This window comes from Qipengyuania sp. CAU 1752 (assembly GCF_054482615.1).
In genome coordinates, this window is record NZ_JBTLRE010000001.1 from 2140807 (window position 1) to 2196381 (window position 55575).

Below are 55575 nucleotides of genomic sequence, written 5' to 3' on the forward strand. Positions count from 1 at the left end.
TCGGCTACCGCGTTCTGGACACAGCTTCGATGCAGCTTGAATTCAAGGGAGGCCCCGCGTGGCGTCGAACCGAGCGGGTGGACGGGACGACCAGCAGCCGCCTGTCAGCGCTGGTGGCAGGCGATCTCGACTGGAAGATCGCTGAATCGATTGCGCTGACACACGATGCCAGCGCCTTTATCGAAGCGGACAACACGACCATTGCCGCGACTACCGGGCTGGACCTTGCCATCAATTCTTCGCTCAATGCGCGGCTGTCCTATTCCATCGAGTATGATTCCGCCCCGCCGCCGGGCGCTGTCGGCACCGATACAACCAGCCGGTTTACCCTCGTCTACGGTTTCTGACCGGCGATGCCACAGCCTAGCGCGGGCGGGTAGCGAACCAGATGGTGTGATGCGGCCCCTTGTTGTTCGGACGTGCGCGTACCGTCCTTACCTCGACCGAGAAGCCGGCATCCTTGAGGCGACCGGTGAACTTGTGGTCGGGTGCTGCCGACCAGACCGCCAAGACGCCGCCAGGATTGAGCGCATCGCGCATCCTGGCAATCCCGGTGCGGGTATAGAGCCTTTCGTTGCCGTCGCGCACGATCCCGTCGGGGCCATTGTCGACATCGAGCAGGATCGCGTCATAGCGAGGCGTTGTTTCGTCCACTGCATCGTCAATCAGCGCTGCGACATCGGCCAGGATCACTTCCCCGCGTGGATCCTCGAGGCACTCGCCGGTCAGATGCGCTAGCGGGCCCTTCGCCCAATCGAGGATTTCGGGCACGACCTCGGCCACGACAATCTGCGCGCCCGCAGGTGCGTCGGCCAACGCTGCACGGAAGGTAAACCCCATGCCATAGCCACCGATCAGAATCCGTGGATTGGATTTGTTGATCTGTTCGAGCGTCAGTTGCGCCAGCTGTTCCTCGCTGAACTGCATGCGCGTACCCATCAGCTCGTCGCGGCCGAGCATGATGATGTAATCACGCCCATGGCTGACCAGGGTCAGCGTGTCGCCCCTGGGGATCTGGGCAATAGCAATGGTTTCGCGGGGAAGCATAGACAGGTCTCCGGAAGGGCTTGATGCGCTCCGATAGCGGCTATGATATCCCGGCGAAAGTCAGCCTGTCACCTCCAGCACCATGTTGGTCGGGGTTTCCGAGGCCCTTCGAACCTTGCCGAAGCCCGCTTGTTCCAACACTTCGGTCAGATGCTTCTGCCCAGCTTGTGCGCCTAACCCCAGTCCGACCTCCTGCGCCAACGATGCCGGCGTACAGACCGTGGTGGAAAAGGCGTAGAAGATCTGCCCCAGCGGATGCATATTTTCGGCCATGGAATCACCCGCCATCGGCTCGACCAACATAAAAGTTCCATCGTCTTTCAGTGTCTTGCGAATATGCGAAGCGGCGCCCACTGGATCGCCCATATCGTGCAGCGCATCGAAGATGCAGGCGAGATCGAAATCATCGCCGCCGTAATCCTGCGCGGTCGCGACTTCGAAACGGACGTTTTCTACCCCTGCTTTCTTGGCCTTGCGACGTGCTTCCTCGATTGAAGGCTCGTGGAAGTCGAAGCCGTGGACCGTCGAGTTGGGATAGGCTTGCGCCATCAGGATCGCGGAAGAACCATGACCGCATCCGATATCGGCGATTTTTGCCCCGGATCGGAGTTTTTCCTCGACCCCGTCGAGCGCCGGGATCCATTCGCTGGTGAGGTTGGCCGCGTAACCGGGTCGGAAAAAGCGATCGGTGCCGCAAAAGCAGCACTCGGTCTGGTCGCTCCAGGGACGCCCCTTGCCACTCTTGAACGTCTCGACAGCCTTTTCGTGGCTCTCGTATTGCGACACCACCGCTTGAATAAACCCCTGCATACATGCCGGCTGTCCTTCACGTGTGAAAATCAGCGCCTGTTCGGGGGTGGTCGAAAACGTCTCGTCATCGGGGTGAAAAGTGACGTATCCCGCCGCGCTGACCGATCCGAGCCACTGGTGGAGATACTTCTCATTCATACCGGTACGCGTCGCCAGATCTGCAACGCTGAGCCGCCCGGCGCCGTCCATGGCTTCAAAAACGCCAGCTTGGTCACCAAGATAGGCCATAAACAGGCTCAATGCCCCGGCGACATCGCCGATGACCTTGCCAGCGAGCTCTTCAACCCGCCCCATATCAATTTGTTCAGTCATCTTCGCTCTCCCCATCCGGGACAAGCGACCCTGTGAGTGCAACCAGCCTGGTCACTTGCCAAAGCCGACTCACCACCTTTCAGCACTCTACCACTTGGCGAGAACAATAAAAAAGGCCGCGAGGATCTCCCCTCGCGACCTTTTTATTCGTTCAGCTGAAGGTTAGTCCTTCAGGAAGTCGGGAACATGGGCTTCGCCGCCCTCAGCCCGACCGCCGTCGCGACCGCCGTCACGATCACCGCCGCCGCTGCGACGCGGGCCACCGCGACCACCGCGACGATCGCCGCCGCCACCGCCGCCACCGCGCGGACCACGATCACCGCGCGGCTTGTTTTCACGCGGGGGACGTGTGTCTTCCAGCTCTTCGCCGGTTTCCTGGTCAACGACACGCATCGACAGGCGAACCTTGCCGCGCTGGTCGATCTCGAGCACCTTGACCTTCACTTCCTGGCCTTCGGAGACGACATCAGTCGGCTTTTCGACCCGCTCGTTCTTCATTTCGGAGACATGGACGAGACCGTCCTTGCCACCCATGAAGTTCACGAACGCGCCGAAGTCGACGATGTTGACGACCTTGCCGTTGTAGATCTTGCCCACTTCGGCTTCCTCGACGATGCCTTCGATCCACGCGCGCGCTGCGGCGATTTCGTCGGCGTTGGAGGAGCTGATCTTGATCACGCCCTCGTCGTCGATATCGACCTTGGCGCCTGTTTCGGCAACGATTTCGCGGATCACCTTGCCGCCGGTACCGATGATGTCGCGGATCTTCGACTTGTCGATCTGCATCGTTTCGATACGCGGAGCATGCTTGCTGACTTCACCGCGGGCAGAGCCCAGTGCATCGTTCATCTTTTGCAGGATGTGGGCGCGACCGCCCTTGGCCTGTTCCAGAGCCGTCTGCATGATTTCCTTGGTGATGCCGGCAACCTTGATGTCCATCTGGAGCGAGGTGATACCCTTTTCCGAACCGGCCACCTTGAAGTCCATGTCGCCAAGGTGATCTTCGTCACCCAGGATGTCCGACAGGACTGCGAACTCGTCGCCTTCGAGGATCAGGCCCATGGCGATGCCGGAAACCGGACGTTCGATCGGAACGCCGGCATCCATCATCGACAAACAGCCACCGCACACGGTCGCCATCGAGGACGAGCCGTTGGACTCGGTGATGTCGGACAGGATGCGGATTGTGTACGGGAAATCTTCATGCGCAGGCAGCACCGGGTGCAGAGCGCGCCAGGCGAGCTTGCCGTGGCCGGTTTCGCGGCGGCTGGTGAAGCCGAAGCGACCCACTTCGCCGACCGAATAGGGCGGGAAGTTATAGTGCAGCATGAAGTGGTTGTACGAGAGACCCTCCAGACCGTCGATCATCTGCTCGGCATCCTTGGTACCCAGCGTGACGGTGCAGATTGCCTGCGTTTCGCCGCGCGTGAACAGCGCAGAACCATGCGTGCGGGGCAGCAGGCCGACCATCGCCTCGATCGGACGAACCTCGTCAAGCTTGCGTCCGTCGATACGCTGGCCGTCCTTCAGGATGGCGCCGCGAACGATTTCCGCTTCCAGCTTCTTGACCGCCTTGTTGGCCGCCATCTGCGTCTGCCCTTCGGCGTCGGCGTAAGCTTCCTTGGCCTTGGCACGGGCGGCGTTCAACGCGTCCGAACGGGCCGACTTGTCGGTCAGCTTGTAGGCAGCGGCAATATCGTCGCCGATAAGACCGCGCAGCTTTTCCTTGATTGCCGCGGTATCGTCGGTGGTGTCGACTTCCCACGGATCCTTGGCAGCCTGTTCGGCCAGGTCGATGATCGCACCGATGACCTTGCGGCTTTCCTCATGCGCGAACATGACTGCGCCGAGCATCGTTTCCTCGTCCAGTTCCTTGGCTTCGGATTCGACCATCATCACCGCGTCCTGCGTGGCGGCGACGACCAGGTCGAGCTGGCCTTCGTCGTCGAGCGCGGAGGTAAGGCTCGGGTTAAGTTCGTATTCGCCATTGCGATAGCCGACGCGCGCAGCGCCGATCGGGCCCATGAAGGGCAGGCCCGAAATGGTCAGAGCAGCCGATGCCGCAATCATGGCGACGATATCGGGCTCGGTCTCGCCATCATAGCTGAGGACCTGGCAGATAACGTTGATTTCGTTGTAGAAACCTTCCGGGAACAGCGGCCGCACGGGGCGATCGATCAGGCGGGAGGTCAGCGTTTCCTTCTCCGTCGCGCGGCCTTCGCGCTTGAAGAAGCCGCCCGGGATACGTCCGGCGGAGGAGAATTTTTCCTGATAGTGGACGGTCAGCGGGAAGAAGTCCTGCCCTTCGCGTACACTCTTCGCAGCGGTCACGGCGCATAGCACCACGGTTTCGCCATAGGTGGCCAGAACTGCGCCGTCAGCCTGACGGGCGATCTGTCCGGTTTCGAGGGTGAGGGTCTTGCCGCCCCACTCAATCGATACGGTTTTCTTGTCGAACATTGATTTTCCTTCTGACCCGCGTGCCATATTGCATCGCGGGGCCTGCAGTTTCCGGGAAAGCCGGCCCGGTCCGGTGCGGGGCGCTCTTTCTGCCCCTTTGAAAGCCCTCACGCCGAATTGCGTGGAGGCCTGATAAACGAAGCGGCCCACATCGGGGCCGCCTCGAAAAAACTCTTACTTGCGAAGACCCAGCTTCTGGATCAGCTCGTTGTAGCGTTCGACATCTTTCTTCTTGAGATAGGCGAGCAGGCTACGACGCTTGTTGACCATCTGCAGAAGACCACGACGCGAATGGTTGTCCTTGTGGTGGTCCTTGAAGTGGTCGGTCAGGTTCCGGATCCGTTGGGTCAGGATTGCTACCTGGACTTCAGGGCTGCCCGTGTCATTCTTGTCGCGGGCATTTTCCTGGATGATCTTAGTCTTCGTTTCGGCATCTACCGACATGGATATTCTCTCTTACTCAGCGACATCTTGCAGATTGAAACCCCGTACGACCTTGGCCGTACCACCGCTGAGTTCTACCAGCGCAACCGGAATCGATTCCAGCTTCGCACAATAGAGCCCGTCGGTCTGGGGCATCCCGGAAAGGACCCGGCCCTGGCGGACCGCCTGCGCGCTTTCCGGATCGAGTTGCAAGGCCGGGATGTCGTCCAGCCCCGCCTCGAGCGGCAGGAGTAGGTCTTGAAGTGGCGCGCCCTTGCCGATTTCGTCCAGTTTGTCCAGCGAAATCGCCTGTTCCTGGAGGAACGGGCCAGCCTTGGTCCGTCGCAGATAGGTCACGTGGCCGACCGTGCCAAGGGCGTGTGCGATGTCCCGTGCAAGAGACCGGATGTAGGTGCCCTTTGAGACATGGGCTGTCAGCGTCACCGCCTCGGCCAGTTCAAGCGGCACGGAGGGGTCATAGGGATCGGGTCGGCCGGTGGTGGTCTGGAAGCTGGAGCGCAGTTCGGGATCTTCGCGCTCACCGGCGAATGTCAGCGAATAAATTGTCACGTCGCGTGTCTTCATCTCCACCGTTTCGCCTGCCCGCGCCAAGTCATAGGCGCGCTTGCCATCAATCTTCAGCGCTGAATAAGCCGGTGGAATCTGCTCGATTGCGCCGGTGAAATGTTTCAGCACCGCCGCGATGGCCGCCATCGGGGGACGCCTGTCGGACCGCTCGACAACATCGCCGGCAGCATCGAGCGTATCGGTCTCCTCGCCGAACTGGAGCGTGAACTCATAGACCTTGCTGGCATCGAGCATGCGTCCTGCCAGCTTGGTCGCTTCGCCAAGCGCAATCGGCAAAACGCCCTCGGCTTCGGGGTCGAGCGTTCCGCCGTGGCCTACCTTGGTCTTGGCATAGCCGCCAGTACGCAGGTTGCGTTTGACCGCCGCCACCGCCTGGGTCGAACCCAGCCCACGCGGCTTGTCGAGGATGATCCAGCCATTGGGCGGGGAATGAAGGTCGCTCATATCCCCTGAGGCTGGGGTTTCGCGCCGCCGATTACAAGCTGTGCGGCCTGGCCAAATACCAGCCGGTTGACCACCAGCGCCGTCGCGATCGAAACGAACAGCGTCACCGCCATGCCGTGAATGTAGTGTGCTGGCTGCCATGCCATGCTCCAGAAAGCATAAAAGCCGACCCCGGTGACAACGCCGATCATGGCCGCAGCCGCCTTTACGTTGCGGAACAGTAACCCGACGATGAAGGCCGAAAGAATCGGCATGGAAAGCAGGCCATAAAGCTGCTGCACCGTGTTGATCAGGCTTTCCTGGCTGGCGAAGAAAGGCACCAGCGCCAGCGCCAGCACGCTCATCACGACTGACACGATCGCGCCCATCCGCCTCACGCGCTTGACGTCGCCGACATAGGCTTCGTGAATATCGCAAACATACAGCGCCGCGGAGGCATTAAGGATCGAGTTGAAGCTGGTCAGGATGGCAGCGGCGATGGCGGCGGCGAATGCGCCCGAAAGCCACAAGGGCAGCACCGCGCTCACTACCCTGCCATAGGCAGCATCGCCGACATCGCCGAACAGCTTGTAGCTGACGATGCCTGGCACCACCACAATCACCGGAACTATCAGCAGGCGGATAGCAGCGGCCACCATCACGCCCTTTTGTGCTTCCTTGATCGATGGCGCGGCCATGGCGCGCTGGGTGATGGTCTGGTTGGTCGACCAGTAAAAAGTCTGGATGAAAATCATGCCGGTCAGCAGCGTATGCCAGGGGATCGGGCTGGCATCATCGCCAATCATGGTCAGCCGCTCGGCCGGGATACCCGATAGGTCGAAGTCGATTGCCTGCAGCGCCAGCCATACCACCAACAACGCCAGGCCAAGGACAAGCACTCCGGAATAGGTGTCGGAAACCGCCACCGCGCGCAGCCCACCGACAATGGCATAGGCCGCGCCGACAATCGCCAGGATCACCGCGCTGGTCATGATGGTCGACAAATCGGTCGGCAGGCCGACAAGCGACAGAAGGAACAGCGAACCACCGTAAAGAATGGCCGGCAGGAATATGAAAAGATTACCGAAAAGAAACAGCAGGCTGATCAAGGCGCGGATGTGCTTGTCGCCGTATTTCTTCTGCAGCAGCTCGGTCGTGGTGGTGCAATTGTTGCGGTAATAGACCGGCAGGAAAATGAAGGCGAGGATCAGCAGGCCGAGCACGGCAGCGAATTCCCACCATGCTAGCAGCGCCATCTGGTTGCCGTTCATGCCGACCAGCTGGTCGGTCGACAGATTGGTCAACGTGATAGAGCCGGCGACGAAATACCAGGCCAGCCCGCCATTGGCGAGAAAGTAGTCGCGCTCGTCCTGTGGCCCGGCCCCGCGCGTGCCGCGACAGTGCAACCAGGTTGCCAACGCAATGCCAGCCGAAATGGTCAGAAAGACCGCGACCTGCACGCTGTTCATTCGAACTTCCCCCTCAAGCAGGCCTACCCCGCTTTCTGCGTGGGACCAATGGGCAAGCGCGAAAATCAGCGATAAGACAGCTCGCGTGCAGGACTATGCGAGAATTTGCTGTGGCGGGACCGAACTGGCGCTTGCCGCCCGCCTCGGTGAGCGGCCTCGCCTCCTTTATGCGGGGCCCGCTCTGGTAAACGTGTCACCTCCGGAACTCGCAGCACTAAGCACACGCGCACACGCGCCGGGTGGACCGGAAACACCGATCGCGGCCAGCCTGCTCAACCCCATCGGCTGCGGATTTCCCGGCCCGCCCGGCTTGCTCGGCCATCGTGCTGGACAGGACTGGGCGATCGACCTGCGCGTGAACAGTGTCGAGGTCGGCGAAGCCGGCATGACTGTCACGACGTCAGACAGTCATGCCGGATTGACCGCCACGCATGAGTTCATGCTCGAGCCCGAGAGCGGGGTCCTCACCACACGAACTTCGCTCCGCAATGACGGCCAGACCCCGTTCGACCTGCAATGGCTGAGTGCGCTGTGCCTGCCGCTCGACATGCGGTTCTCGCAGGTCACGACATTCGGAGGCAAATGGGCAGACGAATTCCGGTGTGAGCAGATGCGCCCGGTCGCCAGCGCGTTTTTGCGCGAGGGTCGTTCCGGCCGCAGTGGCCATGCCAGCTATCCCGGCCTCTATTGCGGCACCACCCAGACCGGTGAGAATTCCGGCCTTGCTGCGGCATTCCACCTTGGCTGGAGCGGCAATCACCGGCTGCGGATAGACCGGTTGGAAGATGACACGCTCTCACTCCAGGCGGGCGAATTGTTGCTGCCGGGCGAAGCAATGCTCGGCCCGGGCGAGAGCTATTGCGCCCCTCCGCTCCATGCCTGCTGGTCGCGCGAGGGCTATGGCGATGTAACCCGCCGCCTGCACCGTCATGTCTCTTCCATGGCTGCGCACTCCCGCCCGCGTCCGGTTCATTTCAACACGTGGGAAGCGGTCTATTTTGACCATAGTCCCACCCGCTTGATGGCGCTGGCCGATCAAGCCGCCGCGGTCGGAGCCGAACGCTTCGTGCTCGACGATGGCTGGTTTGGCGCGCGGCGCAGCGACCAGGCTGGGCTAGGCGACTGGACTGTATCGAGCGATATCTTCCCTGAAGGGCTGGAGCCACTGGCCGATCATGTCCGGACGCTGGGCATGGAGTTCGGCCTCTGGATCGAGCCGGAAATGGTCAATCACGACAGCAATCTCTACCGTTCTCACCCCGATTGGCTGTTGGAGGCCGAAGGTGCAGCTCCGATCCCTTCGCGTCATCAATGGCCGCTCGACCTGACCCGCCCCGAAGTGTGCGACTACCTGTTCGAGAGTATCGACAACCTCGTGCGCGAGCTGGGCCTCGCCTACCTTAAGTGGGACATGAACCGCGACATCCAGCACCCTGGCGGAAGCGACGGTCGCGCGGCGATGCACCGACAAGTGTTGGCGCTCTACGCATTGGTGGACCGGATCCGCGCCGCCCACCCGGCACTCGAGATCGAGAGCTGCTCGAGCGGTGGAGCACGGGCCGATTATGGCATCGTTTCGCGCAACCACCGCGTCTGGCCGAGCGACAACAACGATGCCCGCGCTCGCCATTCAATAATGCGCGGAGCAGCACACTGGCTGCCGCTGTCCATGCTCGGCAACCATGTCGGTCCGCGCAAATGCCACATCACGGGTCGCCGTTTCTCGATGGAGTTCAGGGCAGCAAGCGCGATCTTGGGGCACATGGGAATAGAGCTCGACCTCGCGGATGAAAGCGAGAACGCCCGCTCTATCCTCGCGAGCGCCATTGCCCTGCACAAACAGCATCGCGCCTTGATCCATGAAGGTGCCTACCACCGGCTGGAAACACCGGAGCACATTGCCGCCAGCGGCGTGGTTGCAACCGATGCAGACGAGGCGCTGTTCCAGATCGCCGTGCTCGATGTGCATCCCGGCCCGCACCCGCCGCGGGTCCGGTTCACGGGACTCGATCCGAAGCGCCGTTATCGCATCTCCTGCGCCTGGCCAGCGAGGCTTTCAAACGAGCCAACCGGTTTTGCCGGATCGGCATTGATGGAGTACGGGCTGCAATTGCCGCCAACCCATCCCGACACCTGCCTGATATACCGACTGGAGGCCGAGATTTGAGCGAGACCTACGACCTCCTGATAATCGGTGGCGGCATCAACGGTGCCGGGATTGCTCGCGATGCTGCCGGGCGCGGGGCAAAGGTCCTGCTGGTGGAAAAGGACGATCTTGCCAACCACACATCGAGTGCGTCGACCAAGCTGGTCCACGGCGGACTCCGCTATCTGGAGCATTACGAATTCCGGCTGGTGCGCGAGAGCCTGATCGAGCGCGAGCGATTGTGGGCAATGGCACCGCATATCATTTGGCCGCTGCGCTTCGTCCTGCCCCACGACACGGGCCTCCGACCCAAATGGATGCTGCGGCTCGGCCTGTTTCTCTACGACCATATCGGTGGACGCAAACGCCTGCCGCCGACGCGCACGGTCGACCTGCGTTCACCGCTGCACGGCGATGTGCTGGAGGACCGGCTCGTCACCGGGTTCGAATATTCCGATTGCTGGGTCGAAGATGCCCGACTGGTCGTTCTCAACGCCGTGGACGCGACGGAGCTGGGAGCTGATATTCGCACCCGGACGGAGTGCGTGGCGCTCGAACGTGGGCAATCAGACTGGACCGCGACCTTGCGGAGTTCGGAAGGCGGCGAAAGCACTGTGCATGCCAATGTTGTAGTCAACGCCGCCGGACCATGGGTCGATCGCGTCCTGGGCCGCGCCGCCCCTGAGAAGACCCATCAGAACCTGCGGCTGGTCAAGGGCAGCCACCTGATCTTCCCGCGGCTGTTCGAACACGACCACTGCTATATATTCCAGAACCGCGACAACCGGATCGTCTTTGCAATTCCCTATGAGAGCAAGTTCACGCTGGTCGGGACAACCGATGTTCTGTTCACCGGCGAACCGGGCCCCATCGACATTTCCGACGACGAAAGCCGATATATTTGCGACGCGGTGAACGAATACCTGAAGCGCAAGGTGACACCGGGTGACGCCGTGTGGAGCTATGCTGGGGTCCGCCCGCTCTATGAAGATCGTGCGAAGGACAATTCAACCGTGACCCGCGATTACGTGTTCGAGGTCGACAATGCCGGCGGCAAGCCGCCGATCCTGTCGATTTTCGGCGGCAAGATCACAACCTATCGCAAACTCGCCGAGCATGCCCTTGAGAAACTGGAGTTTCCCGGCGACGCTTGGACCGCTTCGAAGCCCCTGCCAGGCGGTGATTTCGCGAGCGACCAGTTCGACGGCAGCGATATCGCGCGCGATCACGATTGGGCCCGGGAAAAGCTGGGAGCAGAGACCTTGCTTCGCTTCGGCCGCGCCTATGGCACCGATATCGAACGCATCATCGGCACGCTTTCGAACCCTGCGGACTTGGGCCACGAAATTGCACCGGGATTGTGGGAGGCCGAGCTGCGTTACCTGGTCTCCCGCGAACTCGCCCGTACAGCCGAAGATGTGCTGTGGCGACGCAGCAAACTGGGCCTGCATTTGGACGAAGCTGCTCAGGCCAATGTGGCCGCGTGGTTTGCCGAGCAGGATATTGGACCGTGAGCGATCCTGAGGTTCTCCCTCGTTCGACAGGTTCCAGCAAGGTCTATCGCCGGAGCTTCCGCAAAGCTGACGGGCGCATGTTGTGGCTCTACGGCCAAGCACCGCACCGGGGTGAACCCTTGCCCGAAAGCGCTCAGGAGATAGCCAAGGGCGGCGAGTTGCGGTTCCATCCATTGCGGCAGGAATGGAATGTCTATGCGGCTCACCGACAGAACCGGACCTTCAAGCCCTCGACAACGGACGATCCGCTTGGCCCCAGCATCCCTGACGGACCTGAGACCGAGATCCCGTTCGAAGATTTCGAGCTGGCCATATTCGAAAATCGGTTTGCCGCCTTCCATCCCGATGCCGGCCAGCCCGCCGATCTGGGCGGACTCGCGGCTGAACCGGCGCGTGGGGCCTGCGAAGTCGTGGTCTATGATCCGCGCCCGAGCGGCAGCCTCGAAACGATAGGACAGGCCCGCCGCGAAATTCTGCTGGCAGCGCTTATCGATCGCTATGACGCGCTCTTTTCTGGCGGTTGCGCCTATGTCCTGCCATTCGAGAACCGCGGCGACGAAGTGGGGGTGACGCTGCACCATCCACATGGGCAAATCTACGGATTTGAGAAGGTACCACAGGTCCAGCAGCACGCAGTCGATGCCTTTGCGTCAGGTTACGACCTGGCAACCGAGATAGCGAAGGCAATGCCGGATTACGGAGTGGGTGAGCGGGACGGCGTGGCCGCATTCGTCCCCCGCTTCGCACGCTTCCCCTACGAGACCTGGCTTGCCCCGCTGGCGGCGCGACAGGGGCCTTGGGATTGCTCGGACACCGAGTTGCAGGGTCTGGCGTGGTGGCTGGGCGAGATCACCCGCCGCTATGACGCGCTGTTTCAGCAACCCGCTGCGACCATGATGGCATTCCACGCTGCTCCGTGCGGTGGGGCCGAGGGTTACCACTTCACCGTCCAGTTCTATCCCTTGCTGCGGGCTCCGGGCCGGATCAAATACCTCGCCTCGGTCGAGCAGCATAGCGGCGTGTTTACCGTCGACGTGATGCCGGAAGCCGCCGCCAAAGCCCTGCGGACGCTTTGACATGCAGGCCGCTAGCATGACCGTGCCTGGCCGCGTCAATCTGATCGGCGAGCATACCGACTATAATGGCGGAATGGTCCTGCCCGCGGCGCTGTCGATCGCGCTGACCGTCAATCTCCTGCCCCGTTCCGACCGCAGGATCAGCGTCTCGGCGCGAGGATATTCGGGCTCGGCCGAGCGAAGGCTGGACGAACCGGCGCAGGGTCATTGGTCGGACCCGAGCGTTGGGGCGCTGCGGGAGGCGGTTGCGCTCGGGCTTCTGCAAGATGGCGCGGACATCGTCATCCGCTCTGACATTCCTGCCGGTTCGGGACTGTCCTCGTCCGCTGCACTGATCGTCGCCATTCTCAAGGCGGCGCGGCTTCACGCCGGGGCCGACCATGCCGACCTCGACATCGCGCTGGCGGCGCGGCGGGTCGAGAACGATTACATCGGCTTACCCTGCGGTATCATGGACCAGGTTGCGGTGGCCGTGGCGCAGCCGGGTCAGGCCATTGCACTCGACACCGCAACGCTGGATTACGAGCTTGTCGAACTGCCGCGCAGCCATGCCATGGTGGTGCTGCATTCGGGCCATAGCCGAAGGCTGTCGGATGGACGGTATCTGCAGCGCAAGGCGGAATGCGATGCTGCAGCGCAAGCGCTCGCTACTGATGCGCTATGCCTGCTCGACCCTGTGGCAATTGAAAACGCATCGGACATCGAGCCCGTCCTGCGCCGCCGTGCCCGGCATTGTTCGACCGAGCATCGCAGGGTCCTGGCGGCACGCGACGCACTGGCTGCGAATGACCTCGCAACCTTCGGGGCGCTTATGAATGCAAGCCACGCCTCGATGCGCGACGATTTCGAAGTCTCGATCCCACCGATCGACGCGCTCGTGGCCGATTCAGTTAAATATGGCGCGCTGGGTGCGCGGCTGACAGGCGGAGGTTTCGGCGGCTGCATTGTCGCCTGCGTCGAGGACACCGTCCGCGGGCAATGGCTGGAACGCGTGCTGGAACAGCACCCCAAGGCGCGCTTCATCGACCAGGTCGGCGGCGAGCCTAAGGGCTAGGCTGCGATAGCGTTGGCCAGGTCTAGGAACTGCGTCATGATCCAGTCGACCGGCGGTCCAACCGTATTCTCGATCACCCCCAGCCCCGGCGCAAACCAGGTCAGCGCGACCAGCCCCATGAACAGCAGCATTCCGACCGGGCGCAGCCGCTCGTAATGCCGCGCCAGCGATGGCGGCAACAGTCCTTCAAGGATGTGTGACCCGTCGAAGGGCGGGATCGGCAGCAAGTTGAAGAAGGCGAGGAATACGTTGACCAGGATGAAGTAGAAGAACGCCTGCGCCACGACCGTTGGCTCGCCCGCCACCTCCAGCGTCAGCAGGGGCCCGGTGAGACCGAGAACGATGGCACCCAAAAACGCCAGCACGAGATTGATGCCCGGACCTGCTGCCGCCACCGCCATCATCCCGAACCGCGGATTGTCGAGCCGTTGCTTGATGACCGGCACCGGCTTGGCCCAGCCGAAAACCGGGCCGCCGACCGCCAGCAGGAAACCCGGCACGAGCAACGTGCCGACCGGGTCGACATGACGGACTGGGTTGAGGCTCAGCCGCCGTTGTTCCTTGGCAGTCGGATCGCCCAGAGCTAGCGCAGTCCATCCATGTGCGACCTCGTGGAAGACGATGGCGATGATAAGCACCGGAATGAGGATCGCGGCGAGCAGGATGGTTTCACTCATGATCAGGAGATAGGAGCCTTGCGGCTAGTCCGCCAGCGCCTGCATGAAATGCCTGCGACAAAGCGCGGTATAACGATCGTCGCCGCCGATTTCGGTCTGCGCACCCTGCTTGACCGCATTGCCGGTACCATCAACCCGCAGGTTCATGGTTGCCTTGCGTCCGCAATGGCAGATGGCCTTCAGTTCGACGAGCGCGTCGGCGATCCCCAGCAAAGCTGCCGAGCCGGGGAAGAGCTGCCCCTGGAAGTCGGTCCGCAGGCCATAGCAGAGCACCGGGATGTTGGTCTCGTCTGCCAGCCTTGCGCATTGCCACACTTGCTCTTCGGTCAGGAATTGCGCCTCGTCGATCAGCACGCAGTCGACGCCGCCGGAAGCGTGTTCGTTGAGAACGAAGGCGTAAATGTCGGTCGTCTCGGCAAATCGATGGGCGTCGCTGGCAAGGCCGATCCGGCTGCTGATCGCTCCGAAGCCGGGTCGATCGTCCAGCGCGGCGGTCCAGAGCGAGACTGTCATCCCCCGCTCGCCATAGTTGAATGCCGTCTGCAACAAGGTCGAGCTCTTGCCCGCATTCATGCTGGAATAGTAGAAATAGAGCTTGGCCATCCCTGTCCACGCTATCGGCGATTACAGGTGGATACCAGATGTTCATCGGGGCGACAGGGCGCAATCGCGATGCTAGTCCACACATATTGTGAATTGATGGGGCGAGTGGATACATGGCTGACGGAATCGCGGCGGCGAAGCAGAATGGCGTGCTCGGCTGGATCGAGCGCAGCGGCAACAAGCTGCCTGACCCGGTGTTCCTGTTCTTCTGGTTGATAGCGGTGCTGATCGTGATCTCGATCCTTGCCTCCTTGTTGGGATGGTCCGTCTCGCATCCGACCGAACTCGATCCTGATACAGGCGCGGCACGCGTTATCACGGCGACCAGCCTGCTGAGTCCGGAGAACATCCAGCGGTTGTGGGTCGAGATGCCCAAGACCTTCACCCACTTCCATCCACTGGGCTACGTGCTGGTTGTCATGTTGGGGGCTGGCGTGGCCGAGCGGGCAGGTCTTTTCGGTACCGCGATGCGCGCAGGCGTGCGCAATGCGCCGCTCAGCATCCTGACGCCGATCGTCGTGCTGGTGGGGATGCTCGGCAACCTTGCCGCCGACGCTGCCTATGTCGTCCTCATCCCGCTTGCCGGGATCATCTTTCACGCCGCCGGGCGGCATCCGGTGGCAGGCATCGCTGCCGCATTTGCTGGTGTTTCGGGCGGCTTTTCAGCCAATCTCGTCCCCGGCCAGCTCGACGCGCTGCTGTTCGGTATTACCGAAGCAGCGGTAGAGACGGTGTTCGGCGATTTCACCGCCAATATCGCCGGCAACTGGTACTTCATCGCCGCGATGACTTTCATTTTTCTGCCGGTGATCTGGTATGTTACCGACAAGATAATCGAGCCGCGGCTGGGCACGTGGGACCCGGCCCGCGCCGGGCGCGCCGCCGATGATGAAGAAGGCGACCGCGCCCTGAACGATGGCGAGCGCAAAGGTCTGCGCCGCGCCGGTCTGGCCATCCTTGGGGTTGTCGCCCTGTGGCTCGTGTTCCTGTTCGGCCCGGGCACCCCTCTGATTGACGAGGCAGCTAATCCCGAAGCGCAGCTGACACCGTTCTACCAGAGCCTAGTGGGTGGCTTCTTCCTGCTCTTCCTACTTTCCGCCTGGGCCTATGGCAGCGGAGCGGGAACGATCAAGAACCACCGCGACCTGGTCAAGATGATGTCCGGATCGATGGAGGATATGGCCTATTACCTCGTCCTAGCCTTTGCTGCCGCGCATTTCGTGGCGATGTTCGCCTGGTCCAATCTCGGCCTGATATTGGCGGTCGAGGGGGCAGACTTCCTCGGATCGTCCGGCCTGCCGGCCTGGGCGTTGCTGGCTGCGATCATCGTGGTTTCATCCCTGCTCAACATCTTCGTCGGTTCGGCCAGCGCCAAATGGGCGCTGCTGGCCCCGGTGCTGGTGCCGATGCTGATGCTGCTCGGCATCACGCCCGAAATGGCCACCGCCGCCTATCGCGTCGGCGATAGCGCCACCAACATCATCACCCCGCTTATGGTCTATTTCCCGCTGATCCTGATATTCTGCCAGCGCTGGGACAAGGATTTCGGCCTCGGCAGCTTGGCCGCGACCATGCTGCCCTATTCGATCGGGCTGCTCGTCGTGGGCCTTGCCATGACCGTCGGCTGGGTCGTGCTTGACCTGCCATTGGGTCCGGCAGCGGAAGTTTTCATGGAAGTTCCGACGACCATTGATCCGACCGCGCCGGCGACCGCCAACTAGGATTGGTGTCGATCACCTGGTGAAGTGACGGAGCGTGGCGAGCTTAGCCTCGCCGCGCTCCCGCACGAGACGGAGGTGCGCGGACCAAAGCGTCAGTCGCTATCGTCGTCCTTACTCAGGTCGCGCGCGACGCGTGGGTCGCGGAGCAGGCTTTCGATGCGACCAGCTTCGTCGAAACTTTCATCGGCCCTGAATTGTAGCTTGGGCGCAAATTTCAGGCCCAGCCGCTTGGCGACTTCCTTTTGCAGGAACGCGGTGTTCCTGCGCAGCGCCGTGACAATCTCGTCTTCGCCAAGCCCCAACAGGGGCTTCACATAGACGCTGGCGTTGCGCAGGTCCGGGGTCATCCGAACCTCGGTCACCGCGATATTTGCGGCGCTGACAACGTCATCATGCACTTCCTGCCTGGCCAGCAGTTCGGACAGGATATGACGCACCCGTTCGCCAACCTTGAGGACCCGAACCGATTGCTGTTCGGAGGTAAATTCCTTGCGAGCCATCATGTGTCTCCTGTCGGCCGCGGGGTCGGGATGGCAGTGCTGGTCGAGCGAGCGAGCGTCGTTCCATCGGCCCCGAACAATTCGCCTTCGAGAAAGATTACTCGACGCCCGCGCCGAACTACCCGGCCCTTCCCCACCAGGGGCCCCGCCGGCACCGGCCGCAGCAGCGTCATGTTGATTTCCAGGTTGAGCGGAGCGTCGGCATGGTCTGTGGCCCAGACATGCGCCCAGCCCATCACCTCGTCGAGGAAACCGGCAACCAATCCACCCTGCACACTCCCGCGAGGCGTGATGAAGCTGGCCGGCGCATTGAAGCGCAAGGTAATCTCTTCGCGTTCGGCGTCGAAATGGTCGAACTCCACGCCCATCAACTCGGCATGGGCAGCGCCAAGCGCGTGCCGGGTTGCCGCGGTCATGCGTCGGTTCCCGGCACTGGTGTGGGCAAGGCTGTCGAGGTCGCACGGGCGAGCATATTGCCACTCTGGTCGTAAAGCTCGCCTTCGAGGAATGCGACCCGCCGACCGTGCTTCACGACACGACCCTTGGCGGTAATTGTCTCGAGCGGCACCATGCGCAGGAAGGTCAGCTTCATGTCGAGATTGAGCGGCAGGGACGCGTCATCGGTCACGGCCAGCAAGGCGCTGCCCATGACTTCGTCGAGAAAACCCGCGATCAATCCGCCTTGCACGGCCCCCCGTGGAGAAGCGAACTCCGCCGGCGGGGTGTAATGCATGGTGATCTCGCCAGCGTCCGCGTCAAACGACACGAATTGCGACCCCATCAGGCGCGACGACGGCGAACGCTGTGTTTCGTACGTCCTGACCATGCACTTCCCGGCAACGCCCTAGCCAACGACCAGGGTGCGCTCGCGCTCCTCGACTTCGAAGACTTCAAGCTGGTCACCCGGCTGGATGTCGTTCGTATCAGCCAGCACCACGCCACATTCGAGACCGGCGCGCACTTCGTCGACATCGTCCTTGAAACGACGCAGCGAAGCAATGGTGGTGGCGGAGACAATGACGTCCTCGCGGGTGAGGCGTGCGAAGAGACCCTTGCGGATAACCCCTTCCTCGACCAGCAGGCCGGCGGCCTTGTCCTTCTTGCCCGAACGGAAGACTTCCTTGACCGCAGCACGGCCCACGACAGTCTCGATCCGCTCCGGTCCGAGTTCGCCGGCCATCTCCTTGGCCACTTCCTCGGTCAGGTGGTAGATCACGTCGTAATACATCATCCGCACGTTATCGCGTTTGACCAGTTCGCGGGCCTTGGAGTTGGGCCGCACGTTGAAGCCGATGATCGGCGCGTTCGATGCTGCTGCCAGATTGACATCGGTTTCTGTGATTGCCCCGACACCTGCGTGCAGCACGCGCACCTTGATATCCTCGGTCGATACAGTGTGCAGCGCATTGACGATCGCTTCAACCGAACCCTGCACATCGGCTTTCACCAGCACCGGCCATTCGATGACGTTCGACTGCAAGTTGTTGAACATCGTGTCGAAGCTGGTCGGAGCAAGTGCCGTACGCTTAGCGGTCGCCTTTTCCTGGCGATACTCGGCAACTTCACGGGCACGCTGCTCGTTTTCGACCACCGCCAGCTTTTCGCCGGCTCCGGGCACGCCACCCAAGCCAAGCACTTCGACCGGCATGGACGGGCCCGCTTGCTTGATCTGCTTGCCCTGGTCATTGACGATGGCGCGCACCTTGCCGCTCTCAGTGCCGACAACAAAGATGTCGCCACGCTTGAGCGTACCGCGGGTGATGAGCACGGTCGCAACCGGTCCACGACCCTTGTCGAGCTGTGCCTCGATGACGGTCGCTTCGGCGGGTCGATCGGGACGCGCCTTGAGTTCGAGCAGTTCGGCCTGCAGCTCGATCTTTTCGAGCAGTTCGTCGAGACCGGTCTTCTTGAGCGCGGAAATTTCCACGTCCTGCACGTCGCCCGACATCTTCTCGACAATGACTTCATGTTCGAGCAGGCGGTTACGGATATTGTCCGGTTGCGCGCCTTCCTTGTCGACCTTGTTGATGGCGACAATCATCGGCACACCGGCGGCCTGGGTGTGTTTGATGGCCTCGATCGTCTGCGGCATGACGCCGTCGTCGGCGGCAACCACTAGGACCACGATATCGGTAACATTGGCACCACGCTGACGCATTTCGGTGAAGGCGGCGTGACCCGGCGTATCGAGGAAGGTTATCTTCCCGCCGTTCTTGGTCTCGACCTGGTAGCTGCCAATATGCTGGGTAATCCCGCCGGCTTCGCCCTTGGTTACATTGGTCCCGCGCAAGGCGTCGAGCAGCGAGGTCTTGCCGTGGTCGACATGGCCCATGATGGTCACAACCGGCGGACGCGGCTGGAGAGTTTCCTCCGGATCCTCGTCAGCGGTGGTATTGATTTCGACATCGCTTTCGGAGACGCGCTTGATGTTGTGGCCGAACTCCTCGACCAGCAGCTCTGCGGTATCCTGGTCGATCGTCTGGTTGACGGTGACCATCATGTCCATATTGAACAATGCCTTGACCAGGTCTGCGCCCTTTTCCGCCATACGGTTGGCCAGTTCCTGGATCGTGATGGCTTCCGGTACCACGACGTCGCGGACCTGCTTTTCGCGCGGCGTGGACGGGCCACCCTGCAGGCGGCGCTCCTTCTCACGGGCGCGCTTGAGCGCGGCGAGCGAACGGGCACGCCGGCCCTCGTCCTCGTTGAGGGCCCGCGAAACGGTAAGCTTGCCCGAGCGGCGCTTGTCCTTTTCGCTGGGCGCGACACGCTTTTCTTCCTTTTTCTTTTTCTCCGGCTTCTTAGGCTCGGGCCGGGCAATCGGCGTGAACTTGCGTGCGGCCGGGGCAGGCTTGCCATCATCTACTTCCGCAGCAGCGGCATCGGCTGAAGCATCAACTGCCGCAGCTTCGGCTTCGGCAGCAGCTTTCGAGGCAGCCTTGGCCTCTTCTGCTGCTCGTTCTTCGGCCTCTTCTTCAGCCTTGCTTTTGTCCTCGGCGCGCTGCTTTTTCTCTGCTGCGCTCTCCTTGGCTTTCTTGTCGTCGCGCTTGCGCGCTTCCTGGGCCAGGCGAAGCCGATCCTCTTCGGCTTCGCGCTGCAACCGCGCAACACGCTCCTGCGGGGTCTCGTCGGATGAGCTGGGCTTCTTGGGCGCGGCCTTCTTGGGCTTCTCGGCCACCGGGGGCGGGGGCGGCGAGGGAGGCGCGGGCTCGGGCGCTGGTGCGGGTGCCGGCTCTTCCCCGGGCTTCACGAGCTTACGGCGGCGCTTCACCTCGACCGCCACCTTGTTGGTGCGGCCGTGGCTGAAGGTCTGCTTGACCTCACCCGCATCCACGCTCCGCTTGAGGCCAAGCGGTTTGCGGGTCCGGGGCTTGTCGTTTTCGTCGCTCATAAAACTCGTATCTCTCTCTCGTATCAATTCGTCTTTGCGGCGGCAGCTGTAACATTGCCACCGTCATCCGGTTCGCCAATCGGCGTTCCTGTATAATGCAGCAAGCGCAGCAAGGCCTGTTCGACCCGCTCAGCAGGTTTGCGGCCCGCCACACCCAGATGGACGACGTTCTCGCGGCCCAATGCCACAGACAGAGCCGCCCGGTCCAGTGGCAAGCGGATCCCGCGTGCACCCGAACCTTCCATGTCCCGGCCCACCCGCCAGGCCTGGTCAAGCTTGGCGGTGCCGCCTTCGCTTGCGTCGGCAGCGTGCATCAACAGGTCCAACACGCCCCCGCGCGCCTGTTCGCCAATCCGGTCCGATCCCAAGATAAGAAATCCGGCCCGCATTTCGAGGCCCAATCGGTCAAGCAATACGCGAACCAGTGCGGATTGTATCCGTTCGGGCAAATCCTCTGCCACGGTCAAGCTCGCACCCTTGAAGGCACGCGCCAGTGCGCCGCGCAACTTGCCCTTGGCCATCGCCTGTTCGAGCTCGCTGCGTGAAACGCCGATCCAGGCGCCGCGACCGGGCGCGCGCGCCAGCACATCTGGAAGCACATCGCCTTCGGGTGAGATGGCGAGCCGCACCAGGGCGCTGCGCTCTCCGTGGTCGCCGGTCAGGATGCAGCGCCGCTCCGGGCAGGCTTCGCCGGACCCGGATTTGCTCCGGGCCGCGGTGTCTTCAGAGTTGAGGGAGCCTACGCGCTCATTGTTCGGAGTCCGCATTGGCGGCCTCCTGCGTGTCAGAACCGGCAGCAGGCGCCGCGTCTTCTTCGTCTTCGAACCAGTGCGCGCGGGCAGCCATGATAATCTCGTTGCCCTGCTCTTCAGAAAGTCCGTACTCGCCGAGGACACCAGCCTTGTCCTCGGTGCGCTGGTTGCGACGCAGCGGCGGACCATCGGCAGTGTTGCGACGACGCGGAGCCTCACGCTTCTTCTGGATCAGCTCGTCGGTGGCCAGGTCGGCCAGATCGTCGAGCGTCTTGATCCCGGCCTTGCCCAGCGTCACCAGCATCTGTTCGGAAAGATGCGGCAATTCAGCGAGATCGTCCTCGACACCCAGTTCGCGGCGTTCTTCACGATAGGCCGCAGCCTGCCGTTCGAGCGCTTCCTGCGCACGGCTTTGCAGTTCCTCGGCCAGCTCTTCGTCGAAGCCTTCGATGCTGGCGAGTTCCTCCAGCGCGACGTAAGCGACTTCCTCGAGCTCGGCGAAGCCTTCAGCCACGAGCAGCTGCGAAAGCGTTTCGTCGACGTCGAGTTCTTCCTCGAACATCTTGGAGCGTTCGGAGAACTCCTTGCTCTGCTTCTCGCTCGCTTCTTCCTCGGTCATGATGTCGATCTGGTTGCCGGTCAGCTGGCTGGCGAGGCGGACATTCTGACCGCGACGGCCGATAGCCAGGCTAAGCTGGTCGTCCGGCACCACGACTTCGATACGCGATTCATCTTCGTCGATCACGACGCGGCTGACCGTGGCCGGCTGCAGTGCGTTGACGATGAAGGTTGCCTGGTCTTCCGACCACGGGATGATGTCGATCTTCTCGCCCTGCAATTCCTGCACCACCGCCTGCACGCGGCTACCCTTCATGCCGACGCATGCGCCGACCGGGTCGATCGAGGAATCGTGGCTGATCACGCCAATCTTGGCGCGGCTGCCCGGATCGCGGGCGGCGGCCTTGATCTCGATGATGCCGTCATAGATTTCAGGCACTTCCTGCGCGAACAGCTTGCGCATGAAATCGGGATGTGCGCGGCTGAGGAAAATCTGCTGGCCGCGATTGTTGCGTTCGACCTTGGTGATGATGGCGCGGATACGCTCACCGACACGCGCAGCTTCGCGCGGAATCTGCTGGTCGCGGCGGATCACACCTTCGGCCCGGCCGAGGTTGACGATCACGTGGCCGAATTCGACCGACTTGATGACGCCGGTGATGACTTCGCCCGCGCGGTCCTTAAATTCTTCGAACTGACGCTCACGCTCGGCATCGCGGACCTTCTGGAAGATCACCTGCTTGGCACTTTGCGCGTCAATACGCCCCAAATCGACCGGCGGCAGCGGATCGACGATGAAATCGCCAACCTGGGCGCCGTCTTCGAGCTTCTGGGCCTGCTTCAGATCGACCTGCTTGAAGTAGTCCTCGACCTCTTCGACCACTTCGACCACGCGCCACAGGCGAAGATCGCCGGTCTGCGGATCGAGCTTGGCGCGAATGTCGTTCTCCGCGCCATAGCGGTTGCGCGCGCTTTTCTGGATCGCTTCTTCCATCGCTTCGATGACGATCTCTTTGTCGATCATCTTTTCTGTAGCGACAGCATTGGCAATCGCGAGCAGCTCTGCCTTGTTGGCGGAAATAGCACTGGCCATCAGTCGTCAGCCTTCTCTTCTTGGTCTTCGAGTATGTCTTCGGCACCGGCGGTGTCGAGGGGTTGCGTTGCGGCGATCAGCTCGTCGGTAAGGACCAGCTTGGCGCTGTGTATCTGTTCGAGGGCGAAGGAAACCTCGCCGGCGCGGTTATCCGCGATCGTCACGGTATTGCCGTCAATGCCGACAAGGTTTCCGCGCAGGTTGCGATGCCCGTCGACCTTCTCGACGAGGCTGATTTTCGCCTCGTGTCCGGCCCAGTCGGCAAAATCCTTGGCCCGGGTCAATGGCCGGTCGATGCCGGGCGAACTGACCTCGAGGTGGTAGGCACCCGGGATCAGTGTTTCGCCCTGCTCCTCGGCCGTGTCGATCGCGTCCGAAACACGGCGCGAAAGCGCGGCGCATTGTTCGATCACCAGCTGGCCGGTGGCCGGATCCTCTGCCATGATCTGCAGCGCTTGTCCGCCGTCGCCTGCCTCCGATGGTATCATCTTGACGCGCACAAGGTCGAAGCCAAGCGCTGCGGCTTCGGGTTCGATCAATGCGGTCAGGCGTTCTACGTCGGCCATTCAGTCTCCACTTAAGCGAACATGAGACTAACACAGGCGTTGGGTGCCGGCCCCGTTTCGGCGCCAGCCCTACAGTGTCAGACAATGTCGGGATGGGCGCTATCTAGAGACGGTTTTTGAAACTTGCAACGAAAAAGGGCCCGGCGCGAACCGGGCCCTTTCGTTTGCTCGATCAATGCCGATCAATGCCGATCAATGATGGTTCTGACCGCCGCGTCCGTTGTTGCGCGGACCTTCGCCGATTGCCCATGTGACATGCGTCACAATTACAGCGCCGATCTCGTTCCGAACAAATACGTCCGGACGACCCTTGCTGTCGTACTTGATCGGACGCCCCCAGTCAGACGGGTTGTTGCCGACGCCGAATTTTTTGCCCTTGCCGCCGCCACGGCCCTTGTTGGGCTTGCCGCCGCCGCCCGAACCATCGGAGTGCGCATAGATATCGAGAAGCATCTCGAAATCATGCGCATCGGGGTGCTCGTTGCCCTGCGGCGCGCTGGTGTATTCCATACAGGAAGTCGTCAGGTCGGTGTTGAAGTTCTCGTTCTGATGTCCGAGTCCGTAATCATGGCCGATCTCCTGACAGGTGACCAACTGACGCCAGGTGTCGTTGTTATACTGTGCTTGGTTGAAGTAGAAATCGTTCAACTTGGTGACACCACCGAAGATATGGCCGCCGCTCAGAGAAATACTGGCAATTCCCAGCCAGCCGGTCGAACCGTAGTCGTCATTGCAGACATTGATTTCGCCGCCGACGATTGAACAAGCTGGATCGGCGTTACCATTGACCAGCGGTGCCTGGATGACAGTCGATTGATTCCAGTCCGCCACCGCAATCGCGGTATGATTCCGCTGAGCCCAGATGCCGGTGGTGTTGTCGATCACCGGGACGGTGACTTCCGCACCCGTACGCTCCCAGTGATAGGTGCTCCAGGCATGGCTCGCGATGGCCGGCACGGCGACAGCCGCCGCCAGCGCAGCGCCAGCTGCAAGCATGGTTTTCCGGTTGGCAATTTTCATGATCATCTCTCTCCATGGATGTATTATTATCCGGAAATCGGAATGAGACTTCCCATCATCCGGCAACGCCGGTGGATGTTCATGGAAACGACCCTCGCCCCTCTCCCCGTGCGACACACCCTAACTTGAGGTCGACCGAGGTCAAGGTCATGGGGAAATTTTTATTCGAAGTGCTTAACCATAGTTTTGCGCGTAAAAACTATTGGGTAGGCACGCAGCAGAAATTACTTCGGCAAGACATAATATTATAATATAATTTAGTCCTGTAGCTATTCGTTTGGCTGCGCCGAACTTTCATTAACCTCGCGCTGGATCACATCTCGCAATCGCGCGTTTTCACCATGCCTGATGATATGCGGCGTAATGATTATATAAAGCTCTGTCTTGCTCTCTGACGAGTTGTCGCGCTTGAACAGCTCGCCGAGAATGGGGATGTCCCCGAGGATCGGGATCTTGCTCTTGGAGATCAACGAAGCTTCCTGCGTCAGGCCGCCAATAACAAAGGTCTCGCCATCGCGCACAGATGCGCTGGTCTCGGCCTCGCGCTGGCTGATCGTGGGAAAGCCCTGCGAGAACCCTGTCACGCTCGACACCACGCCATAGATCTTGGAGGTGATGAACCCATCGCTGTTCACGCGCGGCGCGATTTGCAGCGTCACGCCGACATTCACATACTGGACCTGCTGCGACACGCCATTGACCCCCGACAACTGGATCGAGGTCAGGATCGGCAGGGCATCGCCGGTCGTGATCTTGGCTGTCGTGCCGCTCTGCGCAGCAATCCGCGGCGCCGACACGATGCGCCCTTCGCCCTTGGACACTTGCGCGTAAACCGCGGCCTGGAGGGTAAGACTGTCAAGCGGATCGCTCGGGTCGAAACCGAACGGCAGGAATTGCCCGGTCTGCACAGTCCCGAACGCAATTTGCCCATTCGCATTGGTGAAATCGATGCCGACATTTCGCGCACCGGTCTCGGTGAGTTCAACAAACTGCGTTTCGAGGATCACAGAATCCACGGGACGATCGATCAGATCGATCATGCGGCGCACCCGTGCGATGCGCTGGGGCGAACCCTCGACCCAGATCGCGTTAAGCCGCCGGTCGATCCCCAACCCGGAATTCACTTTCTCGCCGAGCGGCAATTCCTCGATTTCCCGCGGACGCACGACATTGCCGTAATTGGTGCCGTTCGTACCGGGCGAACCAAAGCCCGGCTCCGACCGAATGAAGGCATCGTTGGGCTTGACGCTGGCCCCTTCGGAAATGAGGCCCACCACTTCGCTGACATCGGCATATTTCAACTCGATCAGGGCAAAGTCGTCGAGCCCTGGCGGTGGATCACGAAATTCCGGCAGAGAACCCTCGCCACCGTAATCATATTCGCCTCGACTTCCCGTGGGACCGGATACGATCTCACCCGGCCTGGGACGCCTGATGGTCACCAGCAAATTCGTTTCGCCGCTTGGCTGGGTTTCGATGACTGCCGGGCCGCGGGTTCGGAACCGGACCACAAGGTTGGCGCTGTCCTGCTCGAAGGCCAGATCGTTGACCAACCCCTTCAACCGCCGGTCCATTGCGGCTCCCTGGGTGCGGCGGGTCATGGCCAGCCGCAAGGCCGCATCCCCATTTTCGCTAATGTCGGTGAAAACTGCCAGCCGCGGCGCGAAGCGCAGGCGGATGATGGTCTGCTCCTGACTTTCGGCGATCAACTGGACATTGGTCAGGCTGGTCGTGCTGCCTTGCGCACGCAGGCTTGCTGGCATCGCAATGGCGGCGACCAGGCAGGCGATTGCCACGAGAAAATACCGCATTCGGTGCCCTGCGACCTGGGCATCCAGATTTATCATGAGTGGAAAATCCCTCGCTCCCTGCCATCTTCATAACAGCCGAACTGCGCCCGACAACAGTGCCTCCAAAGGAAAGTGCAGGCCTGTTGCGGGATTACGACAACGCCGCCTTGCACCGCTGAAATAAGTCCGATTTGCGGGGCGATCACGTGCCGCTTCGGCGGAACCACGGCTCGTCGGTCCGATCGATTTGCAATGCGCCAGAGAAGGGCAAACAAAGGTCATAGGCTTGGGCCGGGCTGCCGGTTAGCCATACATCCCACGTCTCTCGCGGGAGGATCACCGGCATCCGGCTGTGCATCGGCGCCACTTGGGCGTTGGCTTCAGTCATGATCATCGAATAGGCCGCGCCCCACTCGTCGGTATCGCGCCAAATCCCGGCGGTGGCGAACAGCGGCGCGCCTGGCATCGAAAACCAGGTGCGGGTCATCTGGCCCTTTGGCCCCTCGGCCTCGGCAAAGGAGGAGACAGGGATCAGGCAGCGTCGTTCCTCGAAGGAATAGCGCCAGAAGAAGCTCTTGAGCTTGTCGGTGCGGGTATTGTTGACCGGCTTGGGCTTCAAGGGTTGCCCCTTGGCGCCGGTGCGCTGCAGCGGGAACCCCCAGTTCATCGCCTGAACCTTGCCGTCGGCTACCACCGGCGCGGGATAGCCGGGATAGACGTCCTGCGCGGTATTGGCACCGAAGTCCTCGGCAATGGCATCGAAGAAGTCGGCAATTTCCGTGTGCGAACTCTTGATCTGGTAGAGATTGCACATCGGACGATTTCAGCTTTCTTCCAGCAGGCTGTGCTTCTTGATGCAATGGCGCAACTGATCATAGGACAGGCCGAGCGCCTTGGCTGTCTGGCGCTGGTTCCAGCGATGCTTGCCCAACGCGTGTTCGACGATCCGGCGTTCATGTTCGTCGACCGCTGCCCGCAAATCATCGACGGTCTCGAAATCGGCCGCGGCAGGCGCGCGGCCCTTGTCAGGCACCACACCACGAAAATCGGTCGAGTTTTTTCGCCGGGCATTTTCGGTTTCGAGCGGTTTCCACGGGCTGTCGAACGGGTCGAACTGGATATGGCCAATTGGCTCCTCCCAGCTGTCCCAGCGATACACCGCGCGCTCGACCACGTTGCGCAACTCGCGGACATTGCCTGGCCAGGGGTGGTCCTCCAGCTCGGTCTGCACATGGCCTGCAAAACCCGGCCAGCTTTCCCACTCCAGTTCAGCCGCCATTCGCCTGCCGAAATATTCGGCCAGCACCCCGACATCGCCTTCGCGGACGCGTAGGGGCGGCAAGGTGATGACCTCGAAGCTCAAGCGGTCGAGCAGGTCGGCGCGAAAAGTGCCTTTCTTGGCCAGCTGCGGCAGGTCTTCATTGGTCGCCCCGACAATTCGCACATCGACATGGATAGGGCGCGAGGATCCGATGCGGGTGACTTCGCCATATTCGACCGCGCGCAGCAGGCGTTCCTGCGCGGCCATCGAGAGAGTGCCCAGTTCGTCGAGAAACAGCGTACCCTTGTCGGCTTCTTCGAACCGCCCCGCGCGCGCTCTGGTAGCTCCGGTGAAGGCTCCCGCCTCGTGCCCGAACAATTCGGCCTCGATCAGGGTTTCCGGCAGGGCCGCACAGTTCATGATGACCAGCGGCTCGCCCCAACGTGGCGACAGACGATGGAGGCGTTCAGCGATCAGTTCCTTGCCGGTGCCACGTTCGCCGACGATGAGGATCGGACGCTGCATTGGGGCGGCGCGGCTGGCGCGCTCTACCGCGTCAAGAAAGGCTGTGGACTGGCCGACAAATTGATTTCCCCGCTCCATACCCGATATATAGTGAAATTTCCCAAGGTTTGGCAATACTCACCAAGATTGCGGTGGGGAGAAACATGCAGGAGCGCTGAATTCCGGCACTCTGCCAAACTGGCACGGGGTTTGCAAAGCAGGGGGCACACGCCGCAATATTGGTACGCGGCCCAGGATTTCAGGGAGGACCCCGACCATGTATACTCGCGAATTCTTCCAGACCCGGCTCGGCCAGGCAGCACTTGCCAGCATCGTTGCCATGACCGCCTTCGTCGCGCTCAGCACGCAGTTGCAGGCACCCCCGGCCCACGCCGCATCGTTCGCCTACGAACAGGTCGAGATCGCGTGAGCAAACCGAACAAACCTCTAGGACCGGAGTCCTCCAGCCCCCAGTCCCCCGGTGCCGCAAAGGCCCACGGGGCTCCGGTCCCCCCTCAGGGCAAGCAGACCATCAAGTCCGGTCTCTCGCGCCTGGAAGCCGAGGTGGAGAAGCTGCGCCGCAGCCCCACCCCGACGCAAACGCCGACCCGCCCGGGTCAGGATTCTTTTAACCTCGGAGCACCCTTCATGGGAATTTTCAGCCGCACCCGCGATATCATCGCCGCCAATTTCAACGATATGCTCGACCAGGCAGATGACCCTCAGAAGATGATCCGCATGATCATCCTCGAAATGGAGGAGACCCTGGTCGAAGTCCGCGCCTCGGCTGCGCGCACCATTGCCGATCAGAAGGAAATGCACCGTCACACCGTCAAGCTCGACAAGCTGCAAGCCGACTGGGCTGAAAAGGCGCAACTGGCGCTGTCGAAAGACCGCGAGGATCTCGCCCGCGCCGCCCTGGTCGAGAAGAAGAAGGCGTCCGACATGGGCGACCAGCTCAAGCAGGAGATCGCCGTACTCGACGATGCACTCCGCGCCTATGAGCAAGACATCCAAAAGCTGCAGGGCCGCCTGCGCGAGGCGCGCAGCCGCCAGACCGCTATCGCCGCCCGTCTCGAAAGCGCTGAAAATCGCGTCAAGCTACGCAGCCTGATGACCAATGAACGGGTCGATGATGCGCTTACCCGTTTCGACCAGCTCGAACGCCGGGTCGATTACGCCGAGGGACGTGCCGAGGCACTGCAGATTGCCGACCAGTCGGGCACCCCGAGCCTCGCAGACGAAATCGATGCGCTGGCCGGAGGCGACAAGGTCGACGAGGAACTCGAAGAAATGAAGCGAGCCCTGGGCAAGGATACCAGCGGCAGCGACCACAAGACCAAAAAGGACTGATTACCCATGGAAGAAATCATCATCATACCGGCCATTTTCATCGGTCTGCCGTGGGTCATCATGCACTATGTGACCAAGTGGAAGACTGCGGCCACCATCACCGGCGACGACGAGGCACTGATGGAAGAGATGTACCAGCTGGCCAAGCGGCTGGACGAGCGCATGGACACTGTCGAGCGGCTCGTCTCACACGATCACGCCGACTTCAAGCCGGCCCGCCTGATCCAGAACACCGAGGAAGACAACGCCAAGCTCAAGGAACTTGAGCAGATGATGGCAGAGAAAAAGGGAGCTCGCCCGTGAACACCCCCCACACTACCCTCTATCGCGACAAGCAAAATGCCAAGCTGATGGGCGTCTGCTCCGGGATCGCCGATTACACGGGCGTCAATGCCTTCTGGGTCCGGTTGGCCTTCATCGCCGCCATTTTCACCGGCATCCTCAGCCCCATCGTGCTGCCGCTGTATTTCCTGGCCGGCCTGCTGCTCAACAAGAAGCCGCCGCACCTCTATGTCGATCCGGAGGAGCAGAAATATTGGCAGCGGATGCGCCAGAACCCCAAGCGCACCGTGCGCGAGGTCCGCGGCAAGTTCCGCGACATCGATCGCCGCCTGGCCGAAGTCGAGACCTTCTATGTCTCGTCCAACCCGCGCCTCAACGCAGAAATCGAGCGCCTGCGCTAATCCGAATTTTTGGGAGGGACTGAAGAATGGAATGGCTCGTAGGATTTGCTCCTTTCCTGATGGTGATGTTCATCGTCTGGACCGTATCGCGCAGCAAGACGGAGGCGCGTCGGCTCGATGCCACGGCCGCCGGTAGCGCCGAAAAGGCCGCGCAATACGCCAGCCGGGTGCAGGAACTGGAAGACCGGGTCCAGGTGCTCGAACGCATCGTGACTGACCGCGGATACGATATCGCCACCCAGATCGAAGCCTTGCGCGATACCAAGCGGGTCGAGGATCAGGGCAGCGGCGTACCAATGAACATGGAACGGAAGGAAGAAGCGTAATGGATTGGGGAGGACCAGGTTTCATCGTTGCGATCATCGCGATCAGCACGTTCGGTTGGCTGATCAACAACTGGATCCGCGCCCAGCACGGCTACTCGCTCGAAGACGAATGGGGCGGCAAGACCGAAAAGGCCTCCCAGCGCGATGACGCCAAGCTACGCGAGCAGAACCAGAAACTGCTGCAAACGATGGAAAGAATGCAGGACCGTATGGTCGTGCTTGAACGCATCGTCACCGACAAGGGCTATACCGTGGCCGAGGAAATCGAGGCTCTTCGTGACCCGAAAATGGTCAGCGATACCGGTGCAGGCGTCCCGCTCAACATGAAGACCAGGGAGAATGCCCAGTGACCGGAGTTGATCTCGTACCTCACCTGCCGTGGATCATCGGTGGCGGGCTCCTGATCGGCGCAGCAGGCGTGTGGGGATGGATCCATACGACCAAGCTTCGCATCCAGCACGGCTATCCCCTTGAAGGCATGTGGGGCCAGTCGCTCAAGCCATCGACCGATGGACAGACCGCCGAACGCGTGCGCTTGCTGACCCAGGAAAATGCCGAACTGCGAGCCGAACTGGGCTCGATGAAAGACCGGCTCGCCAACGTCGAACGGATCGTCACCGACAGCGGCTATCACCTGACCAGCGAAATCGACAAGCTGCGCGAACCCGCCATCGCCCAGCGCCAGGCGGAAGGGCAAGGCTGATGAATAACGATCTTGTACTCATCTTTGGCTTCGTGCTGATCATCCTTGTACTCGTGACTTTTGGCATCAACGCGCTGGTTGGAAAGCATCTGCAGCACAAGCGCTGGCTCGAGGAACGGCGCGACAAGCAAGGCACTCGGATAGGCGACGACAAGCATGCCGCCCTCGAAGAGCGCGTCCGCGTCCTCGAACGCATTGCAACCGAGAATAATGAGCCGCTGGCCATGCAGATCGAACAGTTGCGCGACCTGCAATCAGTCGACACCAATTTGACGAAGGAGCAAAGCCAATGAGTTCCTGGGCCATGGTCGCGGTCGTTGCCATCATCGTGTGGGGTTGCGTGCAATTCTACAAGATGCGTCACGGCATCCTGAGCGACAGTGAGGGCAATGAGACGCGCGTAATACAATCGGATCCCGAGAAGGATCGCGAGATCGAAGAGCTGCGCGAGCGGGTAAAGGTCCTCGAGAAGATCGCCACCGATCCGGCGCGCCGTACGGCAGAAGAAATCGAGAAATTGCGCGACGAGCGCTGAGGGTTTGAGACGCGGGGTTCGAGGTGGAACCCCCACGAGAAGGAAGACAGGAGATGGGTGAGCCAACATTCGTCATAGCCGTAACCGCCTTGGTGGGGCTCAGTGTTGTCGTCGCGGCGCTGCTGCGCGCATGGCATGGGTGGCTCGCGCTCAAGCGACAGGAACTCGAGAACCGGCGAGCGCGCACTCCCGTCGAAATCGAAGGCGGTGCCGCCGAAGGCGCCGCGCGGATCGAGATCGCTGATCTCAAGGAACGCATCCGCAAACTCGAAGCGATCGCCAGCGGGGTGGATTTGTGATGCAATGCGCCTACATGGCGCGGCATGCGAACGCTTGATGATATCCGTGAAGAATACGAGTTTCTCGAAGGCGACGAACGCTATCGCCTGTTGATCGAGCTGGGGCGCGAGCTCGACCCCATGCCCGATGCGCTGAAGACCGATGCCACCCTCGTGCGCGGCTGCTCGGCTAGCGTCTGGGTTTATCCCACCGATACCGACGGCCGGCTGCATTTTCTCGCCGATAGCAACGCGGCGATCACCAAAGGCATCGTCGCGTTGGTCATCGCCGCTGTTCAGGACCAACCGGCGAGCGAGGTGGCGCAAATGGACATTGCCGCCATGCTCGAACCGTTCGACCTCAAGAACCAGCTTTCATCCAATCGCACGCAGGGCGTCCCCAACATGATCGCGCTGGTGCGCGAACATGCTGCGCGGATATCAGCGCAATGACACCGGCACGGACATGAAGCGGCCCGTCTACAAGGCGCTTGGCTTTGCCAGCGTTGGCCTTGGGGCGATCGGCGCGGTGCTGCCGATCATGCCAACGGTGCCCTTCCTGTTGCTTGCCGTCTATTTCTTCGCCCGCTCGAACCCCGAACTGGAGCAGAAAATACTCGATCATCCGCATTGGGGACCGCAGGTGCTGGATTGGCGCGAAAGGCGCGCGATCAGCCGCAGGTCTAAAACAATGGCTATCGGCGCAATGGCAACGGGTGCAGTGTTCACCTGGTTTACGCTGGGTCATCCCTATTATCTCATATCGATAGCCATCCTGGTGATCTGCGGGACGTGGATCGCAACCCGCAACGAATAGACTTTCCGGAACTTCCCGTGCCGCTCCCCGTTAATTCGTCACAACGGACGGGGGCGACCGAAGGAATTTTTACATGGCTATTCTCGTTCTGATTGCGACCATCCTGCTGCCCCCGCTCGGCGTGGCAATGAAGCATGGTCTCGGGGCGACCACCCTCCTCAATCTCGTCCTCACCCTGCTGGGGTTCATCCCCGGCCTGATCCATGGTCTGTATGTGAACTACGCCCGGTAAACCCGGACCCGTATTTCGCATAATGACAGCGCGGCGCTCCTCCCCCCCCCGGAGCGCCGCGTTTCTTGTTTGGAATGGAGTGCTAGAGGTCGGTGCTTTCGCGCACGACTGCTTGTCCGGTTTCGCGCTGTAGTCGCAATTCTTCCTTCAACCGGACAGGATTGCGGGCGACAACAAAGCCGAAACTGACACCACCCTCCTTGCCGACCGTCGCATGATGGAGCTTGTGCGCCTGCACCAGCCGCTTGGCATAGCCGCGCCTTGGCACCCAGCGGAAGTAGCGTTGGTGCACCAGCCCGTCATGAACCACAGTGTAGATGAGGCCGTAGATTGTGATGCCGAAGGCGGTCCACCAGAGTGCATCCGAGACGTAATAACCGACTGCGAACATGACGAACACGATCGTGCCGAATACCACGGCAAACAGATCGTTCTTTTCCAGCGTCTTGTCATGCGGTTCGTGGTGGTCGCGGTGCCATGCCCAGCCCCAGCCGTGCATGACATATTTGTGCGCCCACCATGCGAACAGTTCCATCCCTGCGACCGAGGTCAGCACAATTATTGTGATTTGCCACCAGCTCATACGCTCGGTTCTCCGCCTTCGATCAATCGATCGGCCTGCGCCTGCCGATAGCGGGGCAATGCCCACCACGGCACCTGCGGGGCGAGGTGATGTTCGTAATGATAGCCGAAATGAAAACAGGTCAGCAAACTCGCGGCTGTCCCGAAATCGTCGCTGCGGGCGTTATGGCTATCCGCAAATCCGGTGGCATCGTGACGGTGCGGGCGGAAGGTCCCGAAGTAGAATAGCTGCACCGAAGACGCGATCGCCGGCAGGCCGTAAAGCAGCACCAGCTGCACCATGGGAACGTCAAGAACCAGCCAATACACTGCCACTACGCTCGACACGAAAAGGACCGATTGCCGCCCGAAATAGCGAGTAAAAAATGCCTTGTACCAAGGCCCGAATTCACTCGGGTGGCTGGCACAGAAATCGGGATCGTCTGCATGGCCTGCATGGCGATGATGCGCAAAATGCGCGTCACGCATCCGTCGCCAGGCGAACCCGGCATAGAGAAACAACAGCACCGCTCCGATCACCGCGTTGAGACGCGGCCAGCCAGGCGCGAGCGAGCCATGCATCGCATCATGGCTGACGATGAACACGCCGACCGAGAGCCAGCACAGAGCCGCCGCCATCAAAAGTGCCAGCGGCAGGTTTGACCAGCTCAGTTCGAACACCAACACAGCATATAGGTGCAGGCCCAGCCAAGCCCCGGCAATCGCGAAGGCGAGCAGCAGTCCGAGCGCCCTTTGCAAGGCGTGCGGTTTCGGGGCGATGGCGTGTGGCACGATGCCAGCCAGTATAGGCTATTCGGGCCTTGGAAAAAAGAATTCGCGCAGATGGTCGCCAATGCGCGCCGGTCGCAGGGTAGTTGAATCGATACAGCACCAGCTCGACTTGACCTCGGCCAACACCTCTTCCCCACGCTGGATTACCGTGTGGTAGAAAGCGCGCGCGCCCTGGAATTGCTCGAGAACGGTCTGCGCGATGACCTCGTCTTCGAGGAACGCGGGCTTGCGATAGGTAATCTCGTGCTTGAGCGCGACCCAGGCCTTGCTTGCCACATCCTCGGCCGGGGCCAGCTTGTTCCAGTGCGCCAGAACCGCGTCCTGCACCCAGTTCAGATACCTGGCATTGTTCACATGGCCCATGAAATCGATATCATCGGGCAGGACCTTGATCGCGAATGCGAAAGGAGCGGCTGGGGTGTGTGCTGACATGGATGTAAGTTAGGTATCCATAGCTTAGATTTCCATGGCCCCGCATTTGCTTGGGCAACACATTATTGCCTGTGTTGCGCAAAGGCCGCAAAACCGCAGCCATGAGCAGCACCCCTCGCACGCTTTACGAGAAGATCTGGGATGCCCACGTCGTCGACCAGCGCGATGATGGCACCGCGCTGATCTATATCGACAGGCATCTCGTTCACGAGGTGACCAGCCCGCAGGCATTCGAGTCCTTGCGTGCCAATGGACGGACCGTTCGGCGGCCGGACCTGACGCTGGCGGTGCCCGACCATAATGTACCAACCACCAAACGCACTGATGCCGCGGGCAATCGACTGCCAATCGCCGATCCGCAAAGCGCGCAACAGCTCGCCGCGCTCGAGCGCAATGCGCCGGAGTTCGGCATCCGCTATATCAACGCGGTCGCTCCCGAGCAGGGCATCGTCCATGTCGTCGGGCCGGAACAGGGTTTCTCGCTGCCAGGCGCCACCATTGTCTGCGGTGACTCGCACACCGCCGCCCACGGCGGAGTCGGCGCGCTCGCCTTCGGGATCGGCACCAGCGAAGTCGAACACGTGCTGGCCACGCAAACCCTGCTGCTGAAACGGTCAAAGGCAATGGAGGTGCGTGTCGAGGGCGACCTTGGCCCCGGGATCACGCCCAAGGACCTGATCCTGCACATCATCGGGGTGATCGGCACCGCTGGCGGAACCGGACACGTCATTGAATATCGCGGTCGCGTGTTCGAGGAGATGAGCATCGAGGGCCGGTTGACCGTGTGCAACATGAGCATAGAGGCAGGTGCGCGCGCCGGACTGGTCGCCCCCGACGAGGTCACGTTCGCCTATCTGAAGGGGCGCCCATACGCGCCACAAGGCGAGGAATGGGATCGAGCGGTCGCCTGGTGGCGCTCACTCGCAACAGACAAAGGCGCACGGTTCGACAGCTCTGTGGTGATTGACGCCAGCGAAATCGAGCCAACCGTGACCTGGGGCACCAGCCCCGAAGACGTGGTGCCAATCGGCGCCAGCGTACCCTCTCCGGATAGTTTTTCCGATCCATCCAAACAGATCGCTGCTGCCAAGAGCCTGGAATACATGGGACTGACCCCTGGACAGCGGATGCAGGACATTGCCATCGAGAACGTCTTCATTGGTAGTTGCACCAACAGCCGAATCGAGGATTTGCGCGCCGCAGCCAAGGTTCTCGAAGGCCGCCGCAAGGCCAAGGGGGTTCGCTGGGCCATCGCCGTTCCTGGTTCGGGCCTCGTCAAGCTCCAGGCTGAAGCCGAAGGGCTCGACCGGATCTTTACCGACGCCGGATTCGAGTGGCGCGAACCGGGCTGTTCGGCCTGTCTCGCCATGAACCCGGACAAGGTCCCTTCCGGCGAGCGCTGCGCCTCTACTTCCAATCGCAATTTTGTCGGTCGCCAGGGTCCGGGCGCTCGAACGCATTTGATGAGCCCGGCAATGGCTGCGGCTGCCGCTGTCACCGGACGGCTCACCGATGTGCGTGAATTGTCAGCCAAATCCCCCTTGCGGGAATCCGCCCGCGCTACCAAAGCATAAGCCATGACCAAGATCCCAACCAAGACCATCGCCGGAGCCATCGGCTCTGCCGCTATCGCCGCCGCCCTGCTCTATGCCGGCAAACGTAAGAAGAAGAACGCGCCAACTCAGCCGGGGCCGATTCCCTCGGGCGAGAATCCGGAGACCGATTAATGGATCCCGTGCGCCGGATTGAAGGCCGCGCCATCCCCTATGGTGCGAAAAACGTCGATACCGACGTCATCATCCCGGCGCATTGGCTCAAGACCGTCACTCGCGAGGGACTGGGCCGCGGTGCGTTCGAAACCGTGCGGCAAGACCCCGATAACGTCTTTGATCAAGCCGAGTTCAGCGGCGCGCCGATCCTTATTGCCGGTGACAATTTTGGCTGCGGTTCGAGCCGCGAGCACGCGGCCTGGGCGCTTCTCGACCTCGGCATAACCGCGGTAATCGCACCGAGTTTTTCGGACATCTTCAGTGGCAATGCCTTCAAGAACGGCATTCTGACCGTTGCCTTGCCGCAGGAACAGATCGACCGATTGCTGGAAGTGGCCGCGACAGACCCGATCAGCGTCGATCTCGAATCGCAGACCGTGACCACGCCGTTCCAGGATCGTTTCGCTTTCGAAACCGATCCATTTCGGCGGCGCTGCATGCTGGAGGGGCTGGACGAGATCGGCCTCACCCTGCAGCAGGAACAAGCCATCAGAAAATATGAAAACCGCCAGCAAGGCATGACGCCCTGGTTGGCCCGAGGAACGGAGAAAGCCGCATGAAAGCGCTCAGAACCCATCAGACCGGTGGACCGGAAACCCTGACCCTCGACGAGGTCGAAGTACCCACGCCCGGCAAGGGCGAAGTGCTGGTCGATGTGAAGGCCTGCGCAATCAACTATCCCGACACGCTGATGATCCGCGACCTTTACCAGTTCAAACCCAAGCGCCCCTACGCTCCGGGCGGCGAAATCGCCGGGGTGATCGAGGCGGTTGGCGAAGGTGTCGAAGGTTACAAGGTCGGCGACAAGGTCATGGCGGGGATCGGCAATGGCGGCCTGTCCGAAAAAGTCGTCGTGCAGGCTGGACGTATGTTCCCCGTGCCTGACGGCGTGCCGTTTGAAAAAGCGGCCAGCCTGCTGATGACTTATGGCACGACCATCCATGGCCTCAAGGATCGCGGTCACATCAAGAAGGGTGACACAGTCCTCGTGCTCGGCGCCGCTGGCGGAGTGGGACTTTCGGCAGTCGAACTGTCCAAGGCCTTTGGTGCGCGCGTGGTCGCGGCCGTTTCGAGCGAGGCCAAAGGGGAAGTCGCTCGCAAGGCCGGCGCTGACGAAGTGGTAATCTACCCGCGCGACGAAATGGACAAGGATGCCTCCAAGGATCTCGCCAAGGCTTTCAAGGCAGCGTGCGGACCGGAAGGTGCCAACATCGTCTATGACATTGTCGGCGGCCAGTATTCGGAGCCTGCGCTGCGCTCGATCGCGTGGGAAGGTCGATTCCTGGTAGTCGGTTTCCCGGCCGGCATCGCCAGAATGCCGCTAAATCTGACACTCCTCAAGAGCTGCGACATAGCTGGCGTGTTCTGGGGCGCCTTCACGGCGCGCGAGCCGGTCAAGTTCCGCGAGCAGGTCAATGAGCTGTTCGAGATGATGAAGGCTGGCAAGATCGACCCACTCGTATCCGAGACCTTCCCGCTCGAGCGTGGCGGGGACGCCATCGCCAAGCTGGAAAACCGCGAAGCCGTCGGCAAACTCGTAGTTCTGATGGACTGATCCCGGTTGCGGGGCCGCGGCCTCGCACCTATCTCGAAGGTATAAACAACCGGGAGGCATCGACATGACCGATTTCAAGGATCGCCAGCGCGGCGAAGAAGCCAAGTTCGCGATGGACGAAGAAACCGCTTTCAAGCTCGCCGCGCGCCGCAATCGGCTGCTCGGCCACTGGGCAGCCGAGAAAATGGGGCTCAACGCCGAGGAAACCGAAAGCTATGCCAAGGCTGTCGTACAGGCCGATTTCGAAGAAGCCGGCGACGAAGATGTCATCCGCAAGGTTCTGGGCGATCTGACCACGGCCGGTGTCGACACCGACGAGGCTGGCGTTCGAGCCGCGCTGGCGGACAAGACCGTCGAGGCCAAGCGCCAGTTGATGAGCGAATAGCGAGCGCGCCCCGCTCGATTCGCATCGCATCGGAGAATCGCCATGCCAATGTCCGCAGAACAGATCACCGACATGATTGTCGAAGCCCTCCCGGGGGCCGAGGTCGAAATGACCGATCTTGCCGGGGATAATGACCATTGGGCCGCAAAGGTTACCGCGCCGCAATTTGCCGGCAAGAGCCGGGTCCAGCAGCACAAGATGGTCTACAAAGCCCTTGACGGGCGGATGGGCGGAGTTCTCCACGCCTTGCAACTGACCACCGCCGTTCCCAAGTGAGCGCCAGCACAAAGCACACCAATTTAAGGCCAAGGCCCATGTCCGATATCAACGAACGAATCTCTGAAATCGTCGGCAAAAGCGACGTCGTCCTGTTCATGAAAGGTACGCCGCTGTTCCCGCAGTGCGGCTTTTCGAGCCGCGCAGTGTCGATCCTCGACCATTGCGGAGTCCAGTATGAAAGCGTCGACGTCCTGCAGGACATGGAAGTCCGCCAGGGCATCAAGACCTATTCCGACTGGCCGACCATCCCGCAGCTCTACGTCAAAGGCGAGTTTCTGGGTGGTAGCGACATCATGATGGAAATGTTCGAGGCCGGCGAATTGCAGGAAGTTCTCGACGAAAAGAAAGTTGCCCGCGCCAGCTGATCGCGAAACCAGACTGGAATACGAAAAGGCCCGCTGTTGCAGCGGGCCTTTTTCGTAAGATGCTTCGGGGGAGGCGGGACCGGGAGACCAGGAGGTCCCGCCTCGTTTCGAAGACCGATTGATCGGGTTATACATGATACTTTGCAGGGGGCGTGCCAGTTTCGGCTATGTCCGCAGTTCCGGGCATCGCGATGGTAAACGCCCGTTAATGCCCCGGACCTGATGTAAAGCCTTCCGACGGGTCGGCGGCACGCCTTGCGATTGTCGGCTTGGCAATTGCAGCACTGCAGGCCACAACCGTCTGCATGTCTGATGAAACGAATGAGCGCGAGGCCATCCCGGCTGCGACCGTGGTGATTTTTCGCGACGGTCCGGACGGCGGACCCCCCGAAATCCTGATGACCGTCCGGTCGCGCAACATGGTTTTTGCCGGTGGCATGGCGGTGTTTCCCGGCGGCCGGGTCGACCAAGCCGATTTCGACCTGGCCAAAACGCTCGACACGCAGCTCTCGCATGGAGAAGCAGCGCACCAGGTCGCGGTCGTGCGTGAAACTCTGGAGGAAACCGGACTCGCCGTTGGTCTCCTGGGCGATGTTACTGCCCAGAGCGCGGCCGCCGCACGTGCCCGGCTACTCGAAACCGAGGCGCTGGCCCCCGTTCTGGAAGAGTTCGGCTGGACGCTCGACCTGTCGCAACTGACGCCATTTGCGCGCTGGTTTCCCAAGAACGAGCGCTTGCCGCGAGTCTACGACACCCGCTTCTACCTTGCCAACCTTGGCACCGGCGCGGTCGACATCACGGTCGACGACACCGAGAACACGCATCTGTTCTGGACTACTGCCGAAGGTGCGCTCGACATGGCGGAAAGCGGCGAGATCAAGCTGATCTTTCCCACTCGCCGTAATCTCGAACGGCTCGCCCTGTTCGCATCGTTCGACGAAGCCAGGGCGCAGGCCGAAGCGATCCCGGTCAAGACCATTACTCCACAGATCGACACCAGCGGCGACCAGCCGATGCTGAAAATAATGGCAGATGCCGGCTACCCCATCACCAGCGAACTGCTAGACACGGTGATGCGCCGCTAACCACAGGTGCCGGAGGGAAGGAAATTGGCGCGCCCTGGAGGATTCGAACCTCCGACCTCAGGATTAGAAGTCCCGTGCTCTATCCATCTGAGCTAAGGGCGCGTCGGCTGGCCTGTTAGCGCGCTTTGCCGCAGCACAAAACAGCGATATGTCCGCGCGCGATGGAAAACCCTGCTCCCCAGCATGTCTCTGGCACGGCGGCGACCCGGTTTCGCTACTACGATCTTGTGATGGCGGCCTTCGTCGCCATCCTGCTGCTGTCCAATTTGATCGGGGCGGCGAAGCTCTCCAGCGTCGGCGGTTTCGTATTCGGCGCTGGCATCCTGTTCTTCCCGGTAAGCTATGTCATCGGTGACATACTGACCGAAGTTTATGGCTATGCCCGCGCCCGACGGGTCATCTGGACGGGGTTTGCCGCGCTCGTTTTCATGGCCTTCATGAGCTGGGCGGTCGTGGCCATGCCGCCCGCTGATGTGTGGGACGGACAGGAAGCCTATGAGCAGGTGTTCGGCCTGGTCCCGCGCATCGTGCTGGCCTCTATCATTGCGTTCTGGGCCGGCGAGTTCGTCAATTCCTACGTGCTTGCGCGAATGAAGGTCTGGACCGCGGGCAAGGCCCTGTGGTCGCGCACGATCGGGTCCACCATCGTCGGCCAGGGCGTCGACAGCGCGCTGTTCTATCCGATCGCGTTCTTGGGCGTGTGGGAGACCGAGGCGGTAGTGATGGTGATGTTGACCAACTGGCTGCTGAAAGTGGCTTGGGAGGCTGTCCTGACGCCGGTGACCTATGTCGCGGTCGGCGCCTTAAAAAAACGCGAAGGTGTCGATGTCTACGATACCGACACGGATTTCTCGCCCTTTTCACGGACCGAGCGCGGCTGACTCCCAAACCAAAAGGGCCGACCTTGCGGCCGGCCCTTTCCTGCTTCGTTGAACGTTGCCGTCAGAAGCTGAAGCCCGCTGCGACGCCGTAGCGGCGAGGATCGAGCGTGAAGATATTGGTGAACAGGCCCGACGATGCATCGGTGACATAAAGGCCGGTTACCGAGTTGCTGTCGAAGATGTTCTGCACGAAGCCGCGCACGAACCATTTCTTGTCCGGTCCGTTGAGCTGGATCTGCGCATTCGCCTGGACGAACGGTTCGATCCGATTGACGCGGCCATTGAAGACGTTGCCATATTGCTCACCGGTGAAGGAGATGTCGAAGCGCGGCACGATCGACCAGCCACTGTCGAACTCGGCAGTATACTGGATACCGGCCGAGGCCTTCATTTCTGGTGCTTGCGGCAGCTTGTTGCCGCGCAGGTTGACCTCGACACCAGGGCTGAGAACTTCAATCCCGCCAAATGCCGGACCGATTGCAGCAGCCTGCCCGGCAAGTACCGAACAGATGCTGAAGGCCCCGCGCGAGGCGATGTTGGAATCCTGCGGGAAGGCGGTGGTGCCTTGCAGCCCAAGCCCCGGGTTGATGGCATTGACGAAAGCGTTCGCCCCGGCTCCGGTCACGGCGCACAGCGCCCCGTTGGTGATATCCTTGATGATGACGGCAGTGGGGTCGCCGCCACCCGGATCACGCGGGTTGGAGAAGAACTGATCGCCATCGACCTTCGCGTTGAGATAGCTGAAATTGGCGTTGATCAACCATTCCGGCGAAGGCGAAATCAGGCTTTCCAGCTCGAACCCGTAGACCCTGGCATCGATCGTATCGTTGACCGAGGTCCGAGCGATAATCCGGCTCAGCTGCAAGTCACTGTACTTGTAGTAGAACGCCGTCGCATTGAGCTGCAGTGCGCCGTTGGCGAAGGTGTTCTTGCTGCCGATTTCAAAGGCGTCGATGGATTCGGAATCGAAGCTATCGGAAACCTCGAAGATCGGCTGCAGGGGCGGATTGATGCCGCCCGACTTGTAGCCTCGAGAATAGGACGCGTAGACGATATTGTCCGGTCCGATCTCGTAGTCGACAACGAAGCGTCCGGTGATCTCGTTGAAGGAGACTTCACGGGCCTGGACCAGCTGGTTGCCCGGCGTCCCAGGGTCAGCATCGTAACTACCGACGAACGGTGAATCGAACGGGTCGCCATCGTTGCTGTATGGATTGAGGAAGTTCGCCAGCGTCGAACGCGCAGTGATCGACTTGCTATCGTCATTATAGCGCAGGCCGGCAGTAATCTTGAGCCGGTCCGAAACGTCGAAGTAGACTTCGCCGAAGATGCCATAGCCCTCCAGGTTGAAGCTGCGCGTGTTGTTGCGGAAGAACGATGTCGCCAGGTAGCTCGGCGGAAGCGCCGCGCCGAGCGACGTGAACGAACCCAGCACGCCGGTGATGTAATCAATGGCGAAGGAGTTCACGAAGTAGCTGTTTTCCAGCACCTTGGATTCGGCATAGATGCCGCCGACGAGGAAGTTGATCGGGCCGTCGAAATCGGTGCTGACGATCGTTTCAACCGAGAAGGATTCGTTCTCCTGGTTGGAACGGTCGAACTGCGTGCCGTTTGGCGTACAGATCGAGAAGCCTTCAAATGCCCCGCGGTTGTCGAGCCGGGTATCGGATACGCACAGATTCCCCGAACCATCGAACAACGCCGCGGTAATTGGCGTGAAGTACGACGCGACCACAGGGCCGACCGCTAGCGGGTTGGCGAAGGTGTTGAGCGTGCCGAAAGCCACCGCGCGGTTGGGTATCTGGCCCACGCCGAGGTTATAATCCTGCCGCGAGTCGACGCTGGTCTCCTGGTAGGTGCCGGTTACACCGAGCTGGATGGCGCCGAAATTGTGCTCGAAGTGTGCCTGCGCCTGCAGTTCGTCAGAGAAATATTCCGGAGTGAACTCGGTGTTGACCACTCGCACATCGTTGGGTTCATTGAAATTGGCGTAGGCGTCGGGTCCGTAGAGGCTGTTGAGCCCGAACGACGACGGGATACCATTGATCGCCAGGAACTCGCGCGATCCCAGCGTGCCGGTGAACGTGGAATTGGCGTTGGTCTTGTCGAAATCGCGACGGTTGTTGAGGCAGCCGAGAATGCCGGTCGGATCGCGCTGGCACTGCTGCTTCTGGATACGCATCCGGTTATCGTCTTCGCGGAAGTAATAGCCCATCAGATCGATGGTCGTGTCCGGACCCGGCTCGAACCGCAGCGAACCGCGAATGGCGTACATCTCGCGGTTGTCGATATCGTTGCCGTCGAACAGGTTGGTCGTGTAGCCATCGCGCTTGAGATAGAAACCGGCCACGCGCACACCGAGGGAATCGCCAAGGGGCACGTTGATCATGCCCTTGCCCTTCATCGAGTTGTAATTGCCGTATTCGAATTCAGCCTTGGCGCCGATGCCGGAAAGATCGGGTTTGTTGGAAACTACGTTGACCACGCCCGAGGTCGCATTGCGACCAAACAGCGTGCCCTGCGGACCGCGCAAGACCTCGATGCGTTCGAGGTCGAAATATTCGGTCTCGAACAGGCGGGTGCCGAACAGCGGCGCCGAGTTGAGGTGGATTGCGGTCGCGCTGTCGCACGAAACGCCGACGCACAAGTCACCGATCCCGCGAATGGTAAAGCTCGACGCAGTGAAGTTGGACTTGGTGAAAGAGACGTTGGGCAGCGTCAGCTGGAGGTCGGATGCGTTCTCGATCTGCTGCGCTTCGAGCGCTTCGGCCGAGAATGCGCTGACGGCGATCGGGACTTCCTGCAGGCTTTGCGCCTGGCGCTGGGCGGTGACAACGATGACCGGCGGGCCGCTGCGGGCAGCGGGAGTCGGTTCATCCTCGTCCTGGGCAAATGCAGGTACGGCGATAGCTCCGGCACAGATGCCGGCCATCAGGGAAGCCCTGATCCTCATTGACTGTACTCCTCTCCCACGTGCCGCTGTGATCGCAGCATCTGGGAAAGGAAACTAAACCGGAATACGTATGCGTGGCAATAGGATTGCGCAGATGTCCTCAGATTGTGTGTTTTAAGTCACGAGGAGGATTTGCCGCCAGCTACCGCAACGGCTGCTGCGCCACTGAGCCGCTCAACGATGCGCACCTCTGGTGTCAGGTTCAGCCAATCGGCAAGCAGGCCCATGTCCTTCTCCTGCGACAGGCCATACAGCGGCGCGTGGCTCTCCTCCAGCGTCAGCACCAGCGATCCATCCTCGCGCTGGAGCCGCGCGCGTTGCAAGGATTCACGAGAGCGGGCGCCCAATCGTCGACACAAGCGTATAGCCAGCCCCCAGCCGATCGCCTGGTCGAGATTGGCCTTGTCCGTCAGCGTGGTAACTTCGGCGGGCAGTTCAAGATTGTTGCCATTTGCGCAGATCGCTGCGGCGAGCATGGCGCGGCCCTGCGGGGAGATCGCCAGCCAGCGCTTGTGCAGCGCCCATTCCACCCCGACCCGCATCCGCAAATTCGGCTCGATTTGCATGGTCGCCAGCGCCAGCATCGTCGCGGCCAGTCGCAATCGCTCTGTGCCGACTGCCGTGCCGCCGGCAACATCGACGGTCCAGAAGGCAATCTTGGCCGACATGGTCGGCGTCGCGCCTCGTGAATTGGCAAAGGTCGACACTCCGGCGATGAGAGGGTCCTGCGTCCTGGCATGGGGTTCGAGACCCGAGAACACGATGCCTTCGCGCAGGCCCCATGCCGACACGATGATATTGCGCGGCTGCAGCCTGTCGATCAATGCCTGCAGCAGGACAGCAGCATCAGGCATACTGGCCGAACGCATGGTCGAGATGCGCGGGCTTTCGCGCAGTTCCTCTGGCTTTTGTCCGGCAAGCGACGTTGCGAACTCCATCGCTTCATGAGCTGGCAGCCGCAAGCCATGCGGATCGGTCAGGGGAAACTCGCGATCCTCCATCTCGTATACGGCCATCGCCCGCCATGTACCGCCGACCAGGTAAAGGTCGCCCTCGTCTCCCGCCACCATGCCGGTGTCATCAATCGCGCTCAGCAATGTCTTGTAGAGCCGATCTTGATCGCCCTGCTTGAGCTCGGGCAGGCGCAGTGTTCCGAGCGGCAGGCTCGTCCCTCGCCCTGGCTCGTCGTTTTCCAGTTCGAGCAATTCAAGGCTACCGCCCCCCAGGTCAGCGACAATACCACGCGCATTCGGGAATGCGCCGATGATGCCCCACGCGCTCAGCCGGGCCTCTTCCTCGCCCGAAAGCAACTTGGGAGCAAAGCCCAGCGCTCGCACGCCGTCGAGGAAAACCGCACCATTGCTAGCCTCACGCACCGCTGCGGTAGCGACGACTTCCACATCGGTAACGGCGATATCGCGCAGTAGCAGCGCGTATCGTTCGATCCCGCGCATCGCGAGCGCGATAGCCTCCTCCGCCAGCTCACCGCTGGTCGTGATATCGCTCCCCAGCCGGGCAGCGACTTTCTCATTGAACAACACCGTCGGCGCGCGCGGAGAGCCGCCGTAAATGACGAGGCGCACGGTGTTGGAGCCGATATCTATGATCGCCCTGTGCGGCACGCTGCCCGAAAACACGCCATCGCGATCATTTCCCCTGCCCCGAAACGCCATTCAGATCCCCCCCTTGCGCAGGGCCAATCGGGGCACTGCTCCCGCTTCGAGTGCACCGCCCCGGCCTGACAGGGACGGGTTGGTCATGAAATACTGATGACAATTGAAGGGCTTTTCTCCCGCCGGTGTCCGCACGTAGCTGCCATCGGACTGCAGTTCCCAGCTCTGTTCGGTATCGAGCAGATTGGCCAGCAGCACCTGCAACAACACCTGGTCGTGAACGGTCTGGTTTTCCAGCGGCACCAGGTGCTCGACCCGGCGATCGAGATTGCGAACCATCAGGTCGGCCGACGATATGAACACTCGGGTTTCGGGCCCCGGCACCGCAGAGCCATCGGCAAAGGCATAGATGCGACTGTGTTCGAGGAAGCGTCCAATGATCGATTTGACGCGAATGTTTTCCGACATGCCGGGAACGTTTGGACGCAAGTTACAAATGCCCCGCACGACCAATTGAATGGCGACGCCAGCCTCGCTCGCCTGGTAGAGCCGATCGATCATGTCGACGTCGGTCAGCTGGTTCAGTTTCATCCAGATGGCCGCCGGCTTGCCCGCCGTCGCGTTCACGATTTCGTTGTCGATCGCGCTGCTTATGGTTTCCCGCAAATTGATCGGTGAGATCGCGAGAAGTTCGGTCCGGTGGGGTTCGACATAACCGGTAACAAAATTGAACATCTTGGCCGCATCGCGACCCAGACGCGGATCAGCCGTGAAATAGCTGAGGTCGGTATAGGTCTTGGCCGTGACCGGATGGTAATTGCCGGTCCCAAAGTGGCAGTAGGTACTGAAACCTTCCTCTTCGCGTCGCACAACCATCGCCGCCTTGGCATGGGTTTTCCAGTCGGCGAAACCATAGATGACCTGCACCCCTGCCCGTTCGAGCTTGTTGGCCCAGTACAGGTTCTGCTCCTCGTCGAAGCGCGCCTTCAACTCCACCACGGCGGTGACCGATTTACCTTCCTCGGCGGCATGAACCAGCGCGTCGACGACTTCGGACTGGTTGCCCGCGCGGTAAAGCGTCTGCTTGATCGCCACTACATCCGGGTCGGCGGCGGCGCGGCGGACGAAATCCACCACCACGTCGAAGCTTTCATATGGGTGGTGGATGACGATGTCTTTCTCGCGGATGGCCGCGAAGATGTCGCCGTCGTGTTCGAGAACACGCTCCGGATAGCGCGGGGAATAGCTTGGGAACTTGAGATCGGGTCGATCCTCGTTGAAGATGTCGACCAACCCCGCAATTCCCAGCATGCCGTCGGTCTTGACGATCGTTGCCCCCGGGGTGTGCAGTTTTTCTCGTAGCAAGGCTTCGGCATCGGCGTCGAAATCTTCTTCGATCTCGAGCTGGATGACCTGTCCTCGGCGACGACGCTGGATCGCACTTCGGAATGTGCGCACCAGGTCCTCGGCCTCCTCCTGGATTTCGATATCGCTGTCGCGCAGCACCCGAAATGTTCCCTCTCCGATTATCTCGAACCCGGGGAACACTTCATTGGCAAATCGAATGATGAGGCTCTCGATGCTGACATATAGCGCTTCATCGCCGGGCACGCGGACAAATCGAGGCAAAGCGGGTGGGATCAGTACCATCTCTACCAACTGTTCCCCATCGCGCCGGATAGTGAACAGCAGGCCAAGCCCTTCATTGGCCACGAAGGGGAACGGATGCGCCGGATCAAGCACTTGCGGGGTCAGCAGGGGAAGGACTTCACTGCGGAAATGCTTTTTGAGCCGGCCATAAGCTTGCGAGTTGACCCGCTCCTCGGCGGCGACATGGATGCCCGATGCTGCAAGTTGCTCGCGCAGGTCACGCCAAATTTCCTGCTGCCGCTCGGAGAGTTCCTCCAACTGAGAGACGACTGCTGACAATTGCTCCTTTGGAGTGCGTCCGTCATCCGACGGGCTATCGATTCCGCGCTGCACCTGCCCGACCAGGCCGGCGACGCGGATCATCATGAACTCGTCAAGGTTGCTGCCTGAAATCGACAGGAATCGGAGCCGTTCGAGCAAGGGGTAAGCCGTGTTACTGGCTTCCGACAGGACCCGATCATTGAAGGCCAGCCAGCTCAACTCACGATTGAAATAGCGCTCCTGCGGCGCGCGCGGAGCGGCGCGGTCGTTGTCCTGGGTGATCGGATGACTGCCCATGGTGCCCCTTCAACGCCCCTTCCCTCGGATTGGCTGGCCTTGCTAGGCTGTACCCTGCGCCAGGTCGCGCGTCAGGGCAATCTCCCGAATGCCCCGGCGACCTTCGTCACGGCCAAGCTGGACGATGACATCTATCACATTGGCGGCATAGGCAATCGTGTCGCTGCGGCTGAGGCCAATGCCCGTCTGCATCACCATCAGCGACAGCTGTTCGAGCGCACCGGTGATCGAATTGGCATGAATAGTCGAAAAGCTACCGGGATGCCCGGTGTTGATAGCGCGCAGGAAGCTCACGCTTTCCGCCCCCCGCAATTCGCCCAGCACGATGCGGTCCGGGCGTAGCCGGAGTGCGGCCTGGAGCAGTTCGTTGGCGGTCACCCGCGCTTCGCCAAGCTCTCCCTTGACGGCGACCAACCCGACGCCGTTCTCGCCCGGCAGCCGCAATTCCGGCGTATCCTCGACCAGCACCACCCGCTGGTCGCCGGGAATCTCGCCCAGCATGGCATTCAGGAACGTCGTCTTGCCGGTGCTGGTCCCACCGGAAATCAGAATGGTTTGTCGCTGGCGGATGGCTTCGCGCAGGAAAGCAATCGGCTCGGCCTGCGCGTCGGGCATGGCCTGCTCGCTCGGGGGCAGCAACGGACCGGCATCATAAGCGTCGAGCGGAAGGTCGAGCCGGCGGTGCCGGCGGATCGCCATGACCCAATGCTTGCGCGAGGCCGGCGGACCGCAGAACTGGATGCGCGCTCCGTTGGGCAAGGTTGCGCCCAGCAGCGGGTGCTCGCGGTTGATCCCCTGGTGGCTGACACGGGCGACTTGTTCAGCCAGCCGCTGCACCAGCCGGTCATCGATTTCGGGTGTTTCGATACGGCGCATGCCGGCTTCGTTTGCGTCCTCGATCCAGACCTCGCCCGGCCGGTTGACGATGATCTCGGTGACGGTGTCGCGTTCCAGCCAGCGTCTGAACGGAGCCAGGTAGGCTTCGAGATATACGCTGTGGTCGGATGCAATGGGCGCGTCCGAGGTTTGCATGGCATCAGCGCCGGCCTGTTGGGCGAAAGGGTGGATATCCGCGCTCATGACAAGTCAGTGCCCGTCACATCACGGTCGAAAAGTCGAGATCGCGGGCGGTGAAGACGCGGATCGGTTCGCCCTGGCGAACCCGGATACGTGGACCGACCTGGCTATCTTGCTGGACGGCGGCAGCGGCAGCGGAATTGCCGGTGCCACCGACCACCACCGATGCGCCGCCGCTGGCAATGCTCGACAGGCCGCCAACGACCGACAGCAACAAGGCAGAACCGAAACGCTGGAAAAACCGGCTGTCGACATCGCCCTTAAGCCCGGTCGTCCCGTCGAAGCCGGTTGCCGGCGACTGCAGGTTCACCGAAGCACCATCGGGACGGATAAGGCGTGTCCAGACGACGTAGGCGCGCTTCTGCCCCGCCTGCACGCCCGACTGATACTGTCCGACCAGCCTGCTCGAGCGAGGCACGAGGACGTTCTTGCCGTCGAAACTGCGCACGTCCTGGCTCACCACCGCGCGGACGAAGCCTGGCACATCGGTATCGATCGCAGTCTCGAGAATAGCCGGGATGAGCGTGCCCTGCGTCACGGTCGTCGCCGGATTGGTCATCGCCGTGGCCTGCGCCGTACCACCTCCGACACCGCCGATGCGGGCAGCGAAATCACCTGCCGAGTTTCCCGTAGCTGCCGCAGAACCGGCCGTGGCGCTGGCGCTGTCGGGGATCAATGACCCTCCCGGCGCTCCGCCGCGAGCGTTGCTGGCGTCGAATACGACCGTCGGGCTGCTATAGGGATTGACCTGCACCCCAGCGTAAATGCCCGGGTCGCGTGAGAGGACTGGTGCCGGAGCGGGGTTGGCCCGCGGCACATAAGGGTTCGCCGCGTCTGCCACGGGGGGTGTTGCCACTGCCGGGGCGACAGCCTGCGCTGGCATGTTCTGCGTGCCGCCAACACTGTCGGGCGGCGGAACCCTGGTCGAATTCATGCTCCACAAGGTGACCGCGCCAAGTCCGGCGACAATGGCAATCCCGGCGACGAGACCCAAGGCGTCGGACTTTCCTCCCTTTGGCGCCACCATCGGATAAGCTGTTCGCGATGCCAGGTCGGTAACATCGCTGCCGAGCGTCTCGCGCGGATCGCTATCATTGGCTGGGCCACCCGTCGCGTGTTTTTCCGGCAATCGCATGGCAAGACGCATGGCTTTGCTCCTTACTTCCCGCGCGCCAGGGCGGCGCTTGCGGATTGGGTCGCCCGCACCGGGCCGGTGTTGACGAGAGTGGCGGTCTCCTCGCCGGAGCGCAGGATGATTTGCCGCGGCACGCCATCGACCACCACGACATTGCCCCGCACGGTGAAATTGACCGGGCCTTCGGTTCCCTCGAAATCCTTGACCAGAATGGCAGGGACCGGGACCCCCTCGCCCCATTCGAGGAAGGTCGCTTCGCCATCGTCGAACATCCGGAACGGATAGAGCGCGACATCGCCGCTCTTCTGCCAGGCGAGGTTTATCTGCGTCGGATCAATTACCGCGTAGGGATCGGTCGCCGCCGCCATCTCGGCCGGGTTGGCCTGGCGCTGAACAGCGGCAAGCTGGGATTCATCCTCTGGCTCGTCGGGATAGGTGAAAGTCAGAATATAGAGCGGCTTGGCACGCGGACTTGCGACTAGGTCGAACAGATAGGTGTGCTTGTTGGTCACCACGGTCATATTGGTCGCGGCAGTCGGCTGGAGCGGTTTGACGAACAGCAGGTTGGCACGCTTGTTGGGGGTCACCTGCCAGGCATTGGCATCGCCAATGGCGACGTTTTCTATTGTCTCGTCCTCGCCGAATTTTATCGTGGCCTGGACCTTGGTTCGGCCTTCAACCGTGACCACCCGGGCGGGATCGTATTCGACTTCAACCAGCCGGGCATCCTGCGCCGAGATTGGCGCGGCTAGTAGCAATGGGGCCACCAGCATGGCGAGCGCGGGGGCAAGCGCGGGGCGTAATCCGGCGCGGTTCATTTGATCTTCTCCGTTGAGCGGGCAGGTGCCGGCCTGAAGCGGGTTCCGAGCCCGCGTGTACGTGATGCGGCGGTACTGGCAATTGCGGTCTGACCATCGGCAGAAAGCCCGCTCACCACGCGGGTCTCGCGATAGGTACGCGCCCCTGCAGAGGCGTCGGTATCATTGGCTGCGCTGTAGGGGGACAGGGCGGCGACTGCCGTGCGCCGCGCACTGGTGCCAGCGGCTGACGGATTGCCCTGCCCCTGAACCGGATTAGAAGTTGAGGGGGCCGCACCTTGTGCTGCCACCAGGGAGCGATCGCTGGCATTGTTCTCCGACTTGGCCGGCACCATGCCGAACACTTGCCAGCCGGCAACCATCGTCCCGGCCACCTTGAGCACCATGGCCATCAGCGCCACATGCACCGCTCCGACCATCAGGAACGCCATCGCTGGGCGCGTTGGTATTTCCCCGGCGTTCTGGGTCAGTGCGGACAATATTGGCACCGACAACTCGAGCATGACGCTGCCGGCCAGGACAGCGAACAGCGGTGTCAGCGCCAGCATCACCACGCCCTTGACCCATCCGGTAAAGAGGCCGCGGGTGCCGTTGAACAGCGCCATGACCACGAAAATCGGACCCAGCGCGACCAGAAGCGCCAGGGCAATCCGCGCCGTAACCAGGATCCCGACCGTGCCGAGCATGAACAACAGCGCGCCCATCCACAGCATTCCCGGAGGCGAAAAGGCATCGAAATCGGATTGTCCCTGCGAAGCCTGCTCGATGGCGAGAAACACCACGTCGACCTTGCTCGCAAAGGTCATCGTCGCCGAGCCGCTGTCGCCGGTAAGCACGCCTGCAAGCCAGTCGGGAGCTCCGAGCGCCAGGTTCCAGACCACGCTCTGATAGGCGACCCAGCTGGTCGCAAATGTCAGCACCAGCCCGACGGTCAGCATACGCGGCGTCAGTTGCCGGATCGAGAGGTTGGTGCGCCCGGTAATAAGTGCCAGCGCGAAGAAGGCGACATAAAGCACCAGCAGGATCGTCAACACGGTGGCCAATGCCCCGCCCGGCGCAAACAACCGGCCAAACGCTGTGCCGGTCACTTCGGCGGCAACGCAATCCACCGCCTGCAAAGCAGCGGCGATCCCGCCTGCTGCCTCGGACAGCACGAGATCGCATTGCGCGCTCACTCGGCAGCCTGCTTGAACGCCGCGATTTGCACAGCATCGCTATGTTCGTCCTGCTCGGCGGCGACCGGCCAGGCATGGCCCGTCAACGCCGGGAACCAGTCGGCCGGGTGATCGCCCACGGTTTCACGGAGCACATCGAGACGCCGAACAGTTCCTTCACGTCCGGACAGCACGGTCAGCACTTCGGGCGCGCTGGACAGGTCGAGCCGGACCACCACGCTGGCATCGGGCTGGCGGACAAGAAAACAGCGGCTGTGCGCGGGCAATGACCGGATCAGCGCCAACTCGTGCGCGGTGAGGCCGAAGCCGTCGCAGTAATCTTCTGCCCGGGCACGACTATTGGGCATGAAGATCATCGTCGCGGTCTGTTCGACCAGCGCAGTGGCGATGCGGCTGTCGAGCGCATCGGCGGCGCTTTGGGTGGCAAAGCCGACCAGCGCGTTGCGCTTGCGCAAGGTCTTGAGCCAATCGCGAATGCGCGCGGCGAAAACCTCATCGTCGAGTGCCTTCCACCCCTCGTCGATCAAGATCATCGTCGGCTCGCCGTCCAATCGCTCCTCGATCCTGTGGAACAGGTACATCATGGTCGGGGTACGCAGCCGCGGGTTCTCCAGCAGCGCGGTCATGTCGAAGCCAAGCGTGCGGTTCTCAAGATCGAGCCGGTCGACCGCATTGTCGAACAACCAGGCGTTCTCGCCGCTGTTGATCCAGGCGGAAAGCCGATCAGCAAGGTCGCCTGCCTGCGGGCGGCGCGAACCGGACAGCAGCTCCCTGAAGTGACGCAACCGGCGCAAGGACGCATCGTTCTCATACGCCGCATCGACCGCGTGGGCGATCATCTGCAGCTCTTCCGGCCCCTCGGCCTTGAGCAGCACACCCAGCCAATCGCGCAGGAAGGCGCGGTTGGCGGCGCTGTCGGGCATCGCCAGCGGATTGAACCCGGTCGGTTCTCCGGCATAGATCCGGTCATAACGCCCCCCGATCCCGCGAACGAACAGCTCCGCTCCGCGATCCTTGTCGAAGAGGATGGTGCGCGGTTTGAATTTCTGCGCCTGCGCGGCAAGGAAATTCATCACCACCGTCTTGCCCGAGCCAGACGGGCCGATGATCGAGAAATTGCCCAAATCGCCGTGGTGGAAATTGAAGAAAAACGGCGTCGCGCTGGTCGTTTCCAGCAGCGTCACGGCATCGCCCCAATGGTTATTCTCGGCCTGCCCCAGTGCGAAGCCGTGGAGGCTGCCGAAGCTGGCCATATTGGCCGAGCTGATCATCGCCCGTCGCACGACATAAGCTTCGTTACCGGGGAATTGCGCCCAAAAGGCCGGCTCCAGATTGGTATCTTCGCGCACCACCACCGCGCCGGTATCGGCCAGCGCAGCGGCACAGGCTGCACTGGCATCGTCGAGCTGCGGCAGCGTTGTTTCACGCACGAGAACCGATAGGTGATGTTCACCAAACCCGACGGCGCCATTGCCCAGCGCATCACGTGCCGCGGCCATGTCGGCCCGTTCCGCGGTCGCTTCTTCATCGACCGAACGCAAGCGGCGCAGCGAAAGATCAATCCGCTCGCGCGCCGTCGTACGCTCCTGCGGAGCGTAAGTTTCGGTCACGATCATCTCGAACGGCAACCGCAGCAGCCCGTCAAGCAGGCCGGGCGAGGTCGCCTCGGGATAGTCCTTGAGACTGAGGATGGCCGAAAAATCGGGCTCCCCCGCCCCCCGCTGTTCCATCGCGTCGAGCCCGAAGGACACCCGGCGATAGGGCAGCATGTTACCGATATCGGTCTCGTCGGAAGGCCGCCGCACAGGACGCATCTCGCCATTGTAGAGTGCCGAGAGCAGTTCGAGCGTTTCGTTGTTTGGCGAACCGGTCGCGCCTAGGTACTCGCCCAGCACGCTGGCGCCGTAGGGCTGCAAGGCCGCGACAAGCCCGCCGACCGCAGCCTTGAGCGAGCGCAGGTCGCGCGGATCGACAGCATGCTCGGGCCGGCGGCGCTTGCCAAGGAACTTGCCCGCCCGCTCGGCCAGGCCGGCCTTGCCTCGGGCAGGACGGCGAATGAGGGTGACAAACTGGTCGTTGACGAACAGCGAACCCGAGCCGAGCTTTTCCTGCCAGCGCGCGTCGATATGTTCGGTCAGTGGATCTGGAAACTCGGCGTCGAGCTCAATTGCAACGCGCCGCCGGATGACATGGTGATACAAGACGAAGCGAGAATCCAGCGTCGAGCGCAGCACCACTTCGCGGGTCGCCGCTTGGGCATTGAGCGCTTCGGAATCCTCGGTTTCGAACAGCAGTCCCGGAACCTGGATTACCGTCATCAGCGAGCCGTCGCGCAGCAGAACTGTGCTTTCGTCTTGGAGCCGCGCGTAGGGCAGGCGGTCGCCTGCACGGGCTTCCTTCCCGCTCCATCCGGCAGGTCCGATCCACTTGCTCATCGCGTCGCTCTCTTCGGTTCAGGGCGCATAGCTGTTGCACCCCCAACGCTTGTAGTTCTTCACCCGTGGACACATCGAAACCTTGGTGATCCACAGGTCGAACACCCGCGGTTCGCGCAGGCTGAGGAAATAGCCGGCTGCGTGAGTGATGATCGGAACGGGGATGATCCAGAAGCTTTTCAGGATCAGGAAAGCGATCGTCGTCACCATCAGGTTGATGATGAAGAAATTCATCGTCACCCCGGCGAACATCTGCGGTCGTGTCAGCGCGCGATGGACGGGATGGCGGACGAGATCGGTCATGCCCGGCTCACCCTGCCGCGCTCTGGATACCGGCAACGATGGTGGTCGCGCCGAACAGTATGAACACGCCAATGATCACGGTTGCACCGAAGCGCCAGTTAATCCGCCCGGTCAACATCATGAAACCCACCGCGGCGACGGCCATCACCGCGATTGCCGTGGCCACCGACCCGAGCAGTGTTCCCTGTAGCCAGGCTAGCGCGTTGACGACCGGCCCGGACCCTTGCGGATCGGCTGCCTGGGTCTGCGCGATAAGTGCAGTTGGTGAAAAAAGGGCGACCAGCGCTGCCAGCCGAGCAAGCGAATGCATGGATCAGTATTCCTCCCGTGTATGGTTGGCGAGGCGACCCATGATCGCCGCGACGTACAATCTTGTCTCGCGGATGTTTGGTACTCCGCCTGCCGCATGCACGCGGCCCGGCCCGGCGTTATAGGCGGCCAGAGCCCGCTCCAAGTCGCCCTCGAACGTATCGAGCTGTTCGCGCAAGTAACGCGCCCCGCCTTCGAGATTTTGATACGGATTGTCGGGATCGACGCCGAGATAGCGTGCCGTACCCGGCATTAATTGCGCCAGTCCGCGGGCGCCGGCATGGCTCACCGCGCCTTCCCGCCAGCGGCTTTCCTGCCAGACCAGTGCTTCGATCAGACTGGGACTGAGATCGAACCGGCGCGAAATGTCGTGGACGGTGGCCTGGTAGCCAAGCGGGATGCCAAGAGCCGCCAGAGCGGGATCGGAAACGACCGATTCCGGCACATGGCTCGTCAATTCGAGAGCGATCTCGACTGTTCCGGCAGGCGAGCCATAGGGTGCAACCAGCGCCGTTTGGGCAGGCACAGCACCCGTGCCGCCGGCAATCCAGCGTGCGCCATCATTACCAATTTCCATGACATCCGCCCGCACCGGGGCTGAAGCCAATACCAGCAGCGCACCAAGTGCCAGCCGGCTCGATCTACCGAGAATCACTATGACATCCCTCCGATCCCAAGGGCCACCTTAAATGACCTCGGCGTGACGGCAAGCTGAACTAGGAATACGCCCGGTCGGGAGTGACCGCCTAAAGTATCAGCA

At 61.5% G+C, this 55575-nt stretch carries 61 protein-coding genes and 1 tRNA gene (1 of these 62 only partly in view); 28 read left to right on the forward strand and 34 right to left on the reverse strand.

Translation table 11 applies throughout. From position 1 onward, the window contains the following. Positions 1-347 carry the 3' end of a DUF481 domain-containing protein gene (locus ACXYL9_RS10375; protein ID WP_459039419.1) on the forward strand. 571 nt of this gene lie to the left of the window's left edge, so only the last 347 of its 918 coding nucleotides appear in the window; its start codon lies beyond the left edge, outside the window; the stop codon is at positions 345-347. A 16-nt stretch (positions 348-363) separates the two neighbouring features. Here ACXYL9_RS10375 and ACXYL9_RS10380 read toward each other — a convergent pair whose 3' ends face one another. From ACXYL9_RS10380 to ACXYL9_RS10405, 6 genes are all read right to left on the reverse strand, one after another. Further along, positions 364-1047, reverse strand: a complete 684-nt coding sequence (locus tag ACXYL9_RS10380) for a polyamine aminopropyltransferase (protein WP_459039420.1) — start codon at positions 1045-1047, stop codon at positions 364-366. 60 nt (positions 1048-1107) lie between these two features. Continuing rightward, a complete protein-coding gene (locus ACXYL9_RS10385; protein WP_459039421.1) occupies positions 1108-2169 on the reverse strand; it encodes a methyltransferase domain-containing protein in 1062 nt (353 codons plus the stop codon). Between the two features lie 162 nt (positions 2170-2331). Further along, on the reverse strand, positions 2332-4629 hold the full coding sequence (pnp, locus tag ACXYL9_RS10390) for a polyribonucleotide nucleotidyltransferase (protein ID WP_459039422.1): 2298 nt from the start codon (positions 4627-4629) through the stop codon (positions 2332-2334). A gap of 174 nt (positions 4630-4803) precedes the next feature. Continuing rightward, positions 4804-5073 carry a 30S ribosomal protein S15 gene (gene rpsO, locus ACXYL9_RS10395; RefSeq protein WP_459039423.1) on the reverse strand — a complete coding sequence of 90 codons (270 nt, stop codon included), beginning with the start codon at positions 5071-5073 and terminating at the stop codon, positions 4804-4806. 12 nt (positions 5074-5085) lie between these two features. Further along, positions 5086-6084: a tRNA pseudouridine(55) synthase TruB gene (gene truB / locus ACXYL9_RS10400; RefSeq protein WP_459039424.1), complete on the reverse strand. Its 999-nt coding sequence runs from the start codon at positions 6082-6084 to the stop codon at positions 5086-5088. Further along, a complete protein-coding gene (locus tag ACXYL9_RS10405; protein ID WP_459039425.1) occupies positions 6081-7532 on the reverse strand; it encodes a sodium:solute symporter family transporter in 1452 nt (483 codons plus the stop codon). The genes truB and ACXYL9_RS10405 overlap by 4 nt, the downstream gene beginning before the upstream one ends. Positions 7533-7617: 85 nt before the next feature. Between ACXYL9_RS10405 and ACXYL9_RS10410 the strand changes: the two genes are divergently transcribed. Genes ACXYL9_RS10410 through galK form a run of 4 tightly spaced genes read left to right on the forward strand, consistent with a single transcriptional unit; the run spans position 7618 to position 13322 of the window. Beyond that, entirely contained in the window at positions 7618-9699 is a 2082-nt protein-coding gene (locus ACXYL9_RS10410; protein WP_459039426.1) for an alpha-galactosidase, read from the forward strand. Continuing rightward, positions 9696-11192 (forward strand): glycerol-3-phosphate dehydrogenase, encoded by a 1497-nt coding sequence (gene glpD / locus ACXYL9_RS10415; protein WP_459039427.1) that lies wholly within the window; start codon positions 9696-9698, stop codon positions 11190-11192. Before ACXYL9_RS10410 ends, glpD begins: the two co-directional genes overlap by 4 nt. Continuing rightward, positions 11189-12268, forward strand: a complete 1080-nt coding sequence (locus ACXYL9_RS10420; protein WP_459039428.1) for a galactose-1-phosphate uridylyltransferase — start codon at positions 11189-11191, stop codon at positions 12266-12268. The genes glpD and ACXYL9_RS10420 overlap by 4 nt, the downstream gene beginning before the upstream one ends. Before the next feature lie 16 nt (positions 12269-12284). Then, entirely contained in the window at positions 12285-13322 is a 1038-nt protein-coding gene (gene galK, locus ACXYL9_RS10425) for a galactokinase (protein WP_459039429.1), read from the forward strand. On the opposite strand, the gene ACXYL9_RS10430 is transcribed toward galK, so the two are convergent. Then, the gene (locus ACXYL9_RS10430; protein ID WP_459039430.1) at positions 13319-13999 is read right to left on the reverse strand and encodes a site-2 protease family protein; all 681 of its coding nucleotides are present in this window, start codon (positions 13997-13999) and stop codon (positions 13319-13321) included. The two genes, galK and ACXYL9_RS10430, sit on opposite strands and share 4 nt — an antisense overlap. A 24-nt stretch (positions 14000-14023) precedes the next feature. Beyond that, positions 14024-14602 (reverse strand): thymidine kinase, encoded by a 579-nt coding sequence (locus ACXYL9_RS10435; RefSeq protein WP_459039431.1) that lies wholly within the window; start codon positions 14600-14602, stop codon positions 14024-14026. A 113-nt stretch (positions 14603-14715) separates the two neighbouring features. On the opposite strand from ACXYL9_RS10435, the gene ACXYL9_RS10440 reads away from it, so the two are divergent. Further along, entirely contained in the window at positions 14716-16323 is a 1608-nt protein-coding gene (locus ACXYL9_RS10440; RefSeq protein WP_459039432.1) for an AbgT family transporter, read from the forward strand. Between the two features lie 92 nt (positions 16324-16415). On the opposite strand, the gene rbfA is transcribed toward ACXYL9_RS10440, so the two are convergent. From rbfA to pspF, 11 genes are all read right to left on the reverse strand, one after another. Further along, positions 16416-16823, reverse strand: a complete 408-nt coding sequence (gene rbfA, locus ACXYL9_RS10445; RefSeq protein WP_459039890.1) for a 30S ribosome-binding factor RbfA — start codon at positions 16821-16823, stop codon at positions 16416-16418. Next, a complete protein-coding gene (locus ACXYL9_RS10450) occupies positions 16823-17239 on the reverse strand; it encodes a PaaI family thioesterase (RefSeq protein WP_459039433.1) in 417 nt (138 codons plus the stop codon). Before ACXYL9_RS10450 ends, rbfA begins: the two co-directional genes overlap by 1 nt. Further along, positions 17236-17649 carry a PaaI family thioesterase gene (locus ACXYL9_RS10455; protein ID WP_459039434.1) on the reverse strand — a complete coding sequence of 138 codons (414 nt, stop codon included), beginning with the start codon at positions 17647-17649 and terminating at the stop codon, positions 17236-17238. The genes ACXYL9_RS10450 and ACXYL9_RS10455 overlap by 4 nt, the downstream gene beginning before the upstream one ends. Positions 17650-17667: 18 nt before the next feature. Further along, positions 17668-20214, reverse strand: coding sequence for a translation initiation factor IF-2 (gene infB / locus ACXYL9_RS10460; protein WP_459039435.1), 2547 nt, complete (start codon positions 20212-20214; stop codon positions 17668-17670). 23 nt (positions 20215-20237) lie between these two features. Then, complete coding sequence (locus tag ACXYL9_RS10465; RefSeq protein WP_459039436.1) at positions 20238-20981, reverse strand: DUF448 domain-containing protein; 744 nt, start codon at positions 20979-20981, stop codon at positions 20238-20240. Continuing rightward, a complete protein-coding gene (gene nusA / locus ACXYL9_RS10470; RefSeq protein ID WP_459039437.1) occupies positions 20962-22617 on the reverse strand; it encodes a transcription termination factor NusA in 1656 nt (551 codons plus the stop codon). Before nusA ends, ACXYL9_RS10465 begins: the two co-directional genes overlap by 20 nt. Next, on the reverse strand, positions 22617-23183 hold the full coding sequence (gene rimP / locus ACXYL9_RS10475; RefSeq protein ID WP_459039438.1) for a ribosome maturation protein RimP: 567 nt from the start codon (positions 23181-23183) through the stop codon (positions 22617-22619). Before rimP ends, nusA begins: the two co-directional genes overlap by 1 nt. Before the next feature lie 192 nt (positions 23184-23375). Next, positions 23376-24203 (reverse strand): hypothetical protein, encoded by an 828-nt coding sequence (locus ACXYL9_RS10480; RefSeq protein WP_459039439.1) that lies wholly within the window; start codon positions 24201-24203, stop codon positions 23376-23378. 269 nt (positions 24204-24472) lie between these two features. Continuing rightward, a complete protein-coding gene (locus ACXYL9_RS10485) occupies positions 24473-26050 on the reverse strand; it encodes a type II secretion system protein GspD (protein WP_459039440.1) in 1578 nt (525 codons plus the stop codon). 145 nt (positions 26051-26195) lie between these two features. After that, positions 26196-26807: an SOS response-associated peptidase gene (locus tag ACXYL9_RS10490; protein WP_459039441.1), complete on the reverse strand. Its 612-nt coding sequence runs from the start codon at positions 26805-26807 to the stop codon at positions 26196-26198. A 9-nt stretch (positions 26808-26816) separates the two neighbouring features. Next, positions 26817-27857 (reverse strand): phage shock protein operon transcriptional activator, encoded by a 1041-nt coding sequence (gene pspF / locus ACXYL9_RS10495; RefSeq protein ID WP_459039442.1) that lies wholly within the window; start codon positions 27855-27857, stop codon positions 26817-26819. 178 nt (positions 27858-28035) lie between these two features. On the opposite strand from pspF, the gene ACXYL9_RS10500 reads away from it, so the two are divergent. The 13 genes from ACXYL9_RS10500 to ACXYL9_RS10560 all read left to right on the forward strand — a co-directional run bounded on the left by ACXYL9_RS10500 (position 28036) and on the right by ACXYL9_RS10560 (position 32685). Beyond that, entirely contained in the window at positions 28036-28188 is a 153-nt protein-coding gene (locus ACXYL9_RS10500; protein WP_459039443.1) for a hypothetical protein, read from the forward strand. A 143-nt stretch (positions 28189-28331) separates the two neighbouring features. Continuing rightward, positions 28332-29111 (forward strand): phage shock protein PspA, encoded by a 780-nt coding sequence (pspA, locus tag ACXYL9_RS10505; RefSeq protein WP_459039891.1) that lies wholly within the window; start codon positions 28332-28334, stop codon positions 29109-29111. Positions 29112-29117: 6 nt separating this feature from the next. After that, on the forward strand, positions 29118-29414 hold the full coding sequence (gene pspB / locus ACXYL9_RS10510; protein WP_459039444.1) for an envelope stress response membrane protein PspB: 297 nt from the start codon (positions 29118-29120) through the stop codon (positions 29412-29414). Further along, positions 29411-29794, forward strand: a complete 384-nt coding sequence (pspC, locus tag ACXYL9_RS10515; RefSeq protein WP_459039445.1) for an envelope stress response membrane protein PspC — start codon at positions 29411-29413, stop codon at positions 29792-29794. Before pspB ends, pspC begins: the two co-directional genes overlap by 4 nt. Positions 29795-29820: 26 nt before the next feature. After that, entirely contained in the window at positions 29821-30120 is a 300-nt protein-coding gene (locus ACXYL9_RS10520; protein WP_459039446.1) for a hypothetical protein, read from the forward strand. Beyond that, a complete protein-coding gene (locus tag ACXYL9_RS10525; RefSeq protein WP_459039447.1) occupies positions 30120-30470 on the forward strand; it encodes a hypothetical protein in 351 nt (116 codons plus the stop codon). The genes ACXYL9_RS10520 and ACXYL9_RS10525 overlap by 1 nt, the downstream gene beginning before the upstream one ends. Continuing rightward, positions 30467-30823, forward strand: coding sequence for a hypothetical protein (locus tag ACXYL9_RS10530; protein ID WP_459039448.1), 357 nt, complete (start codon positions 30467-30469; stop codon positions 30821-30823). Before ACXYL9_RS10525 ends, ACXYL9_RS10530 begins: the two co-directional genes overlap by 4 nt. After that, on the forward strand, positions 30823-31116 hold the full coding sequence (locus ACXYL9_RS10535; protein WP_459039449.1) for a hypothetical protein: 294 nt from the start codon (positions 30823-30825) through the stop codon (positions 31114-31116). The genes ACXYL9_RS10530 and ACXYL9_RS10535 overlap by 1 nt, the downstream gene beginning before the upstream one ends. Beyond that, positions 31113-31358, forward strand: a complete 246-nt coding sequence (locus ACXYL9_RS10540; RefSeq protein ID WP_459039450.1) for a hypothetical protein — start codon at positions 31113-31115, stop codon at positions 31356-31358. The genes ACXYL9_RS10535 and ACXYL9_RS10540 overlap by 4 nt, the downstream gene beginning before the upstream one ends. Before the next feature lie 53 nt (positions 31359-31411). Then, entirely contained in the window at positions 31412-31657 is a 246-nt protein-coding gene (locus ACXYL9_RS10545) for a hypothetical protein (protein ID WP_459039451.1), read from the forward strand. A gap of 24 nt (positions 31658-31681) precedes the next feature. Further along, positions 31682-32089 (forward strand): SufE family protein, encoded by a 408-nt coding sequence (locus tag ACXYL9_RS10550; protein ID WP_459039452.1) that lies wholly within the window; start codon positions 31682-31684, stop codon positions 32087-32089. Continuing rightward, positions 32064-32453, forward strand: a complete 390-nt coding sequence (locus ACXYL9_RS10555) for a YbaN family protein (protein WP_459039453.1) — start codon at positions 32064-32066, stop codon at positions 32451-32453. Before ACXYL9_RS10550 ends, ACXYL9_RS10555 begins: the two co-directional genes overlap by 26 nt. A 73-nt stretch (positions 32454-32526) precedes the next feature. Then, a complete protein-coding gene (locus ACXYL9_RS10560) occupies positions 32527-32685 on the forward strand; it encodes a YqaE/Pmp3 family membrane protein (protein WP_459039454.1) in 159 nt (52 codons plus the stop codon). An 82-nt stretch (positions 32686-32767) separates the two neighbouring features. Here ACXYL9_RS10560 and ACXYL9_RS10565 read toward each other — a convergent pair whose 3' ends face one another. From ACXYL9_RS10565 to ACXYL9_RS10575, 3 genes are read right to left on the reverse strand one after another with little or no spacing between them, the layout of a single operon-like run. Next, a complete protein-coding gene (locus ACXYL9_RS10565; protein ID WP_459039455.1) occupies positions 32768-33268 on the reverse strand; it encodes a sterol desaturase family protein in 501 nt (166 codons plus the stop codon). Further along, positions 33265-34038: a fatty acid desaturase gene (locus ACXYL9_RS10570; RefSeq protein WP_459039456.1), complete on the reverse strand. Its 774-nt coding sequence runs from the start codon at positions 34036-34038 to the stop codon at positions 33265-33267. Before ACXYL9_RS10570 ends, ACXYL9_RS10565 begins: the two co-directional genes overlap by 4 nt. A gap of 18 nt (positions 34039-34056) precedes the next feature. Next, positions 34057-34470 carry an acyl-CoA thioesterase gene (locus ACXYL9_RS10575; protein WP_459039457.1) on the reverse strand — a complete coding sequence of 138 codons (414 nt, stop codon included), beginning with the start codon at positions 34468-34470 and terminating at the stop codon, positions 34057-34059. Between the two features lie 101 nt (positions 34471-34571). On the opposite strand from ACXYL9_RS10575, the gene leuC reads away from it, so the two are divergent. The 8 genes from leuC to ACXYL9_RS10615 all read left to right on the forward strand — a co-directional run bounded on the left by leuC (position 34572) and on the right by ACXYL9_RS10615 (position 39908). After that, the gene (gene leuC, locus ACXYL9_RS10580; protein WP_459039458.1) at positions 34572-36044 is read left to right on the forward strand and encodes a 3-isopropylmalate dehydratase large subunit; all 1473 of its coding nucleotides are present in this window, start codon (positions 34572-34574) and stop codon (positions 36042-36044) included. Between the two features lie 3 nt (positions 36045-36047). Continuing rightward, a complete protein-coding gene (locus ACXYL9_RS10585) occupies positions 36048-36197 on the forward strand; it encodes an LPXTG cell wall anchor domain-containing protein (protein ID WP_459039459.1) in 150 nt (49 codons plus the stop codon). Next, positions 36197-36799, forward strand: coding sequence for a 3-isopropylmalate dehydratase small subunit (gene leuD, locus ACXYL9_RS10590; protein ID WP_459039460.1), 603 nt, complete (start codon positions 36197-36199; stop codon positions 36797-36799). Before ACXYL9_RS10585 ends, leuD begins: the two co-directional genes overlap by 1 nt. Next, positions 36796-37794 (forward strand): NADPH:quinone oxidoreductase family protein, encoded by a 999-nt coding sequence (locus ACXYL9_RS10595; RefSeq protein ID WP_459039461.1) that lies wholly within the window; start codon positions 36796-36798, stop codon positions 37792-37794. Before leuD ends, ACXYL9_RS10595 begins: the two co-directional genes overlap by 4 nt. A gap of 64 nt (positions 37795-37858) precedes the next feature. Beyond that, positions 37859-38179 (forward strand): DUF1476 domain-containing protein, encoded by a 321-nt coding sequence (locus ACXYL9_RS10600; RefSeq protein ID WP_459039462.1) that lies wholly within the window; start codon positions 37859-37861, stop codon positions 38177-38179. Between the two features lie 42 nt (positions 38180-38221). Beyond that, positions 38222-38455: a BolA/IbaG family iron-sulfur metabolism protein gene (locus ACXYL9_RS10605; RefSeq protein WP_459039463.1), complete on the forward strand. Its 234-nt coding sequence runs from the start codon at positions 38222-38224 to the stop codon at positions 38453-38455. A 38-nt stretch (positions 38456-38493) separates the two neighbouring features. After that, the gene (gene grxD / locus ACXYL9_RS10610; RefSeq protein ID WP_459039464.1) at positions 38494-38823 is read left to right on the forward strand and encodes a Grx4 family monothiol glutaredoxin; all 330 of its coding nucleotides are present in this window, start codon (positions 38494-38496) and stop codon (positions 38821-38823) included. Positions 38824-39128: 305 nt separating this feature from the next. Then, the gene (locus tag ACXYL9_RS10615) at positions 39129-39908 is read left to right on the forward strand and encodes an NUDIX hydrolase (RefSeq protein ID WP_459039465.1); all 780 of its coding nucleotides are present in this window, start codon (positions 39129-39131) and stop codon (positions 39906-39908) included. A 25-nt stretch (positions 39909-39933) separates the two neighbouring features. Here the strand turns inward: ACXYL9_RS10615 and ACXYL9_RS10620 are convergent. Further along, a tRNA-Arg gene (locus ACXYL9_RS10620) sits at positions 39934-40010 on the reverse strand. Between the two features lie 59 nt (positions 40011-40069). Here ACXYL9_RS10620 and ACXYL9_RS10625 point away from each other — a divergent pair. Next, positions 40070-40789 (forward strand): queuosine precursor transporter, encoded by a 720-nt coding sequence (locus tag ACXYL9_RS10625; protein ID WP_459039466.1) that lies wholly within the window; start codon positions 40070-40072, stop codon positions 40787-40789. A 61-nt stretch (positions 40790-40850) separates the two neighbouring features. Here ACXYL9_RS10625 and ACXYL9_RS10630 read toward each other — a convergent pair whose 3' ends face one another. The 11 genes from ACXYL9_RS10630 to ACXYL9_RS10680 form a co-directional block, all read right to left on the reverse strand. Beyond that, the gene (locus ACXYL9_RS10630; RefSeq protein WP_459039467.1) at positions 40851-43742 is read right to left on the reverse strand and encodes a TonB-dependent receptor; all 2892 of its coding nucleotides are present in this window, start codon (positions 43740-43742) and stop codon (positions 40851-40853) included. 119 nt (positions 43743-43861) lie between these two features. Then, positions 43862-45415, reverse strand: a complete 1554-nt coding sequence (locus ACXYL9_RS10635; RefSeq protein ID WP_459039468.1) for a Ppx/GppA phosphatase family protein — start codon at positions 45413-45415, stop codon at positions 43862-43864. Beyond that, entirely contained in the window at positions 45416-47563 is a 2148-nt protein-coding gene (locus ACXYL9_RS10640) for an RNA degradosome polyphosphate kinase (RefSeq protein WP_459039469.1), read from the reverse strand. 42 nt (positions 47564-47605) lie between these two features. Beyond that, positions 47606-48643, reverse strand: a complete 1038-nt coding sequence (gene virB11, locus ACXYL9_RS10645) for a P-type DNA transfer ATPase VirB11 (RefSeq protein ID WP_459039470.1) — start codon at positions 48641-48643, stop codon at positions 47606-47608. 16 nt (positions 48644-48659) lie between these two features. Next, on the reverse strand, positions 48660-49787 hold the full coding sequence (locus ACXYL9_RS10650) for a TrbI/VirB10 family protein (RefSeq protein ID WP_459039471.1): 1128 nt from the start codon (positions 49785-49787) through the stop codon (positions 48660-48662). 11 nt (positions 49788-49798) lie between these two features. Beyond that, complete coding sequence (locus ACXYL9_RS10655; RefSeq protein ID WP_459039472.1) at positions 49799-50593, reverse strand: TrbG/VirB9 family P-type conjugative transfer protein; 795 nt, start codon at positions 50591-50593, stop codon at positions 49799-49801. After that, positions 50590-51768 (reverse strand): TrbL/VirB6 family protein, encoded by a 1179-nt coding sequence (locus ACXYL9_RS10660; RefSeq protein WP_459039473.1) that lies wholly within the window; start codon positions 51766-51768, stop codon positions 50590-50592. The genes ACXYL9_RS10655 and ACXYL9_RS10660 overlap by 4 nt, the downstream gene beginning before the upstream one ends. Next, positions 51765-54203, reverse strand: a complete 2439-nt coding sequence (locus ACXYL9_RS10665) for a VirB4 family type IV secretion/conjugal transfer ATPase (protein ID WP_459039474.1) — start codon at positions 54201-54203, stop codon at positions 51765-51767. The genes ACXYL9_RS10660 and ACXYL9_RS10665 overlap by 4 nt, the downstream gene beginning before the upstream one ends. An 18-nt stretch (positions 54204-54221) precedes the next feature. Next, a complete protein-coding gene (locus tag ACXYL9_RS10670; RefSeq protein WP_459039475.1) occupies positions 54222-54506 on the reverse strand; it encodes a VirB3 family type IV secretion system protein in 285 nt (94 codons plus the stop codon). Between the two features lie 7 nt (positions 54507-54513). Beyond that, positions 54514-54816, reverse strand: a complete 303-nt coding sequence (locus ACXYL9_RS10675) for a TrbC/VirB2 family protein (protein WP_459039476.1) — start codon at positions 54814-54816, stop codon at positions 54514-54516. Positions 54817-54819: 3 nt separating this feature from the next. Next, positions 54820-55470, reverse strand: a complete 651-nt coding sequence (locus ACXYL9_RS10680; protein ID WP_459039477.1) for a lytic transglycosylase domain-containing protein — start codon at positions 55468-55470, stop codon at positions 54820-54822. Positions 55471-55575: the final 105 nt, after the last annotated feature.

Excerpts from the sequence above, each read along its gene's own strand:
- rimP (WP_459039438.1), bottom strand. The coding sequence starts at position 23,183 with ATGGCCGACGTAGAACGCCTGACCGCATTGATCGAACCCGAAGCCGCA.
- truB (WP_459039424.1), bottom strand. The coding sequence starts at position 6,084 with ATGAGCGACCTTCATTCCCCGCCCAATGGCTGGATCATCCTCGACAAG.
- ACXYL9_RS10385 (WP_459039421.1), bottom strand. The coding sequence starts at position 2,169 with ATGACTGAACAAATTGATATGGGGCGGGTTGAAGAGCTCGCTGGCAAG.
- ACXYL9_RS10615 (WP_459039465.1), top strand. The coding sequence starts at position 39,129 with ATGTCTGATGAAACGAATGAGCGCGAGGCCATCCCGGCTGCGACCGTG.
- leuD (WP_459039460.1), top strand. The coding sequence starts at position 36,197 with ATGGATCCCGTGCGCCGGATTGAAGGCCGCGCCATCCCCTATGGTGCG.
- ACXYL9_RS10430 (WP_459039430.1), bottom strand. The coding sequence starts at position 13,999 with ATGAGTGAAACCATCCTGCTCGCCGCGATCCTCATTCCGGTGCTTATC.
- ACXYL9_RS10465 (WP_459039436.1), bottom strand. The coding sequence starts at position 20,981 with ATGCGGACTCCGAACAATGAGCGCGTAGGCTCCCTCAACTCTGAAGAC.
- ACXYL9_RS10455 (WP_459039434.1), bottom strand. The coding sequence starts at position 17,649 with ATGGTCAGGACGTACGAAACACAGCGTTCGCCGTCGTCGCGCCTGATG.
- ACXYL9_RS10550 (WP_459039452.1), top strand. The coding sequence starts at position 31,682 with ATGCGAACGCTTGATGATATCCGTGAAGAATACGAGTTTCTCGAAGGC.
- ACXYL9_RS10545 (WP_459039451.1), top strand. The coding sequence starts at position 31,412 with ATGGGTGAGCCAACATTCGTCATAGCCGTAACCGCCTTGGTGGGGCTC.
- ACXYL9_RS10595 (WP_459039461.1), top strand. The coding sequence starts at position 36,796 with ATGAAAGCGCTCAGAACCCATCAGACCGGTGGACCGGAAACCCTGACC.
- ACXYL9_RS10560 (WP_459039454.1), top strand. The coding sequence starts at position 32,527 with ATGGCTATTCTCGTTCTGATTGCGACCATCCTGCTGCCCCCGCTCGGC.
- ACXYL9_RS10665 (WP_459039474.1), bottom strand. The coding sequence starts at position 54,203 with ATGAGCAAGTGGATCGGACCTGCCGGATGGAGCGGGAAGGAAGCCCGT.
- ACXYL9_RS10555 (WP_459039453.1), top strand. The coding sequence starts at position 32,064 with ATGCTGCGCGGATATCAGCGCAATGACACCGGCACGGACATGAAGCGG.
- pspF (WP_459039442.1), bottom strand. The coding sequence starts at position 27,857 with ATGGAGCGGGGAAATCAATTTGTCGGCCAGTCCACAGCCTTTCTTGAC.
- ACXYL9_RS10565 (WP_459039455.1), bottom strand. The coding sequence starts at position 33,268 with ATGAGCTGGTGGCAAATCACAATAATTGTGCTGACCTCGGTCGCAGGG.
- ACXYL9_RS10525 (WP_459039447.1), top strand. The coding sequence starts at position 30,120 with ATGGATTGGGGAGGACCAGGTTTCATCGTTGCGATCATCGCGATCAGC.
- rpsO (WP_459039423.1), bottom strand. The coding sequence starts at position 5,073 with ATGTCGGTAGATGCCGAAACGAAGACTAAGATCATCCAGGAAAATGCC.
- ACXYL9_RS10600 (WP_459039462.1), top strand. The coding sequence starts at position 37,859 with ATGACCGATTTCAAGGATCGCCAGCGCGGCGAAGAAGCCAAGTTCGCG.
- ACXYL9_RS10625 (WP_459039466.1), top strand. The coding sequence starts at position 40,070 with ATGGAAAACCCTGCTCCCCAGCATGTCTCTGGCACGGCGGCGACCCGG.
- ACXYL9_RS10405 (WP_459039425.1), bottom strand. The coding sequence starts at position 7,532 with ATGAACAGCGTGCAGGTCGCGGTCTTTCTGACCATTTCGGCTGGCATT.
- ACXYL9_RS10655 (WP_459039472.1), bottom strand. The coding sequence starts at position 50,593 with ATGAACCGCGCCGGATTACGCCCCGCGCTTGCCCCCGCGCTCGCCATG.
- ACXYL9_RS10540 (WP_459039450.1), top strand. The coding sequence starts at position 31,113 with ATGAGTTCCTGGGCCATGGTCGCGGTCGTTGCCATCATCGTGTGGGGT.
- rbfA (WP_459039890.1), bottom strand. The coding sequence starts at position 16,823 with ATGGCTCGCAAGGAATTTACCTCCGAACAGCAATCGGTTCGGGTCCTC.
- ACXYL9_RS10535 (WP_459039449.1), top strand. The coding sequence starts at position 30,823 with ATGAATAACGATCTTGTACTCATCTTTGGCTTCGTGCTGATCATCCTT.
- virB11 (WP_459039470.1), bottom strand. The coding sequence starts at position 48,643 with ATGAGCGCGGATATCCACCCTTTCGCCCAACAGGCCGGCGCTGATGCC.
- ACXYL9_RS10605 (WP_459039463.1), top strand. The coding sequence starts at position 38,222 with ATGCCAATGTCCGCAGAACAGATCACCGACATGATTGTCGAAGCCCTC.
- ACXYL9_RS10635 (WP_459039468.1), bottom strand. The coding sequence starts at position 45,415 with ATGGCGTTTCGGGGCAGGGGAAATGATCGCGATGGCGTGTTTTCGGGC.
- leuC (WP_459039458.1), top strand. The coding sequence starts at position 34,572 with ATGAGCAGCACCCCTCGCACGCTTTACGAGAAGATCTGGGATGCCCAC.
- ACXYL9_RS10485 (WP_459039440.1), bottom strand. The coding sequence starts at position 26,050 with ATGATAAATCTGGATGCCCAGGTCGCAGGGCACCGAATGCGGTATTTT.
- ACXYL9_RS10585 (WP_459039459.1), top strand. The coding sequence starts at position 36,048 with ATGACCAAGATCCCAACCAAGACCATCGCCGGAGCCATCGGCTCTGCC.
- ACXYL9_RS10630 (WP_459039467.1), bottom strand. The coding sequence starts at position 43,742 with ATGAGGATCAGGGCTTCCCTGATGGCCGGCATCTGTGCCGGAGCTATC.
- grxD (WP_459039464.1), top strand. The coding sequence starts at position 38,494 with ATGTCCGATATCAACGAACGAATCTCTGAAATCGTCGGCAAAAGCGAC.
- ACXYL9_RS10380 (WP_459039420.1), bottom strand. The coding sequence starts at position 1,047 with ATGCTTCCCCGCGAAACCATTGCTATTGCCCAGATCCCCAGGGGCGAC.
- ACXYL9_RS10480 (WP_459039439.1), bottom strand. The coding sequence starts at position 24,203 with ATGAAAATTGCCAACCGGAAAACCATGCTTGCAGCTGGCGCTGCGCTG.
- ACXYL9_RS10640 (WP_459039469.1), bottom strand. The coding sequence starts at position 47,563 with ATGGGCAGTCATCCGATCACCCAGGACAACGACCGCGCCGCTCCGCGC.
- ACXYL9_RS10650 (WP_459039471.1), bottom strand. The coding sequence starts at position 49,787 with ATGCGTCTTGCCATGCGATTGCCGGAAAAACACGCGACGGGTGGCCCA.
- pspB (WP_459039444.1), top strand. The coding sequence starts at position 29,118 with ATGGAAGAAATCATCATCATACCGGCCATTTTCATCGGTCTGCCGTGG.
- ACXYL9_RS10435 (WP_459039431.1), bottom strand. The coding sequence starts at position 14,602 with ATGGCCAAGCTCTATTTCTACTATTCCAGCATGAATGCGGGCAAGAGC.
- ACXYL9_RS10440 (WP_459039432.1), top strand. The coding sequence starts at position 14,716 with ATGGCTGACGGAATCGCGGCGGCGAAGCAGAATGGCGTGCTCGGCTGG.
- ACXYL9_RS10520 (WP_459039446.1), top strand. The coding sequence starts at position 29,821 with ATGGAATGGCTCGTAGGATTTGCTCCTTTCCTGATGGTGATGTTCATC.
- ACXYL9_RS10450 (WP_459039433.1), bottom strand. The coding sequence starts at position 17,239 with ATGACCGCGGCAACCCGGCACGCGCTTGGCGCTGCCCATGCCGAGTTG.
- galK (WP_459039429.1), top strand. The coding sequence starts at position 12,285 with ATGACCGTGCCTGGCCGCGTCAATCTGATCGGCGAGCATACCGACTAT.
- ACXYL9_RS10675 (WP_459039476.1), bottom strand. The coding sequence starts at position 54,816 with ATGCATTCGCTTGCTCGGCTGGCAGCGCTGGTCGCCCTTTTTTCACCA.
- infB (WP_459039435.1), bottom strand. The coding sequence starts at position 20,214 with ATGAGCGACGAAAACGACAAGCCCCGGACCCGCAAACCGCTTGGCCTC.
- nusA (WP_459039437.1), bottom strand. The coding sequence starts at position 22,617 with ATGGCCAGTGCTATTTCCGCCAACAAGGCAGAGCTGCTCGCGATTGCC.
- ACXYL9_RS10575 (WP_459039457.1), bottom strand. The coding sequence starts at position 34,470 with ATGTCAGCACACACCCCAGCCGCTCCTTTCGCATTCGCGATCAAGGTC.
- ACXYL9_RS10500 (WP_459039443.1), top strand. The coding sequence starts at position 28,036 with ATGTATACTCGCGAATTCTTCCAGACCCGGCTCGGCCAGGCAGCACTT.
- ACXYL9_RS10490 (WP_459039441.1), bottom strand. The coding sequence starts at position 26,807 with ATGTGCAATCTCTACCAGATCAAGAGTTCGCACACGGAAATTGCCGAC.
- pnp (WP_459039422.1), bottom strand. The coding sequence starts at position 4,629 with ATGTTCGACAAGAAAACCGTATCGATTGAGTGGGGCGGCAAGACCCTC.
- ACXYL9_RS10670 (WP_459039475.1), bottom strand. The coding sequence starts at position 54,506 with ATGACCGATCTCGTCCGCCATCCCGTCCATCGCGCGCTGACACGACCG.